Source organism: Myroides sp. LJL115, assembly GCF_054871665.1.
Genome location: NZ_JBTXLS010000014.1, coordinates 1 through 57,671 on the forward strand (window position 1 = coordinate 1; position 57,671 = coordinate 57,671).

General features: G+C 32.8%; 50 protein-coding genes and 6 tRNA genes (1 of these 56 running past the window's edge). 14 read left to right on the forward strand and 42 right to left on the reverse strand.

From position 1 onward, the window contains the following. Nucleotides 1-507: 507 nt before the first annotated feature. Nucleotides 508-1,089, reverse strand: a complete 582-nt coding sequence (locus ACYSNX_RS05245; RefSeq protein WP_461753638.1) for a PhnA domain-containing protein — start codon at nt 1,087-1,089, stop codon at nt 508-510. Between the two features lie 632 nt (nt 1,090-1,721). Here ACYSNX_RS05245 and ACYSNX_RS05250 point away from each other — a divergent pair. Then, nucleotides 1,722-2,903, forward strand: coding sequence for an MFS transporter (locus ACYSNX_RS05250; protein WP_461753639.1), 1,182 nt, complete (start codon nt 1,722-1,724; stop codon nt 2,901-2,903). A 243-nt stretch (nt 2,904-3,146) separates the two neighbouring features. Here ACYSNX_RS05250 and ACYSNX_RS05255 read toward each other — a convergent pair whose 3' ends face one another. The 7 genes from ACYSNX_RS05255 to ACYSNX_RS05285 all read right to left on the reverse strand — a co-directional run bounded on the left by ACYSNX_RS05255 (nt 3,147) and on the right by ACYSNX_RS05285 (nt 12,618). Further along, nucleotides 3,147-3,530, reverse strand: coding sequence for a DUF2752 domain-containing protein (locus tag ACYSNX_RS05255; protein ID WP_461753640.1), 384 nt, complete (start codon nt 3,528-3,530; stop codon nt 3,147-3,149). A 3-nt stretch (nt 3,531-3,533) separates the two neighbouring features. Beyond that, complete coding sequence (locus tag ACYSNX_RS05260) at nt 3,534-3,884, reverse strand: CD225/dispanin family protein (protein WP_461753641.1); 351 nt, start codon at nt 3,882-3,884, stop codon at nt 3,534-3,536. 69 nt (nt 3,885-3,953) lie between these two features. Then, nucleotides 3,954-7,007 (reverse strand): AAA family ATPase, encoded by a 3,054-nt coding sequence (locus ACYSNX_RS05265; protein ID WP_461753642.1) that lies wholly within the window; start codon nt 7,005-7,007, stop codon nt 3,954-3,956. A 3-nt stretch (nt 7,008-7,010) separates the two neighbouring features. Then, nucleotides 7,011-8,228, reverse strand: coding sequence for a metallophosphoesterase family protein (locus ACYSNX_RS05270; RefSeq protein WP_461753643.1), 1,218 nt, complete (start codon nt 8,226-8,228; stop codon nt 7,011-7,013). Nucleotides 8,229-8,332: 104 nt separating this feature from the next. Continuing rightward, nucleotides 8,333-9,538, reverse strand: coding sequence for a CynX/NimT family MFS transporter (locus ACYSNX_RS05275; RefSeq protein ID WP_461753644.1), 1,206 nt, complete (start codon nt 9,536-9,538; stop codon nt 8,333-8,335). 155 nt (nt 9,539-9,693) lie between these two features. Continuing rightward, entirely contained in the window at nt 9,694-11,727 is a 2,034-nt protein-coding gene (locus tag ACYSNX_RS05280) for a dipeptidyl-peptidase 3 family protein (protein WP_461753645.1), read from the reverse strand. A gap of 150 nt (nt 11,728-11,877) precedes the next feature. Beyond that, nucleotides 11,878-12,618: an NYN domain-containing protein gene (locus tag ACYSNX_RS05285; protein WP_461753646.1), complete on the reverse strand. Its 741-nt coding sequence runs from the start codon at nt 12,616-12,618 to the stop codon at nt 11,878-11,880. A 445-nt stretch (nt 12,619-13,063) separates the two neighbouring features. On the opposite strand from ACYSNX_RS05285, the gene ACYSNX_RS05290 reads away from it, so the two are divergent. Continuing rightward, on the forward strand, nt 13,064-15,466 hold the full coding sequence (locus ACYSNX_RS05290; protein ID WP_461753647.1) for a TonB-dependent receptor: 2,403 nt from the start codon (nt 13,064-13,066) through the stop codon (nt 15,464-15,466). A gap of 77 nt (nt 15,467-15,543) precedes the next feature. Here the strand turns inward: ACYSNX_RS05290 and ACYSNX_RS05295 are convergent, their stop codons facing one another. The 12 genes from ACYSNX_RS05295 to idi all read right to left on the reverse strand — a co-directional run bounded on the left by ACYSNX_RS05295 (nt 15,544) and on the right by idi (nt 21,335). Next, nucleotides 15,544-16,488: an alpha/beta fold hydrolase gene (locus ACYSNX_RS05295; protein ID WP_461753648.1), complete on the reverse strand. Its 945-nt coding sequence runs from the start codon at nt 16,486-16,488 to the stop codon at nt 15,544-15,546. Nucleotides 16,489-16,646: 158 nt separating this feature from the next. Then, nucleotides 16,647-18,125 carry a cardiolipin synthase gene (gene cls / locus ACYSNX_RS05300; protein ID WP_461753649.1) on the reverse strand — a complete coding sequence of 493 codons (1,479 nt, stop codon included), beginning with the start codon at nt 18,123-18,125 and terminating at the stop codon, nt 16,647-16,649. A 113-nt stretch (nt 18,126-18,238) separates the two neighbouring features. Then, nucleotides 18,239-18,312, reverse strand: a tRNA-Thr gene (locus ACYSNX_RS05305). Nucleotides 18,313-18,353: 41 nt separating this feature from the next. After that, nucleotides 18,354-18,427: transfer RNA gene (locus ACYSNX_RS05310), tRNA-Thr, on the reverse strand. Nucleotides 18,428-18,476: 49 nt separating this feature from the next. Then, nucleotides 18,477-18,550, reverse strand: a tRNA-Thr gene (locus tag ACYSNX_RS05315). A 41-nt stretch (nt 18,551-18,591) separates the two neighbouring features. Beyond that, nucleotides 18,592-18,668, reverse strand: a tRNA-Thr gene (locus ACYSNX_RS05320). 50 nt (nt 18,669-18,718) lie between these two features. After that, nucleotides 18,719-18,792, reverse strand: a tRNA-Thr gene (locus ACYSNX_RS05325). A gap of 42 nt (nt 18,793-18,834) precedes the next feature. After that, a tRNA-Thr gene (locus ACYSNX_RS05330) sits at nt 18,835-18,911 on the reverse strand. 81 nt (nt 18,912-18,992) lie between these two features. Next, nucleotides 18,993-19,256, reverse strand: coding sequence for a hypothetical protein (locus ACYSNX_RS05335; protein WP_461753650.1), 264 nt, complete (start codon nt 19,254-19,256; stop codon nt 18,993-18,995). Between the two features lie 65 nt (nt 19,257-19,321). Beyond that, nucleotides 19,322-20,290 (reverse strand): type I phosphomannose isomerase catalytic subunit, encoded by a 969-nt coding sequence (locus ACYSNX_RS05340; RefSeq protein ID WP_461753651.1) that lies wholly within the window; start codon nt 20,288-20,290, stop codon nt 19,322-19,324. Between the two features lie 101 nt (nt 20,291-20,391). Beyond that, nucleotides 20,392-20,805, reverse strand: a complete 414-nt coding sequence (locus ACYSNX_RS05345) for a 6-carboxytetrahydropterin synthase (protein ID WP_461753652.1) — start codon at nt 20,803-20,805, stop codon at nt 20,392-20,394. 2 nt (nt 20,806-20,807) lie between these two features. Next, complete coding sequence (gene idi / locus ACYSNX_RS05350; RefSeq protein ID WP_461753653.1) at nt 20,808-21,335, reverse strand: isopentenyl-diphosphate Delta-isomerase; 528 nt, start codon at nt 21,333-21,335, stop codon at nt 20,808-20,810. A 216-nt stretch (nt 21,336-21,551) separates the two neighbouring features. Here idi and ACYSNX_RS05355 point away from each other — a divergent pair, with 216 nt between their 5' ends. Further along, nucleotides 21,552-21,791 carry a hypothetical protein gene (locus ACYSNX_RS05355; protein ID WP_461753654.1) on the forward strand — a complete coding sequence of 80 codons (240 nt, stop codon included), beginning with the start codon at nt 21,552-21,554 and terminating at the stop codon, nt 21,789-21,791. A gap of 100 nt (nt 21,792-21,891) precedes the next feature. Here ACYSNX_RS05355 and ACYSNX_RS05360 read toward each other — a convergent pair whose 3' ends face one another. After that, the gene (locus tag ACYSNX_RS05360; protein WP_461753655.1) at nt 21,892-24,087 is read right to left on the reverse strand and encodes a RecQ family ATP-dependent DNA helicase; all 2,196 of its coding nucleotides are present in this window, start codon (nt 24,085-24,087) and stop codon (nt 21,892-21,894) included. A gap of 90 nt (nt 24,088-24,177) precedes the next feature. On the opposite strand from ACYSNX_RS05360, the gene ACYSNX_RS05365 reads away from it, so the two are divergent. The 6 genes from ACYSNX_RS05365 to ACYSNX_RS05390 all read left to right on the forward strand — a co-directional run bounded on the left by ACYSNX_RS05365 (nt 24,178) and on the right by ACYSNX_RS05390 (nt 32,711). Then, nucleotides 24,178-25,143, forward strand: coding sequence for a KpsF/GutQ family sugar-phosphate isomerase (locus ACYSNX_RS05365; RefSeq protein ID WP_461753656.1), 966 nt, complete (start codon nt 24,178-24,180; stop codon nt 25,141-25,143). A gap of 37 nt (nt 25,144-25,180) precedes the next feature. Beyond that, nucleotides 25,181-25,993, forward strand: coding sequence for a twin-arginine translocase subunit TatC (gene tatC / locus ACYSNX_RS05370; protein WP_461753687.1), 813 nt, complete (start codon nt 25,181-25,183; stop codon nt 25,991-25,993). Nucleotides 25,994-25,995: 2 nt separating this feature from the next. Beyond that, on the forward strand, nt 25,996-26,736 hold the full coding sequence (gene lptB / locus ACYSNX_RS05375; RefSeq protein ID WP_461753657.1) for an LPS export ABC transporter ATP-binding protein: 741 nt from the start codon (nt 25,996-25,998) through the stop codon (nt 26,734-26,736). Between the two features lie 111 nt (nt 26,737-26,847). Next, on the forward strand, nt 26,848-27,633 hold the full coding sequence (locus ACYSNX_RS05380) for a polysaccharide biosynthesis/export family protein (protein ID WP_461753658.1): 786 nt from the start codon (nt 26,848-26,850) through the stop codon (nt 27,631-27,633). A gap of 5 nt (nt 27,634-27,638) precedes the next feature. Beyond that, a complete protein-coding gene (locus tag ACYSNX_RS05385; protein WP_461753659.1) occupies nt 27,639-30,065 on the forward strand; it encodes a GumC family protein in 2,427 nt (808 codons plus the stop codon). A 426-nt stretch (nt 30,066-30,491) separates the two neighbouring features. Continuing rightward, entirely contained in the window at nt 30,492-32,711 is a 2,220-nt protein-coding gene (locus ACYSNX_RS05390) for an NADP-dependent isocitrate dehydrogenase (protein WP_461753660.1), read from the forward strand. Nucleotides 32,712-32,790: 79 nt separating this feature from the next. On the opposite strand, the gene recN is transcribed toward ACYSNX_RS05390, so the two are convergent. The 17 genes from recN to ACYSNX_RS05475 form a co-directional block, all read right to left on the reverse strand. Further along, the gene (recN, locus tag ACYSNX_RS05395; RefSeq protein ID WP_461753661.1) at nt 32,791-34,446 is read right to left on the reverse strand and encodes a DNA repair protein RecN; all 1,656 of its coding nucleotides are present in this window, start codon (nt 34,444-34,446) and stop codon (nt 32,791-32,793) included. A gap of 20 nt (nt 34,447-34,466) precedes the next feature. Beyond that, the gene (porD, locus tag ACYSNX_RS05400) at nt 34,467-35,351 is read right to left on the reverse strand and encodes a type IX secretion system protein PorD (RefSeq protein WP_461753662.1); all 885 of its coding nucleotides are present in this window, start codon (nt 35,349-35,351) and stop codon (nt 34,467-34,469) included. Beyond that, entirely contained in the window at nt 35,344-36,552 is a 1,209-nt protein-coding gene (coaBC, locus tag ACYSNX_RS05405; protein WP_461753663.1) for a bifunctional phosphopantothenoylcysteine decarboxylase/phosphopantothenate--cysteine ligase CoaBC, read from the reverse strand. Before coaBC ends, porD begins: the two co-directional genes overlap by 8 nt. Nucleotides 36,553-36,567: 15 nt before the next feature. Then, nucleotides 36,568-36,885 (reverse strand): DNA-directed RNA polymerase subunit omega, encoded by a 318-nt coding sequence (locus ACYSNX_RS05410; protein ID WP_461753664.1) that lies wholly within the window; start codon nt 36,883-36,885, stop codon nt 36,568-36,570. Between the two features lie 14 nt (nt 36,886-36,899). Further along, complete coding sequence (locus tag ACYSNX_RS05415) at nt 36,900-37,706, reverse strand: outer membrane protein assembly factor BamD (RefSeq protein WP_461753665.1); 807 nt, start codon at nt 37,704-37,706, stop codon at nt 36,900-36,902. Nucleotides 37,707-37,950: 244 nt separating this feature from the next. Further along, on the reverse strand, nt 37,951-38,835 hold the full coding sequence (gene dapA, locus ACYSNX_RS05420; protein ID WP_461753666.1) for a 4-hydroxy-tetrahydrodipicolinate synthase: 885 nt from the start codon (nt 38,833-38,835) through the stop codon (nt 37,951-37,953). Between the two features lie 17 nt (nt 38,836-38,852). Continuing rightward, on the reverse strand, nt 38,853-39,371 hold the full coding sequence (locus ACYSNX_RS05425) for a DUF6913 domain-containing protein (RefSeq protein ID WP_461753667.1): 519 nt from the start codon (nt 39,369-39,371) through the stop codon (nt 38,853-38,855). Between the two features lie 62 nt (nt 39,372-39,433). Further along, entirely contained in the window at nt 39,434-41,431 is a 1,998-nt protein-coding gene (gene ligA / locus ACYSNX_RS05430) for an NAD-dependent DNA ligase LigA (protein ID WP_461753668.1), read from the reverse strand. 8 nt (nt 41,432-41,439) lie between these two features. After that, on the reverse strand, nt 41,440-41,913 hold the full coding sequence (locus tag ACYSNX_RS05435) for a DUF6495 family protein (RefSeq protein WP_461753669.1): 474 nt from the start codon (nt 41,911-41,913) through the stop codon (nt 41,440-41,442). A 164-nt stretch (nt 41,914-42,077) separates the two neighbouring features. Then, nucleotides 42,078-42,521 carry a 50S ribosomal protein L9 gene (rplI, locus tag ACYSNX_RS05440; protein WP_461753670.1) on the reverse strand — a complete coding sequence of 148 codons (444 nt, stop codon included), beginning with the start codon at nt 42,519-42,521 and terminating at the stop codon, nt 42,078-42,080. 16 nt (nt 42,522-42,537) lie between these two features. Beyond that, nucleotides 42,538-42,834: a 30S ribosomal protein S18 gene (gene rpsR / locus ACYSNX_RS05445; protein ID WP_237790734.1), complete on the reverse strand. Its 297-nt coding sequence runs from the start codon at nt 42,832-42,834 to the stop codon at nt 42,538-42,540. 5 nt (nt 42,835-42,839) lie between these two features. Next, nucleotides 42,840-43,181 (reverse strand): 30S ribosomal protein S6, encoded by a 342-nt coding sequence (gene rpsF, locus ACYSNX_RS05450; protein ID WP_461753671.1) that lies wholly within the window; start codon nt 43,179-43,181, stop codon nt 42,840-42,842. Nucleotides 43,182-43,311: 130 nt separating this feature from the next. Next, nucleotides 43,312-45,768 carry a replication restart helicase PriA gene (gene priA, locus ACYSNX_RS05455; protein ID WP_461753672.1) on the reverse strand — a complete coding sequence of 819 codons (2,457 nt, stop codon included), beginning with the start codon at nt 45,766-45,768 and terminating at the stop codon, nt 43,312-43,314. 90 nt (nt 45,769-45,858) lie between these two features. Further along, complete coding sequence (locus ACYSNX_RS05460) at nt 45,859-46,287, reverse strand: DUF2147 domain-containing protein (protein WP_461753673.1); 429 nt, start codon at nt 46,285-46,287, stop codon at nt 45,859-45,861. A gap of 29 nt (nt 46,288-46,316) precedes the next feature. Further along, complete coding sequence (locus ACYSNX_RS05465; protein WP_461753674.1) at nt 46,317-47,213, reverse strand: YihY/virulence factor BrkB family protein; 897 nt, start codon at nt 47,211-47,213, stop codon at nt 46,317-46,319. A gap of 162 nt (nt 47,214-47,375) precedes the next feature. Continuing rightward, entirely contained in the window at nt 47,376-48,236 is an 861-nt protein-coding gene (gene nadC / locus ACYSNX_RS05470) for a carboxylating nicotinate-nucleotide diphosphorylase (RefSeq protein WP_461753675.1), read from the reverse strand. A 91-nt stretch (nt 48,237-48,327) separates the two neighbouring features. Further along, a complete protein-coding gene (locus ACYSNX_RS05475; protein ID WP_461753676.1) occupies nt 48,328-48,903 on the reverse strand; it encodes a DJ-1/PfpI family protein in 576 nt (191 codons plus the stop codon). 127 nt (nt 48,904-49,030) lie between these two features. Between ACYSNX_RS05475 and ACYSNX_RS05480 the strand changes: the two genes are divergently transcribed. The 3 genes from ACYSNX_RS05480 (at nt 49,031) to ACYSNX_RS05490 (ending at nt 51,545) form a co-directional block, all read left to right on the forward strand. Beyond that, entirely contained in the window at nt 49,031-49,537 is a 507-nt protein-coding gene (locus ACYSNX_RS05480) for a hypothetical protein (protein WP_461753677.1), read from the forward strand. A 177-nt stretch (nt 49,538-49,714) separates the two neighbouring features. Further along, on the forward strand, nt 49,715-50,410 hold the full coding sequence (locus ACYSNX_RS05485; protein WP_461753678.1) for a YceI family protein: 696 nt from the start codon (nt 49,715-49,717) through the stop codon (nt 50,408-50,410). 151 nt (nt 50,411-50,561) lie between these two features. Next, entirely contained in the window at nt 50,562-51,545 is a 984-nt protein-coding gene (locus ACYSNX_RS05490) for a YpdA family putative bacillithiol disulfide reductase (protein WP_461753679.1), read from the forward strand. On the opposite strand, the gene ACYSNX_RS05495 is transcribed toward ACYSNX_RS05490, so the two are convergent. Continuing rightward, nucleotides 51,546-51,956 (reverse strand): Fur family transcriptional regulator, encoded by a 411-nt coding sequence (locus tag ACYSNX_RS05495; RefSeq protein ID WP_461753680.1) that lies wholly within the window; start codon nt 51,954-51,956, stop codon nt 51,546-51,548. Nucleotides 51,957-52,148: 192 nt separating this feature from the next. Between ACYSNX_RS05495 and ACYSNX_RS05500 the strand changes: the two genes are divergently transcribed. Both ACYSNX_RS05500 and ACYSNX_RS05505 read left to right on the forward strand, forming a co-directional pair. Then, nucleotides 52,149-53,354 carry an aromatic amino acid transport family protein gene (locus ACYSNX_RS05500; protein WP_461753681.1) on the forward strand — a complete coding sequence of 402 codons (1,206 nt, stop codon included), beginning with the start codon at nt 52,149-52,151 and terminating at the stop codon, nt 53,352-53,354. A gap of 36 nt (nt 53,355-53,390) precedes the next feature. Then, the gene (locus tag ACYSNX_RS05505) at nt 53,391-54,581 is read left to right on the forward strand and encodes an aromatic amino acid transport family protein (protein ID WP_461753682.1); all 1,191 of its coding nucleotides are present in this window, start codon (nt 53,391-53,393) and stop codon (nt 54,579-54,581) included. Between the two features lie 64 nt (nt 54,582-54,645). Here the strand turns inward: ACYSNX_RS05505 and ACYSNX_RS05510 are convergent, their stop codons facing one another. From ACYSNX_RS05510 to ACYSNX_RS05520, 3 genes are all read right to left on the reverse strand, one after another. Then, nucleotides 54,646-55,365: a tRNA threonylcarbamoyladenosine dehydratase gene (locus tag ACYSNX_RS05510; protein WP_461753683.1), complete on the reverse strand. Its 720-nt coding sequence runs from the start codon at nt 55,363-55,365 to the stop codon at nt 54,646-54,648. A 32-nt stretch (nt 55,366-55,397) separates the two neighbouring features. Beyond that, entirely contained in the window at nt 55,398-56,039 is a 642-nt protein-coding gene (locus tag ACYSNX_RS05515; RefSeq protein ID WP_461753684.1) for a TatD family hydrolase, read from the reverse strand. Between the two features lie 64 nt (nt 56,040-56,103). Continuing rightward, nucleotides 56,104-57,671 carry the 3' portion of a valine--tRNA ligase gene (locus tag ACYSNX_RS05520; protein WP_461753685.1) on the reverse strand. Its footprint extends 1,066 nt past the window's final position, so the window shows 1,568 of its 2,634 coding nt (coding positions 1,067-2,634); its start codon lies off the right edge, out of view — the gene reads right to left on this strand; it ends in the stop codon at nt 56,104-56,106.

Sequence of the window (57,671 nt, forward strand, 5' to 3'; positions counted from 1 at the left end):
TCTGCTGACTTCTTACAGCAATTGTTATCCATAGTTCTGTAAAAAAAAACTTTCCTATGTCTGTAAGACCTCCCCAGGTAAGAACAGTAACTTTCCCCTCATATACCTGCTATATTTACCCTAAATATCTCCGTACAACTTTGGACTTCAGTTTGTTTAGCAACCTTATCCGATATTATTGAGCCTGATATAGTTTCTGTTCGTCAGGTCAAGGGTTTGCCTAGCGCTTCCTTCAGATTCCACCTTGCGATGGACACCCTTGCATTTGGCTAACACTTCCCGTTGTAAAGGCGTGTTCGGGACTTACACCCTAGAGTTACTACCCATGCTGGGCACACTAAAAAAAGGGACTGTCTCACAATGGAAGTAGACAGTCCCTTTTTTTGTTTTATAAATATCGTATTTTACTTAGTATAATTTTATTATTTAATCTGAAATATAAACTATACCTAATAAATTACTTCTCAATGGCAACGAAATACCTCTAATGAGATAGTCTCTTTATATTTAGGCTTGTTTTTTGACAAATTTAGTTAGAATGACAATAGTTTGTCCGTCTACTTTTCCTTCGATTTGTTCTACATTATCGTGGACTAAACGAATATTACGAACTGCTGTACCAATTTTTGCATTTAATGAAGATCCTTTTACATCTAGATCCTTTATTAAAGTTACTGTATCCCCAGTTACAAGTATATTACCATTACAGTCTTTATGCAATTCAATAGATGCATCTCCTGTATGGTCTCCACTTAATTTAGCAAATTCCAAAAGTTCTTCATCTAAATAAAGCATATCTAAGCTATCAGCTGCCCAACTCTCGTTTCTAAAACGATTCAGCATTCTCCAAGCTACTACTTGTACTGCAGGGAATTCACTCCACATTGATGTAGTTAAACATTGCCAATGAGCACTATCTAATTCTTGCTTTTTCTCAATTTGAGCTAAACATGTCTCACATGCTAAAATTTCCCTATCTGCTTCATTTGAAGCGGCTGGTGGTACTTCATATACTTTTAACTGTTCTACTGAGTCACACAATTCACATTTGTTACCACTTCTTGCTCTTAATTCTGCTTCCGTCTTCATATTTTCAATTAAATAGATAATAATTTTGTAAATATAACCCTAAATTATCATTCTTAAAAGGCTTTAGCCTGACTAAAATACATTAACCTTAGAATTAGGTATAGCAATAAGCCTAAAGGGTCTTAACGGAAGTATAAAAATAAAAAAAAGTATGAAACACTAGGTTCCATACCTTTTTTAATTGCATTAAGCTTTAACAGATTGTTACAAATTAATATAATATTTTTAAATTAACAAAATATAAAGTAATAAAATAAAGTATTATTTGATTATAAGTACATTTTTAACACCAATCAAACATATAGTAAATATATTTAAATAAATAACACTACTTAACTCATAGTTTTAGAAATTATACTTCATTAACTCCTATACTACCTGAGATTTTAATGTCCTTCGATTCTTTTTATTGAAAATACAGAGATAGCCAATTATCTTTGGCTGCTTTAGTAGCGATTACTTCCTATACAATAAAATAAAAAATATCCTAACACAAAAAGCAATATTTCCTTTTATAAAACTACTATAATAGAAGTATATTTACTTAAAGTTTACTCCACTAAGTCTGCTTACATAATAGATAAAACTTATAAGTAGACATTAACTAAAAAGCTTAAAACATAATCTACCTAATGAAAACACACCTACCCCGTATAGCAGTAAGCATCCTATTTTTCTTTTTTGGTGGGATTTCAGCCTCTTGGGCCTCTAGAATCCCAACTATAAAAGACTCCTTTTTAGTAAATGACTCTGCTTGGGGATTTGTATTGCTATATATATCCATTGGTACTTTAATTTCACTGCCTTTTGCTGGGAGAATAATACAATTTATTGGTAGTAAAAAAGCTACTTGTACTTTTTTGATTACTTACTTCTTTCTCTTGATAGGAATTGGCTATTGGGACGAATTATGGCAACTCAAAGTAAATCTAGTTTTCTTTGGTATCTGTAGTAATCTAACCAACATCGCAATCAATACACAAGCAATCAATGTTTCTAAAAGTTATAAGGGACAAATAATTGGTTCTTTCCATGGTGCATGGAGTATTGGAGGCTTTGCTGCTTCATGGTTTGGTGCAGAGATGATAAGTAATTACATCCCACCTATAGAACACTTTAGCTACTTTTCTACCCTAGGAATAGTTATAACCCTTTTATTTACCCATTTCTTAATTAAAGATAATCCTATAAGTACAAGTCAAAAAGCTTTAGAAAAAGATAAAGCAACTAAGAATAGAAAAATTCAGCTTCCAGATAAAAATTTAGCCCTTTTAGGATTGCTATGCTTCTTTGCAATGGTTGCAGAAGGTACAATGACAGATTGGTCAAGTGAATACATGAAGCATATTGTCTTAGCTCCAATTGAGCTGGTAGGATATGGCTTAACTGCATATATGTTTACCATGGCAAGTGGAAGGTTCCTTTCTGATTATACTGTTAGAAAATTTGGAGAACAAAAAACATTGTTCTTCTGTGGACTCTTAGTTTTTCTAGGATTATCCTCTAGTGTTATTTTCCCTGGTGTCTATACTACTATTACCTCTTTTATGTTAGTAGGACTAGGTGTTTCAGCTATTGTACCAATGGCTTATAACCTTGCGGGAAATAGCACAAAAACTTCACCTCAACAAGCATTAACTTTAGTAACAAGTATAGGTTTTGTAGGATTTTTCTTAGGTCCACCAGTTATTGGATTTATTGCACAAGTTTCTTCTTTAAGACTTGCCTTTGGAATCATTGCCATTTTTGGTATTGCCATCACACTAATTAGTAGATACATCCAAGTAGACTCAAAAGAAATAACCCTCGAATAATAAGGTTTACTTATGAATAGTAAAGGGGCTGTATCACAATAGAAGACAGCCCCTTTTTTGTCTAATGAATATTCCTTTTTACTTGGTATAATTTAATTATTTAATCTAAAATATAAATTATGCTTAGTAAAATACTCTTGAATACTAGTATAGTAACCTTTATGAGACAACCCCTTTATTATTTAATGTTTTAGTAAAATATTACTTTTTTTATTGTAGATCCACATCTATACTCAGACTATCTTACCAAAATAGAGTATAATTCCTGTATAAAAAAAACACTATCATTATCCCTATAAATAGATAAGCAGACCAAGAAGGAATAGAATATTTTGCTAAAAACTCTTTGTTCTTAACTACATAAACCTCCATAAGTGCGACATACAAATACCCAAGTACAGTGATATACATAAAAATAAGTGGATTGAATTGCCATGCTTGCCTAATATTACCTTTAGCCAAACTAGACAAAGCTCTTTGAGCTCCACAACCAGGACATTGTAAGTTTGTCTTTTTATAAAAACTGCATTCCACTGCAAAACCTTTATCCAAAAAATAAAAGATATAAATTGCAGCAAGCAGTAGTACTATCAATGGGTAACTTAAACGCAATAGTGTATTTCTCACAAACTACTGGTATTGTCCTTGTTCAATCGCAGTTTTAAATTCCTCTATAAAAATTTCAATTCCTCCTGCTTGTTGGATCGTGTAAAAAGTATAAGCATAAGTGGCAAGACCAATTACAAAGGCAATTAATGCCAAAATTTTTGCCGTCTTAGCAGCAGACAAACTTCCTGAGTAATCTCCCTTATTATACTTAGAAGTAGATTGACTAGACATTACTATGGCGATAACACCTATAATAAAACCAGTACACCAAAAGGAGCACAAACTAAAAATAGTTGCAATAATAGAAAGGGCCATATGATTGTTTGGCTTCTCTCTTAATTCTTCGATAGAGTTAAATTTACTTTGATCCATAACATATTTTTATACCAATATATAAATAATTCCGCGTATTTTATAACAATAGATTTCTCTTTTTCGTTTTTAATTCTCTTTTATTATGGTACTTACCCCTTGTTCGTCTTTTCTTACAGTTAAAGAAACCGGAATAAGATCTTGTAATTCATCTACGTGAGAAATAATTCCTACTATTCTATTTTCTTTCTGTAAGTTTTGTAAAGTTTCGAAAACGATTTGTACTGATTCGCTATCCTGGGTCCCAAACCCTTCATCAATAAAAAAGAAATTCTTATTGCTTTTTGATAAACTTTGTACACTCTCGGCTAAAGCCAAAGCTAAAGAAAGAGATACTTGGAAAACCTGTCCTCCTGAAAGTGTTTTTACACTTCTTGGTTTACCATCATTTAAATAATCAATAATTTCAAAATCATTGGCTTCATTTAGCTGCAAGCTTAATTGATTATTAGTTAAACGATGAAAGCGAACATTGGCCATATTACATAAGTTCTTTAAATATATACTAGAAACATAATTGACAAAACCAGCTCCTTTAAACATATTATCCAATACTTGTATGTTTTTAATACGACTACCTAGTGCTTCAAATTTATCTACCAATTGGATTTTTACAGCATATTGTTGCTCTAATCTAGTTTTCTCAGCCTTTAGAATAGTTACATAAGCTACCTTATCTTTTAAATTACTATCCAGTTCCATCACTTGCTTTTCCATCTGCAGAAAAGCTTGTAAATCAAATTGATCTTTAGGCATTTTTTTCTTTAACGCCTCAATGCGATCTTTCAGAACCTGTATCGTTAATTCAAATTGTTGAATACCCTCTCTAAGAGCTTTCACATCTAATTTCCAACTTAGAACTTCTTTAACTTGAGAAATGTTTTCTAAATGGTTCTTTTGTAACTTTTGGGTTAACTCTTGGTTATATTGATTTAACCTACTTTCTAAAGTTTGAACATCCTTTTGCAGGGATTCTACTTGTGTATCAACTGCAGTTAACTCCATCGAAATATTCTTAGACTCTAAGGTAAGCTGATTGAATGTCTTATTAACCTGCTCAATCTTTTCGCTTTTACTCTTTAGTAATTCCTCTAACCTTAGGCTAGAATATTCTGCGAAATCTTCTACTTTTAATTTACTTAACTGTTCTTGCTTAGAATTAATTTCACTACTCACTTGTGTGTAGCTCACTTCTATCTTAGTTAAGAGCTCCACAAAACGATCCACCGTTTCTTTAGCTTTTTCGCCCTCGCTTAAAAGGTCTTTAAGTTTTGTCTCTAAGGCAAGAATTTCCTGTTGTTCTTTACTTGATTTTTGTTTTAAAGCAACAAAGCTATCCACATCAGAAGGACAAATAGTATTCCATAGATACCCCTTTTGTAATCTCTCTAACTCTTTATCAATTTCAAGTAAAGAAGATTTCTCCTGCTTCACTGCCTGTAAGACAAGTTCCCTCTTGCTTAGTAAAGCCAGTATTTTACTCTGCTTCTCCATTAAAAGAGCACTTTGCTCTTGGAGTTGAGAAATTTCAAGTTCAATATGTTGTCCTTGAGCGAACATATCTTTGTTTGAAGAGTCTAAAATACTAGGATGCTCTAAAGATCCACATAAAGGGCATGGAGATCCATCAGACAATTCATTGGCATACATTTGCAACTTCTGAGCAACTTTTACATGTGCTAGTTGATCTTGCTTGCTTTTCAATTGGATCTCAATTTGATCCTTTTGAACCTCTAAAGCTTGTTTCCAATCCATTAAGACAGGGTTGATTTGCAACTCTGCTAATTCTATATCAATGCCTTTTACTTGCGTGTCAAGACTAGAGATCTTATTTAATAATTCTGGTTTTCTATCCCTTGTGTGTTTAAAGGAAGTAAACCAGTTCTCCATCTCTAATAAAACACTACCGTCTATAAGAGATTTTTTACGCAATTCTAAAGTAGATAATTGCTTACTATATAATTCTCTTAATCCTTGAAGCTCTACTTTTGCTTGATTTATTTGTCCTTTACCATTCTCCATACGGGTTAGTAAAGAGTTTTTCTGCTCTAAAGAACTAGATATCTTTTGAATTAAGTCCAGTTCAAATAACTCCTGTTTGAGTAAATCTACCCTCTCAAACTCTTTAGATGCAATACTCAATTGTTGTTCTACCTTAGAGGACTTCTCTTTGATTTGAGCCGATGCATCCTTGGCTTGTTTTAAAGCAGCACTTTTCTGCTCAAAAGAGTTAGACTCCAATTCTACTTGGGATAATAAAAGCCCAAAATCATTGGATAAATCCTCAAAAAGAACAAGGTCTTTTTTTTGTTTAGAAACAGATGGTTGTTGCTTTTCTAGCTCTACCATAGATTCCAGATTCTTCTCCAACTCAACAATATCTGATTGTATTGCTTTTAAATGCTGATAAATATTATGCTGAGTAGTATATTCTTTGGTTAACTTCTCTATTAGTAAGTCCTCTTGCTTTACTAAAATTTCTTTTTCTTTAATAAGTTGAGGAGTAATGGAAGTATATCCCGATAGCTCCCCACTTAAAGTGTCGTACTGGCTTTTTGACTCCACATACATTTTTTTCACCTTTGCACTTAGATCAAAACGGTCTAAGCCAAAGATTTCCTGCATCATTTTGGTTCTGTCCTTTCCACCAAGTTCTATAAACTCTTTGAACTTGCCTTGAGGAATAATAATAGTACGTTTGAAGTTTTCATAACTAAGACCTATTACCTGGGCAATATCTAAACTAGGTTGTGGAACCCAAGAATCCTCTTCCCATTTATATAGGATTGCCTCTACCCTTTTTACATCTTCAAATCGTTTAGCATTTCGTTTGAAACTTCTATAAATTCGATATTTTTGGTCGTTAAAATTATAAAAATCAAATTCAATCACACTTTGATTGGAACGAAGGTTCATCATATTATAAGCACGATTATCCCTAGCATTCAAGCGTTCACTCTCTCCATACAATCCAAATGTAATTGCCTCAATAATAGAAGATTTACCAGAGCCCACTTTTCCAAATATTCCAAAAAGCCCGCTTTGAGTCAATTGACTAAAATCGATAACTTGAGCATCTTGGTAAGAGTATATTCCCTGTAGAGTTAATTTAATTGGTATCATACACTAATTTAAAGTTTCATTAAAAAGTTCTAGTATTTCTTGGTTCGGAGTTTGTCCATTGTATTTTTGCTTGAAATAATCTTCAAAGAGCCCTTGGATATCTTGATCTAAGTTAACGGTAGAATGCTGTACATCACTTTGGCTTGCATTAGTTGTTATCTGAGGAATAATGGTAATTATTCCATCATGTGCTTGATAAAGTCGCTTGATATCATCCGCCTTTAAAAACTCATCACTTACTAAGGTTAACTCTACTAAATGATAGGGATTAAGTTGTAACCATTCAATGGCCTGCTCTACTTGGTTAAATTTAACCCTAGATAACTTCCTTCCACTTTCTAATTTTAATTTTTGATAGCAAATAGGCTGGTTAGCATTGGCCTCTAAAAGAAGAACAAATTTTTCTTGCCCTGACTCACTAAAACTATAAGCTAATGGGCTTCCACTGTATACAACTGGCTTTTCTAAGGACCCTAATTGCCAGCATTTATGTAAATGCCCTAAAGCAGTATACTGTATTTCATTAGGTATAATATCGGTATAAATTAAGTCCGCATTCCCAACTTTAAGGGCTTTCTCTCCATCTGGTTCTTCAAGTACCTGAGCATTCTTCTGCAGCATATAAAGGTGGGTAACTAATAAATTAACCCCCTTATTATCGCAGTATAAAGAAGCTAAGTTCTGCCAATTTTCTTTTAAAACCTCATTTAAAGCAGCAGCCTTATCATTAGAATCTAAGGCTCTTTTAAGTCTAATTTCATTGGCATAAGGCGTATGAATAATACGTAAAGCAGTAGGATTGTTATGTAATTTAATTTCCATAAATCCATGATCACTTTTGGTAATTTCAAATCCCTCTGGAGTTTTAAAAAAAGGAACCTTTGCATTTGGCAAGCCTATAAAAATAATACCACATTCTCTAGCTAGTGGATCCGGGGCATCTATTCTTTCAGGGGAATCATGATTTCCAGCAATGGCAATCACAGGCCTTTTACCATTGTTGGTTAATGTTTTTAATGTTTTATAGAATAAATCAATAGCATCTACTCCTGGATTAAATGCGTCAAATAGATCCCCAGCAATAACAACAACATCTGCCTGATGTTCATTTGTTAACTCTACTATTTCTTGTAATACTTCTATTTGCTCTTCAATGCGGCTAAAATTATCTAACCTTTTACCCAAATGCCAATCTGCAGTATGTAATATTTTTAAAGCCATTTGCTATTTTATTTTGTATTGTTACAGGATAAAATTGGTCTATATGTATAAGCATTTGACTATACCTCTATCATGTTGCCAAAATATCCTTTATACTAACTTTACTAATCGATGTATTTATCTGCCGAAGCAATATATCCTACTATAAGTAAAACAACCGTTGCCAATAAAAGGAACACGAAAGAATAATTCCAAGAACCACTCCAGTCGTATAACCCTCCAAAAACAGGGGGACCAAAAGCAGCAATAGTATAGCCTAAAGCTTGCGCCATTGCAGATAGTTTAGCGGCCTGCTGTGCACTTTTTGTTCTCAAAACAAACAAAATCATACATAAGCTAAAAGCTAAACCACTTCCTAATCCGATTAAGATACAACAAATAACAATGTACTTGGTTTGCCATATTAGTATCCCACTTAGACCACCTATAATTAAAAGAGCCACACAAATTGCTAAAGCTTTTTGATTAGGCATCTTACTTGCAATGATTGCTCCTAAAAAAGTCATTGGTAATTGTGCAAACTGTACATAGGATAAAACCCATCCAGAATCAACAATACTCATACCCCAACTTTGGGTAACTTTAGGAAGCCATGCTGCTATACAGTAAAAAAGTAAAGATTGTAACCCCATAAAAAGAGTTACACACCAAGCCAATTTACTCTTGTATATATTTGTAGTATCTTGAACTTGTTGAATTTTACTTGACCCGACAAGACTTCGCTTTTTCAAAGTAGGTAACCAAACAAGAATACTTACAATAGCTAATAGAACCCATACTCCTATTGATCCTCTCCATCCCAATTCGGTAACTTGACCTAAATATATACTAAAACCAGCTGCTAAAGCTGCAACTAAATTCATTGAAGCGGAATAAATACCAGTCATTAACCCTACTTTCTTTGGAAAATTAACCTTGATATAAGCTGGCATAAGTACATTTCCAACCGTTATGGCAATACCAATTAATGCCGCACCTAAAAACAAGGTAACAACCCCATCTATAGGCCTAATAGCCAAACCAACACTAAGTAAAACTAAGGAGCATAATAAAACATAGGACATTCCAAATGTCTTAGATACTTTAGGAACTAAAGCCGATAAAAAGGCGAAACAAATCAAAGGAATAGTCGTTAGAAGACCTGCTAGAGAATTAGACAAGGAGAATTCATCACTTATTTCTCCAATCACTGGTCCAACACAAGTCAGAGGAGCACGAAGATTTGAGGCAATAAAAATAACTCCTAAAAACATGAAAACCTTTTTAAAGGAAGATAACTCTACGTTTTTTGAGTTAGAATCTTGGTACATTTACTTTATAATTTAAATTAAAGCCAAAGGTAGTGCCTTATTTTAAATCCAAAAAAATAAAGTAAATCTAAATACAAGCCAATTTGGCATCTTTACCTACTGTCTTATGTAAAAGGATAAAAAAAGCCAATTGTTTCCAATTGGCTTTTGTATTTCTAATTTTCATCTGGTAAGAAACTATAGTCTTTTGCATACTGCAACATTTGACTAGAGAAACTTTCTGGTTGAATAATTTCAAAAGAAGTAATTTTCTGTTGTTTATCTACCACAGGTACAATAATAGGATTTACAAATCCTCTATAAGGGGCTGAATTAAACTTAGCATTTCTTTCTAAGACTTCCTTATGTAGGTCTTGGTCTACTTTAACACCGTAGTTTTCGACAAGATTTTTTGCACTTTGGAAATCTCCCTCACTTTTAATACGCTGTGTTTCTCTAAGTAATTGTCCAAATAAATCGTGAAGCTTATCATAATTAGTAATATTGAAGTAAGTCTTACCATCTTTGGTTACTTTTTCGATGACATTATCTTGTTGCCCTTTCTCCAATACCCAAGCACTTACCCATTGACGGTTTCTCATATGAGACTCTTCAATGTCAGCACCCGGTTCTAATCGTACTAGTTGTAGCATTAAGCCATTTCTAATATAATTATCATAGGCTGCTTTACCAACTGCCTCCCAATCTTCCACTAAACCTAACTCTTCTAATTTAGGACTATATAAATAGTATAAACCAACTAGATCAGCTCTTCCTTCTTCCAAGGTAGAAGCATAACTTTTTAAGGTCTCTTTAGGTTGACCAACTCCAGGATTTATTTGACCCGATGCATGTCCTACAACCTCGTGTAGAGCTGTATGTAACTTATCAGCTTGTTGTCCATACTTAATAGCTAACTCTAACTCTTGTGGATCATGAACAAACTCTTGTAATCTATCTGAAGAGCTTTGACTGTTATAGGCATCAATAATATTACCCAGAGAAATAGATTTTGAGCCATATTCTGCTCTAATCCAATCCGCATTAGGTAAGTTAACTCCAATTGGTGTACTTGGAGAAGAATCTCCTGCCTCCCCTGCTACTATAACGGTTTTATAAGTAACTCCTACAACATTTTCCTTCTTATGTTCTTGCATTAATGGAGAGTTATCTTCGAACCATTGTGCTTGCTCGGATAATACAGCCATTTTCTTAGACATATCAAAATCGGTAATCTGTACGACACTCTCAAAAGAACCTTTATGTCCCAAAGGATCATTGTAAACTTCGATAAATCCATTATTATAATCAATATTTCCTTGGGTAGCACCAACCCAAGCAATATTATACTGGTCCCAGGTTTGCAAGTCACCCGTTTTATAAAACTCAATTAATAAAGAAAGAGCTTCGGCTTGTTGGGCATTCTCTGCTACACCTTTAGCTTTTTCTAACCAATAAATAATTTGATCGATAGCTTGTCCGTATAAACCACCACTTTTATATACCTTTTCTTGTAAAACACCGTCTACTTTAACTAACTTACTGTTTAGGCCCGTAGATAATGGTCTAAGCGGATCTGGGCTTTTCATCTGAGCATAGAAAGTTTCTGCTTCTTTCTCACTCACATCAGAGCCATAGAAATTAACAGCACTATCTTTTACTAAATCTTTAGAAGAATCTAAATTAACTTTTTTACTGTCTTGATCATTAAATAATATAGCTACTACTTCAGGGTCTAAATTAGTTTGAGTGGAAGTAAGTAACTCATTGAAATAAGCAGGAGTAAATTCTGGCTTAATTTTATCATTAGAATAGTGATGGTGAATCCCATTACTAAACCATATTCTCTTTAAATATACTTCAAAGTTCTCCCAATCCTTATTTTTTCTATCTCCATTATAGTTTTGGTAGATATTCTCTAAAGCTCTTCTTATTTTTAAGTTATGCTTGTAGTTCTGATCCCATATAATATCTCTACCAGCTAAACCTGCTTGAGTTAAATAATATACATATTCTTGTTGCTTAAGACTCAATTCTTGCCATCCTGGTATTTGGTATTCCAATACTTCAATATCAGCAAACTTATCCACAGACTCTCTTGGAGTTTGTACCACTACCTGTGTATCTTGAACATTCTCCGTTTTTGATTTATCACAGGAAAACATTAAGCTACAACTAAGAAATACAGCAGCTATATAAATTATTCTCATCTATTTTCTGTTTAAGGTTATCCTACAAATATAAATAATATCACAAACATTTCTGTATTTTGCCCTAATAGTTCAGAAACAATCCCCTACTTAACTATTAATAAAACAAAAAAGTCCGCTAAGCTTTAGCCTTACGAACTTTAGATTTGTTTATATTTTTTTTACTAAAGGATGATTTAAGCCCTTGACATTATTGTTAATTACTTCATAGGTTTTTAAATGCTTAAATAGCTCTGTTAAGTTCTTAAAGCCATAATAACGCGCATCAAAACTAGGATTTAGCTTTCTTAAATTTCCTCCTACAGTAGAAATGAACGCCTCTACTTCTTCCCCTACAGACATTTCAAAAGCTCGATCAATTAAGTTATATTCTTTCTTGGTTAACAACTTAGTGTCGTCCTCTTCATTAGCCGTATTTTTCTTATTGTTACTTACCTTACTTTTTTCCTTACTCTTAGGCATTAAAGTTTCAACGTAAGTAAATATTTCACAGGATTGTACAAAGGCATTAGGTGTTTTCTTTTCTCCAACACCCATTACAAAAATACCAGACTCGCGAATTCTCTTTGCCAAACCAGTATAATCACTATCACTAGAGACAATACAAAAGCCGTCTACCATCTGATCGTGTAAAATATCCATCGCATCAATTATTAAAGAACTATCCGTAGAATTCTTACCTGTAGTATAGCTAAATTTTTGGATAGGCGAAAAGGATAAGTCATTTAGAATTTCTTTCCAACTATTCATTTGAGGTGTAGTCCAGTCTCCATAAATTCGACGAATAGTAACTTTACCATATTTAGATACCTCTTCTAAGACATGAATTAATAGCTTAGCCTGCGCATTATCCCCATCCACCAAAATGGCTATATTATTTTGTTTTTCCATGTTTTTATATTTTATAAGCTAAAAATACATTTTTTGAACGGATACAACAATAGTATTATTAAAATAGATGTCTTAAGAAAAGTATATTTTCTAACACTTTAAGGCCCTATGGAGGATATCCCATTAGTTAAGACCTTCTAACTAATTGCTCTCTTGAGCTTAAAATACTTATTTTTTTTTATATACTTCCAATCCAATAAAGACTTACAGCGTTGTTCTTTATTTTTTTCATGAAAAGAAGTATAAATATATCTGCAAAAAACAAACAATATAATATATTAAAATACAGTTACTTACCCCCCTAAAAACCATCGTTTTCAATTCTAATCTTTATCTTATTTTTATATGTTTATAAAAAAGAAAGTAAAAAATGTGTAACAAAACATGTTTTTACAAGACTATTAGAGTAAGACCTAACCATTGAAAAACTTTAATAAATCAAAGTATGAAAACTTATGTAAACCTATTATTCTTTGTACTTATCTCTTTTTCTACCTTGGCTCAAAATAAGTCCATTGTAAAAGGAAATATTTATGATAATGAATTACAAGAAGCTATTCCTTATGCTACAATAGCATTAAAGATAGGAGATCAGGTTGTCACCGGAACTCTTTCCGATGACAATGGGCAGTTTCAATTAGAAGCTCCAAATAACAAGTATACCCTTGAGGTACAATTTATAGGATATCTTACAAAACAAGAACAAATAACAGTTGACTCTAAAGTAATAGACCTAGGAAAGATTTACCTACAGCAGGATGCAGTAACTTTGGATGATGTTGAAATAATAGCAGAGCAGTCCACCATTGAACAAAAAATAGACAGAAAAGTTATTCATGTTGGAAAAGATTTAGCCTCTGTTGGAGCTACAGCTTCGGAGATTATGAATAATATTCCTTCAGTTAATGTAGACCAAGACGGCAACCTTTCTCTAAGAGGAAACACCAATGTAAGAGTACTAGTGGATGGTAAACCTACCAACTTATCCTCTGATCAAGTACTTAAACAAATTCCATCAGGTTCTATTAAGAGCATTGAATTAATCACTAGTCCTAGTGCAAAATACAACCCAGAGGGAATGAGTGGTATTATCAATATAGTATTGCATAAAAAAACAAATGATGGTTTTAATGCAACAGTAAATAGTGGGGTTACTCTTTCTAAACATGCTAGTAATACAAACTCTATTGACCTTAACTATAGAAAAAATAAAATAAACTTCTTTGCTAATGCAAACAACTCTCTAGGCAAGTCAACCAATAAAGGAGAAATTTATAGAGTGGATCAAAATTCAACGCAACTAGTAGATGTAGAGAGTAAAAACAGATCTTACCTTTATAAGGTTGGGTTAGATTATAATATAAATGATAAAAATACTTTATCCTTTTATACCAATCAAAGTAAATACAACGGTCCAACGGATGTATACACAGAAAACTTATATCCAGACGCTAATTTTGAAAATATTTATCAAACCTCTAATTATAAGAGCAACACTAGAAATAGCTCATATAACTTAGCATATAAACACCTTTTTGATGAAGATGGGCATAACTTGGATGTAGAGGTTAATTATAATGACAATAAAGGTACCTCTAATGGGTATTATCAAAATGATTTTACTGATTCTCCATCTTACACCTATACAGATGCTACTTTGAGTAAAGGAAGTTTAACTACTATCAATATAGATTACGTAAAACCAATCAATGAAAAAACAAAACTTGAATTAGGACTAGAGAGCAAATTATCTCGTACAGAGAATTATTCGGATCAACTAGACAACCCAATGATTCCAATAGATCAGCGCCAAGTAGGATATAATTATGACTATAATATCTATTCTGGTTATGTTACCTTTGGTCAAAAACTAGATAAGTTTTCTTACCAAGTAGGAACTCGTGTGGAAAGTTATAAAGTAACTTCTAAATTAAATGGTAAGAAAGATTTTTCCGATGACTATGTAACTTTATACCCTTCTGCGTTTTTAGGATATGATTTTACAACCAATGATATGTTACAATTGAGTTATAGCAGAAGAGTAGACCGTCCTGGAGTTTGGCAAACAAGACCTATTCGTCAGTTCTCCACTCCTACTTTAACCTCTACAGGAAACCCAGAATTACGACCACAATTTACTAATTCATTAGAGTTAAACTATACGCGTATTCTAGGAACCACAGGTTCTATTACTGGGGGAGTATTCTACAGACAAATCAACGATGAAATCAACCAAATTATATTGGACGATCCAGAGAATGAAAACCCGAATGCTTTACTTATGACCTATGATAACTTTGATAAAAGCTCGTCTTATGGTTTTGAATTATCTGCTAATTTAAAATTAAGACCATGGTTAGATATTCAACCTGCAATTGATTTATCGAGTATTAAACAAAATGGACTTGTTTCTTACTTAAACCCAAGTAACAATGAATTTGAGTTTATTAAAAGAGAAATAAACGTAAACTCTTTTAATGCTAGATTGAATGCAAACTTTAAGGCAACAAATAAATTGCGTTTCAATTTATTTGGTTTCTTCAGAGGACCTATGAAATCGATTACTGGGCAAAATAAAGAAATGCATAAAATAGATTTTGGAGCACGTTATTCTCTATTAAATAACAAACTAAGTATTAGTATGCGTTTAAACGATATCTTCAATACAATGAAATACCGATTTACAAGCCAATATCCTTTTGAAAACCAAGGAGAGTTTTCTTGGAACAGTAGAAGTATTTACATTGGAGTGAACTACAGCTTTGGTGGTGGAAAAGGTAGAGCTATGGCAAGAAAAGCAAGAGAGAATAGCCAACAACAATCTTCTTCTGGAGGAGGGTTATTCTAAATACTTATTTATTTTTTCAATTATTATTGATAGGGTCTATTACCAAATGGTAGTAGACCCTATCTACTTTATAAAAGTTAAATATTGGAGTGTATAAAGTCAACACTGGCCTTTAAAGCTTTATCACGTATAGAGGAAGTAGATAAATACACATCGTGCAAGGCCTTATCCACGATCACTTCTGTAACGCAATCCCCTATTTTCTTACCTATTTTGGAAATATCCTTAACATTTAATACTGCATCACTTTCAAAAGTCTCTTTACTACTTTTACGTGGATTACTACTTTGACTACTTCTTAGTAGTAAGATAGGTAAATTACCTAGATTAGGTTTTTCTTGTATTACCTCCTGCGCTCTATTTACTGCAAGAATCCAAGCATAATAATTTACAAAAGGTGTGATAGGCTTAAAGCTTAAGTTATAATCCCATTCCCCTTTATAATCCTTATGCAAACTCTCCCCATAAATAGATGGTAGTCCTTGCATAAAGGAAAATGCATCCTTTTTAAAATTCTTCTTAGATACAGAAGCAATAAAAGGTTTTACATAAAAAGGCAAATTGAAATCAAAAAAAGGCGAATTCAAAATTAGTCCCTTAATTAACGGGCGATGTAATCCAAACTTAGCATAATAAGTAGCAAGCAATCCTCCTGTACTATGCCCTAGTAAAAATATATTAGTATTCTTATGGTCCTTATGCATCATAGTTAGAGCATAATCAATATCTCCAAAATATTCTCTTAAACTCTTACAGTAATTAGGTGCTTGTCCTTTTAAAAGTGAGCGGCCACATTTACGTAAATCCAATGCATAAAAATTGATACCATTTGAATTAAAATACTTCATTACATGAAACTGAAAAAAGTAATCATTAAATCCATGGATATATAAAACACTAGCTTTAGCATCAGTACTATTGGCACGAGATTCTATAACTGTAGTAACCACCTTACCTTGATAATCATTTGGTAAAGGGTGTTGATGAGTAATATAATCTTTATAGATAAAATGTAAATTCATAATAGGATATTTATCAATTTCTACTAACAAAAAATATGCACTAATAACACTTGAGAGTATTTTTCTCTCTTGCAATTATGTATACATAACAAATTTAAGGCCTTTAAATGACTTAGAAAAAATTTAAAATGCACAATGAAGATTAAATATACTTTTTTCTAAAGTAAAGGAGCTAACAATCGAATAAAATTATTCTTTAATCTCTGCCAAGAGGAACGTTTATTCCATCTTTGTATATCTAATTTTAAAGAATCTTGGCAGTCCCTATAAAACATTTGCCTCATTTGCTGGGCTAAACTAGGGTCGTAGGCATAAACATTGACTTCAAAATTCAAATCAAAACTACGATGATCTAAATTACATGTACCAACGCAACATATATCTTGATCCGTTACAATAGTCTTAGCATGGATGAATCCCTTTTTATATAAGTAAATTTCTACTCCATTTTCTAATAGTTCTTGAAAATAAGACTCGGATGCCCATTTAACTATCAAAGAATCTGTAATTCCAGGTAAAATCATTTTCACTTTCTTACCACTTAAGGCTGCCATCTTAATAACCAATTGCAGCGACTCATCTGGTATATAATAAGGCGTAGTTATCAACACCTCTTCTTTGGCTTGGCTAATGGCTTCAATCACACTATACAAAATAGAGGGCACATCGGAATCGGGACCTGAAGCCAATACTTGCAAAGGTAAAATAGGTAAATCCAAATCTTGAATACTTGGGAAATACTTACTATTAAAAGTAATGGATTCTTTGCTGCAAAAATTCCAATCTGTCAAAAAAACATACTGTAATCCATATACTCCACTACCAGTTATTTTCATGTGAGTATCTCGCCAGAAAAAATCATTCTTCTGATTCATTCTGTTATCATATCTATCCGATATATTGATCCCCCCAGTATAGCCAATATAGCCATCTATTACAACAATCTTTCTATGATTCCTATAATTTAGACGATTAGCCAAAGCCAATAAAATAACTTTATTAAAAGGAAAAACGTGTCCCCCCGCCTTTCTTAGTCTTTTGGCAATACTTTTGCGTATACTTCGACTACCAAAATCATCATAGATAAAACGAACCTCTACTCCTTGTTTTATCTTATCTACTAAAATATCCGCTATTTGATGTCCTACTTGACTATTATCAAAAATATAATACTCTATATGGATATGCTGTTTTGCATGCTTTAAATCCTGTAAAAGAGCTTCAAAGAAGGATTCTCCGTTTTCCAATAAATTCACCTTGTTATTTACAAGTAAAGGATTTTCTCCTAAAGCATCACTTGATAAAAGAGAAATAAATGCCTTATTGTTTTCAATAACTTGATTTACCTCTTTAGTGGTGTGCTCATTGAAGTGTTTTACTTTAGCGGCTAATCTGTCTTGGAAATCTTCATGACGTTGTAGTTTCTTAGAATACATCTTTCTTTTCCTATAATTGATACCGAAAGAGAAATAGAAAATCATACCCAGAATTGGCACGAAAAAAACCAATAATAAATATGCTAATGTTTTGGATATAGAGTTAGTGTCGTATATAATACGAATGGACACGGCAATTGCTAGAAGAAAATAGATGATTTCAACATAAATAAACCAATCGTATTGAGTAGCAATAAACATAAGCCAATAGTATTCGAATAGACTACTAAATTTACGTAAAGTATTTGGCAAAAAAGGAAATTAGAAAAAAAAAGTAGTAAAAAAAGCCTCCTTATAAAAGGAGGCTTTTAAAGAGCCGATGGAGGGACTCGAACCCACGACCTGCTGATTACAAATCAGCTGCTCTAGCCAACTGAGCTACACCGGCGTCTAGCCTGAGTTGTAAGGCAATATTTAATTTTCAAATTGAGCCGATGGAGGGACTCGAACCCACGACCTGCTGATTACAAATCAGCTGCTCTAGCCAACTGAGCTACACCGGCATTATGTAATAATACGAAAGGCTATTAATTACTTTATTTTAAAAATTAGAGCCGATGGAGGGACTCGAACCCACGACCTGCTGATTACAAATCAGCTGCTCTAGCCAACTGAGCTACACCGGCATTATGTAATAATGCGAAAGGCAATATCTAACTTTTAAAATTGGAGCCGATGGAGGGACTCGAACCCACGACCTGCTGATTACAAATCAGCTGCTCTAGCCAACTGAGCTACACCGGCGTTTATTTATAAACGCAAAAAGAGTAATTGAATTCCTTTTTGAAAATTAGAGCCGATGGAGGGACTCGAACCCACGACCTGCTGATTACAAATCAGCTGCTCTAGCCAACTGAGCTACACCGGCATTATTTATAATAACCGTAGGGCAATATCTAATTTTCAAAATTGGAGCCGATGGAGGGACTCGAACCCACGACCTGCTGATTACAAATCAGCTGCTCTAGCCAACTGAGCTACACCGGCGACTCATTTTGCGAGTGCAAAGATAGCACGCTTTTAGACTTTTCCAAGCCCTTTAGCGTGTTTTTTTTATCTTTTTTCTAACTAAAGAGCGTTAATTTTATCAACTAATTGACCTGCAACATTTTCCAATTGAGAATAAACTCCCTTAAAATGTGCTTTTTTATTTTCAACTCCTTTTGCATTTACTAAAGAGATTAATTCATCAAACGCTGTTAATGCTTCTTCTTCAATAGCCATTGTTTCTGAAGTTGCTCCAGTTGTTGCCATTTCGTGGATATAGATAGCTTCTAAAATATCACCTAATACATAATGGATATCTTTTTTTAAGTTTTTTACACTTGCCATAATTCCTTATTTTTAAATTAATAATCTGTACAAATCTACAACTTTAATATTTAGATTTTCGTCTTTTATGGAACAAAAATCTCTAATAAAGTAGCTTCACCTTTAATAATAACTCGGCTACAACAAGCAGGTATTAACATACTATCTCCTTGTTGAAAGCTAAATATCTCTCCATCCAAATCAAAGCTACCTTTTCCTTGCGTACAAATATAAAGATAGAAGCGATCTTGGTTTTTGTCTTTTATGTATTGTTTCTCTAGTGGAATAAAGTTAACCGTAAAATAAGGGCAATTCACAACCGAATTGGCTAAATCTTGCTTATCACTATAAGATATCTCTACCTTCTTGGGTCCATAGTTAATAGCATCAAGTGCATTATCTACATGTAATTCTCGAGAGTTTCCTTTTTTATCTTTACGATCCCAATCATAAACGCGATAGGTAATATCTGAGGTTTGCTGAATTTCAGCCAATAAAACCCCTTTACCAATTGCATGTACAGTACCAGTTTCTATAAAGAAAACATCGCCTTTTTTTACAGGTATTTCATTTAAAATACTTGGTAAAGTCTTTTTTTGCAAATGATCAATATAATCTGAAGGAGTAACTCCTGCTTTAAAGTCTACTACTACACGAGCATCCTTATCGGCTTGCATTACATACCACATTTCAGTTTTACCGAATGACTGGTGTCTCTTCATTGCCAATTCATCGTTTGGATGTAATTGAATAGAGAGATCCTCTTTGGCATCCAAAAACTTAAACAAAAGTGGAAACTTTGTCCCAAATCTGTTATATATATATTCTCCCAAAACATGTTTGGGAAAAGTGGTTATTAATCTATCAAGGCTCCATCCTTTATAAGCCCCATTAGCAACAATACTAACTTCACCAGTAACACCAGATATTTCCCAGCTTTCGCCAACTTGTTGTGAAAACAACTCTTTTCCTAATACTGTACCGAGTTTTTCCCCACCCCAAATTCTTTCTTTGAGTATAGGGTTAAACACTATAGGATACTGAATAAAACTCATATGCTAAATCTCCTGTATAAATATGTAAGCCAAAGTTCACGTACTTTGCCTTAAAAAAATAAGCTACAAATTTACAAAATTTACCTTAGGAAAATAATATTTTAAAATTCTCCTTTGAAAGACACGAAATTTCTAGGTGTTTCATATAAAACTACCTCTAAATCATTGTCCTTTGGAATAAAATCTCGCAACTTTTGCCATATCACAACAGCAATATTTTCAGCTGTAGGGATCAAATCTGCAAATTCTGGAACATCAAGGTTTAAATTCTTATGATCAAAAGCATTTTCAATATGCAATTCAATAAGGTCGCTTAAGACTTTTAAATCCATAACAAATCCTGTCATAGGATCTACTTGTCCACTAATATGTACAATCAATTCATAATTGTGTCCATGATAATTAGGGTTATTGCATTTACCAAAAACAGCTTGGTTTTTTTGATCACTCCACTCTTTCCTAAAAAGGCGATGTGCAGCATTAAAATGTGCTTTCCTACTTACAGTTAATTTCATGATTATTTCTTTTGTGCTTCAATAAAGTCGTAAAATTCAAAGAAGATAATTTTAAACCATTCGGTATAAATTTGTGGATTATCCACCATATCTTGCTTAATATCCTCTATAGACATCCATTTCCACTGTGCAACTTCATCAGGGTTAATAGTAGGTTCGTTATCAGAATAACCTACCATAACATGATCTAATTCATGTTCTGTTAATCCATTATCAAAAGGAGCCTTATAAATAAAACTAAATAAATCTTTTAATTCTACTTCAAATCCCATTTCCTCTTGAAGTCTTCTTTTACCAGCTTGAATATTAGTTTCTGCTTCTCTTTGGTGAGAACAACAAGTATTTGCCCATAATAAAGGAGAATGATATTTATGAGCAGCTCTTTGCTGCAACATAATTTCATTTTTGCTATTTAATATAAAAACAGAAAATGCACGATGTAGCAAAGCTTTTTCATGGGCTTCAATTTTTTCCATTAACCCAATTTGCTCATTTTGTTCATTTACTAAAACTACCAATTCTTGTTTCATATCTTCAAATTATAAGAAATCCAAAAGTACAAAAAAAGATATCCTTAGGCTAATTACTTTGACTCTCTTACAAGTAAAATCCAATAATTTAAGTCTTTACTCCTTTTAAAAACCTTTCTAGCATTCTACTGAAAGTGATTTTAGCCATAATAATGGGCAAGGATCAATCTCACCTTATTTTTTTGTAGATTTGTAAAGCAGAAATTGACATATAAAATGGAAAGAAAAATTAAATTAATTTGGGATTTTCAAGGCCCTTTTGGCCAGAAAACAGCAGAGCACCATGTAATCCACTTAAAGGAGTATGTAGAACTGGAAAAGTTCGCAATTGACATCATTGACACTCAAGAGTTATCTGCAACCCACCATATAGCTTTTATGGTTGTAAATGATCTTCAAATGAAACAAATAAGAGATATTTTAAAACCACATAGAGGAGAATTATACCAGCCTTAATTTCCATAAGGTTTTTACAACCTAGAAAGTGGTTTTACCAATGAATTAAAAACAACAAGCCCCAAAATACTTTGTATTTTGGGGCTTGTTGTTTTATAGATTAATTTGCTTCTTTACTGATAAACTGAAGTCGCATTAATCGCAATTCTTCTGTATCATAACTTCCGTCAAATTCCTCTAATGCCACTTTAATACTATCTGTTTCTGATTCCATAAAGTAATCGTATATCTCTTCTTGATTATCTTCATCTAAAATTTCATCTAACCAATAGCTAAGATTTAACTTTGTTCCAGAATATACTATCTGCTCCATCTCCTTTAATAAAGCATCCATATCTAAACCTTTAGCACTAGCGATATCGGTAAGAGCTAATTTACGGTCAACATTTTGAATAATATATAATTTTAAAGCTGAATTAGCTCCAGTGGATTTAACCACTAAATCGTCAGGACGTACAATATCGTTTTCCTCTACATAGGTCTTTATAAGACTTACGAATTCACGACCATATTTTTTTGCTTTCCCTTCACTTACTCCAATAATATTGGCCATCTCCTCCAAGGTAATTGGGTATTTTAATCCCATTTCTTCTAAGGAAGGATCTTGAAACACTACAAATGGTGGTACACCATGCTTTTTTGCTACTTTTTTACGTAAATCTTTTAAGAGTTGAATCAACACCTGATCTACAGCAGCAACATTTTTATTCATGTTATCATCTAAATCTTTATCTGAATCAGAATACACATGGTCTTCTGTCATCATAAAGGATTCTGGATTTTTCATAAAATCTAACCCCTTAGGTGTTAGTTTTAAGATTCCATAAGTCTCAATATCTTTATTTAATAGACCAGCTACTAGCATTTGTCGGATTAAAGCCATCCAGTACTTTTCGTCTTTATCCTTTCCAATAGAGAAATAATCCTGTGTGTCTGTTTTGTTAGCTTTAATTAAAGCATTCACTTTCCCTACAAGAGTAAAAACAATTTGTTTGGTTTTATAAACCTGCTTAGTTTGTTGGATAACTTGAAGCACTTTTACTACATTGTCTTTGGCCTCTACTTTAGTCTTAGGGTTTCTCACATTATCATCCATATTGGCACCTTCTCCATTTATCTCGTCGAAATACTCTCCAAAATAATGAAGTAAAAACTTACGTCTTGAAATCGATGTTTCCGCATAACCAACTACTTCCTGCAACAAAGCAAAACCAATCTCTTGTTCTGCAATAGGTTTTCCAGACATAAACTTTTCTAGCTTTTCAATATCCTTATAGGCATAATAAGCTAAACAGTGTCCCTCTCCTCCATCTCTACCTGCTCTGCCTGTTTCTTGATAATAACTCTCTAAAGACTTAGGTATATCGTGGTGAATAACATAGCGCACATCTGGCTTGTCAATTCCCATACCAAAAGCAATGGTTGCAACTACTACATCTACCTCTTCCATTAGGAACATATCTTGGTGCTTGGCTCTAGTTTTAGCATCTAGTCCAGCGTGATAAGGCACAGCACTGATTCCATTAACTTGCAATACGTTAGCAATCTCTTCTACTTTTTTACGACTCAAACAATAAATCACACCACTTTTACCTTGGCGCTGCTTGATAAATCGAATGATATCACTTTCTACTTGTTTTGTTTTAGGTCTTATTTCGTAGTATAAATTAGGTCTATTAAAAGAAGCCTTAAAAACATTTGCATCTGGTATTTCAAGGTTTTTTAAAATATCCTCTTGCACCTTTGGCGTTGCTGTAGCTGTCAAACCAATAATAGGTATATCCCCTAATTGTCGAATAATATTTCGCAGATTACGGTATTCTGGTCTAAAATCGTGCCCCCATTCAGAAATACAATGCGCCTCATCAATAGCAACAAAGGAAAGCTTTTCCCCTTGAAGAAAGCTAACATATTCTTCTTTAGTCAATGATTCTGGAGCTACATATAGTAGCTTAGTAACACCACTTTTAATATCCTCCTTGACCTGATTTACTTCAGATTTAGTTAAAGATGAATTTAAAACATGGGCTACACCATATTCACTTGAAAGACTACGAATAGCATCTACTTGATTTTTCATCAAAGCAATAAGAGGTGATACAACAATAGCAGTACCTTCCAAAACCAAAGCCGGTAATTGATAGCATAAAGATTTTCCTCCTCCGGTTGGCATGATAACAAAAGTATTGTGCTCTGAGATAATACTTTTAACCACATCTTCTTGAAGACCTTTGAACTGTGAAAAGCCAAAATATCTCTTTAACTCCTTGTACAAGTCAATTTCAGTTGATTTCATTATTTTTGTATGGTATTTTACATAAATTTGCAGTACCATAAAGGTACAAAATTTCTTTAGTTCAATCCTAATATTTAACATTCACTAATTTTGGATACTACAAAAACTATATTAAACACAGCAAAACAGACTATTTTATCTGAAAGCCAAAGTGTTAAAAAACTTACGAATTACCTAACAGAGGACTTCTCTTTAGCTGTAAAAACGATTTTAAATTGCCAAGGAAGGGTAATTGTAACAGGAATTGGAAAAAGTGCATTAATTGGCGCGAAAATTGTAGCCACATTTAATTCCACAGGAACACCCTCTATTTATATGCATGCAGCAGAGGCTATGCACGGAGATTTAGGTATAATTCAACCACAAGATTGTGTTATTTGTATCTCTAATAGTGGTAATAGTCCAGAGATAAAAGTACTTACTCCTTTATTAACTCGTCAAGGAAATACCCTTATTGCTATCACTGCTAATGAAAACTCATTTCTAGGTAAAGGAGCACACTATGTATTACTGTCTAAAGTAGACCAAGAGGCAGATCCAAATAATTTAGCACCTATGAATAGTACAACAGCCCAATTAGTATTAGGAGATGCTTTAGCTGCTTGTTTAATAGAAATGCGTAACTTCGGGCCGTCTGATTTTGCAAAATATCATCCAGGTGGAGCATTGGGTAAAAAATTATTATTGAAAGTTGCTAATATATTAAAGGACACCAATAAGCCATTAGTGGATAAGGATGCTGATATAAAACAAGTAATTGTAGAAATATCTCAAAAACGCTTAGGTGTAACTGCTGTGGTAGATAACGATAAATTAGTTGGTATTATAACCGATGGAGACTTGAGAAGAATGTTAGAAAAATACGACAATTTTCAAGGAATGACAGCTAAAGATATAATGAGCGTACAGCCCAAAACAATAGAGTCAAAAGAACATGTTTCTAAAGCTCTATCTATTTTAGAGGATAATGCTATTACCCAATTATTAGTGACACAAGAAGATAAATATGTTGGTATTATTCATCTTCACGATATTTTAAAAGAAGGAATTGTATAAAATTATGATAAACAAAAAACAAAAAAACAAAAAAAGCATGTCTTTCTTAGACCATCTAGAAGAGTTAAGATGGTTATTAGTCCGATCTGCAATGTTCATTTTAGGAGGAGGAGTAGTTGCCTTTTTCTTTAGTGACTTTATTTTTAACAACATCATTTTCGCTCCAAAAAATTCTGACTTTATTACCTACAGACTTTTCTGTAAGGCTTCGAAGCATTTTAATTTTGGAGAGGGATTTTGTGGAAATGAGCTTCCGTTTGAAATTCAAAACAGAACCATGGACGGTCAATTTTCCGTAATTATATGGACCTGTATTACAGCAGGATTTATTTTAGCTGTTCCTTTCATCTTAATGGAGATTTGGAAATTTATAAGTCCCGCGTTATATACTAATGAGAAAAAGTACGCACGTTTATTTATCGCAAGCTCTTCCTTATTGTTTTTTATTGGAGTTTTATTTGGCTACTTTTTAATTACGCCATTATCTATTAACTTTTTAGCTAATATCCAAATAAGTGATATTGTGAAAAATCAGATTGATATCAACTCCTATATTAGTTTAGTAAAAACAACTTCGATTGCATGTGGTCTGGTTTTTGAATTACCAATTATAATCTATTTCTTATCGGTAATGGGCTTAGTAACTCCCGAGTTCTTAAAAGAATACCGAAAGTATGCAATTGTTTTAATTTTAATTATTGCAGCTATTATAACGCCTCCAGATGTAGTAAGTCAAATAATAGTTTCAATTCCTTTGCTTATTTTATATGAACTTAGTATTTATATTTCTAAATTCGTGCAAAAGAAAGATAGTGGTACTAATCAAAAAGGATTAACCAAACAAAATTAACCATGAAATTAAGAGCCGACAATATTGTCAAGATATATAAGAAGAGAAAGGTTGTTAAAGGTGTGTCTGTTGAAGTAAACCAAGGCGAAATCGTTGGATTATTAGGACCTAATGGAGCAGGAAAAACCACTTCTTTTTACATGATTGTAGGTTTAGTAAAGCCTAATAGCGGAAACATCTATTTGGATGACACCAATATTACCGACTTCCCTATGTATAAAAGAGCCCAACATGGTATTGGGTATTTAGCACAAGAAGCCTCGGTTTTTAGAAAATTAAGTATTGAGGATAATATTTTAAGTGTTCTTCAATTAACAAAGCTATCTAAAGCAGAACAAATTCTAAAAATGGAATCTCTGATTGAAGAATTTAGTCTAGAACACATCCGAACAAATCGTGGGGACTTATTAAGCGGTGGGGAAAGAAGGAGAACAGAAATTGCTAGAGCATTAGCAACAGATCCGAAATTTATTCTTTTAGATGAACCATTTGCGGGAGTAGACCCTGTTGCTGTGGAAGATATTCAACGAATAGTGGCTCAGTTAAGAAACAAAAACATAGGTATTTTGATTACTGACCACAATGTTCAAGAAACATTAGCCATTACTGACAAGACCTATTTAATGTTTGAAGGAGGGATTTTAAAGGCTGGTAAACCGGAAGAATTAGTAGAAGATGAAATGGTAAGAAGAGTTTACTTAGGCCAAAACTTTGAGCTAAGAAAAAAGAAAATTACTTTTTAATACTTTTACATCTATTTAAATATCCCTCACACACAAAATTGGCTATGTGACCAAAATTTTCACATTTCTTTTTTTTGACAATCTTAAAATTTTATATTTGCACAAAAACTAATGAAAAATAAATCCTTTTTTAAACTCTTAACTGCGCTTTTTTGCATTGCACTGCTTAGTTCGTGTGCACAAAAGGAAGCATTTGTTTACTACCAAGATATTGATACAGTATTATTAGAAAATGCTTCAAACACAAACTTTCAAACTAGATTACAACCTGATGATCTATTAATGATTGTTGTATCAGCTCAAGATCCTGAATCTGCTATTCCTTTTAATTTAATGAATACTATGTCTGCTAATCCAAGTCAACCGGAAGGTGCTGGCCAAATGAAGCAGCAACTTTACCTTATCGACAACCAAGGAAACATTGAGTTTCCGGTTTTGGGTAGTATTAAATTAGGCGGTTTAACTCGTAGTCAAGCAATTGAATACTTAAATGAGGAAATCAGCCAATATATTAATCACCCTATTATTAATTTAAGGATTGTGAACTTCAAAGTAACAGTTCAAGGGGAAGTTAACAAACCAGGGGTACATACTATAACAAGCGAAAGATTAACTTTAATGGAAGCTATTTCTTTATCTGGTGATATGACTATCTATGGAAAAAGAGATAATGTATTAATTATTCGTGAGATTGATGGACATAAAATTCCTATACGTGTAGATATGACTAAGTCAGACTTTATTACCTCTCCTTATTATTATTTAAACCAAAATGATATTGTATACGTAGAGCCTAATAAAACAAGAATAAACTCCTCTGTAGTTGGTCCAAACTTAACAGTAGGTATTTCGGCCTTGTCTTTACTTGTAACTATAATTGCATTATCCGTTAAATAATTATCATGGAAAATAAGTTTGATAACAATGATGATACGAATATTAATATTCGTGAAGAAATAGAAAAATACATTATACATTGGCGTTGGTTTATACTAAGCATTTTTGTTGCTTTAGCATTGGCCTTTGTGTACCTTCGTTTTACACAAAAAACCTATAAAATTAACACCACTATAATCGTAAAAGATGAGAAAAGAGGTGGTGGAATTGCTTCTGAAATGGCTGCTTTCGCAGATCTCGGAATGCTTTCTGGTGGTAAAAGTAACGTAGAAAACGAAACGCAAGTTCTTAAATCTAGAAACCTTACAGAAAGAGTAGTAAGACGTTTACAATTAAATATTTCCTACATTAATGAAAGCAAGTTTATTGCTAGTCAAATGTACGAAGACAGTCCAATTAGCTTCAATTTCGTAGATAGAGTATTTGACTTCGATAAAATCAAATATGAATTTTATGTTAAGAACTTACAAGAGGATTCCTTTGACTTATACGATGATAAAAAAGAGTTCATTGGAAATTATCCATACGACACTCCTTTCCAAACTATTTTAGGACAGCTTATTGTTACTAAAAATGAGCCTGCACGTATTCCAACGCTAGATACTTTAAAACAAATAGAGGAATTAGAGGAAAGTGAAGTTGTAACGGAATTACTAGTTCAAATTACTCCTATTCAGCAAATAGTAGACGCTTACATTAGAAATGTACAGATTACTCCTACGGATAAATTCTCTACTGTTTTGGATTTATCTATGGTGGATGCTACTCCTGCAAAAGCAATTGATTTTCTAAACAACTTAGTAAACCTATACAATGATGCTGCTATTGCAGATAAAAGATTTGTATCGGAGAAAACTTCTGAATTTATTGAAACTCGCTTAAAGTTAATTACAGAGGAATTAGGAGATGTAGAAAAGTCGGTAGAAGGATACAAAGCTGTTAATGCAATTACAGATATTCCTACAGAACTTGGCTTAATTCTAGAGAATGCAAATTCGTATGAAAAACAAATTATAGCCAATGAAACAGAGTTAAAGGTAGTTTCTTCTATGATTGAGTTCTTATTAAAGAGTCAACCAAATGAACTAATACCTGGAAACATTATTCAATCAGATGCAAATTCTAATAGTTTGATTAATCAATATAATCAGTTGATTTTAGATCGCAATAGAATTAGTGGTAGCTCGACTAATAGAAACCCGGCTGTAATCAAATTGGATAGTCAAATTGCTTCTATGAAAGCTTCTGTAATGGAAAGCTTAAGAAACTTAGAAGGTAGTTTAAAAATAACACAAAGAGAATTAAACAATAAAGAAAGAGACTTGCGTTCTAAACTTGCACAAGTTCCAAGACAAGAACGTGAATTCCGTATTATTGATAGACAGCAAAAAGTTAAGGAAGCTATTTACCTTTATTTATTCCAAAAAAGGGAAGAAACTGCGATTGCACTTGCTGCAACAGACCTTAACGCTAAGGTAATTGATAGTGCAAGAAGTTCAGATAAACCTGTTTCACCTAAGAGTGTGATTGTATTATTGGCTGCGTTAATTTTAGGTTCTCTTGTTCCTTTTGCTATTATTTATCTTCAGAACTTACTGGATACTAAAATTAAATCCAGATTGGATATTGAGCACAACTCAAACGTTCCATTTATTGGAGACATTCCACACTCTGACGACAATAGTAAGATTGTAGATATAACAAGTAGAACTAGTACTGCAGAGGCACTTCGTATCATTAGAACTAACTTAGAATTCATGCTAAATAGAGTTCCTAAAGGACAGGCTAAAATGATCTTTTTAACCTCTACTTTCCCTAAGGAAGGAAAAACGTTTACCTCTGTTAATACTGCTGCAACTATTGCTTTATCAGGAAAGAAAACGCTTCTAATTGGTTTGGACTTAAGAAATCCTCGTTTAGATGATTATATCTTATTACCACAAAAAGGAGTGTCTGATTACTTATTACATAAAGAAGACAATATCCATAAATATGTAGTAAAAATCGATGGTTACGAAAACCTTTATGCACTTCCTGCAGGAACGATTCCTCCTAATCCGGCTGAATTACTAATGGGTGATGCTATTGGAGAGATGTTCGAAACTTTGAAGAAAGATTACGACTATATCATTGTAGATACTGCTCCAGTTAGTCTTGTAACGGATACTTTATTAGTAGCTAAATATGCAGATACATTTGTATATGTTTGTCGCGCGAATTACCTAGATAAACGAATGCTACGTTTACCAAATGATTTATATAGGGAAAACAAACTACCAAATATGTCTATCTTATTAAATGATACTATTACAGGAAGTAGATTTGGTGGATATGGATACGGTTATGGGTATGGATATGGTGTAGAACACGACATCCAAAATGCTAAAAAACCATGGTGGAAAAGCTTATTACCTTTTCTATTCAAAAAATAAATAAATTCCAAAATTTAAAAAAAGGTCTTTCTATATGGTATAGAAAGACCTTTTTTTTTATCCCTCTGCTATTCAAGGAGAGCCTAAAGAAAAATAAAAGTGCTAATCCTAAATAAGTCAAACAAGCTTTTTACCTTCTATAAATACAAATAGTGCTTATCTATTGTAGAAAATCAAAGAAATAATACTTATAAAACCCTAAGTCAATATAATTAATCATATAATATTTACACTTTATAAGTAAATCAACAAAATATTAATTATAAAAATAACAATTTAAAAATATTACAACACTGTAGTACTAAATCAATAATTCTATAGCTAGAACAGGCAGTATTACTACATTTCTTCTAACAATTTAGTATATTTGCTTTATACCGCTTAATGGTATTTTACTAATTTAGTTACTATTTTAATATATATAAGATGAGCCAAAAATCTAAAATTATTTACACACTAACGGACGAAGCACCGATGTTAGCTACTTATTCTTTTTTACCAATCGTACAAGGATTTGCAAAAACAGCTGATATAGATGTAGAAACTCGTGATATATCATTAGCAGGACGTATTCTAGCTAATTTCCCTGAATTCTTAAAAGAAGATCAAAAGATCTCAGATGCATTACAAGAATTAGGTGATTTAGCAAAAACGCCAGAAGCTAATATTATTAAATTACCAAACATTTCAGCTTCTTTACCTCAGTTAAACGCTGCAATTAAAGAATTACAAGCTCATGGATATGCTGTTCCAAATTATCCAAGCGAACCAAAGACAGATCAAGAAAAGCAAATCAAAGCCGCTTATGCAAAAGTTTTAGGTTCTGCAGTAAATCCTGTTCTTCGTGAAGGAAACTCTGACCGTAGAGCTCCTAAAGCAGTTAAGAACTATGCTAAAAAACATCCACACTCTATGGGCGCTTGGTCAAAAGACTCTAAAACTAGAGTTGCTTCTATGCAAGATGGAGATTTCTATGCAACAGAAAAAGCAGTAACAGTTGAACATGCAGGTAAATATAAAATTGAATTTCTTTCAAAAGACCATAGTACTTCTATCTTAAAAGACTTTGCAGATTTACAAAAAGCAGAAATTATCGATTGCTCGGTAATTAATCTAAAAAAATTAAAAGCTTTTGTTGCAAAGTGTAAACAAGAAGCAAAAGACAAGGGAATCTTATTCTCTACACACCTTAAAGCAACTATGATGAAGGTTTCTGACCCTGTTATCTTCGGTGCTGTTGTAGAGGTATACTTCCAAGAAGTTTACCAAAAATATGCAGAGTTATTTGCAGAGTTAGGAATCAACCCTAACAATGGTTTAGGTGACTTATATGCTAAAATAGCTGGACATGCTTTAGAGGCTGAAATCAAAGCATTAATTGAACAAACAATTCAAAATGGTCCGGATATTGCTATGGTTAACTCGGACAAAGGAATTACAAACTTACATGTTCCTTCTGATGTTATCGTAGATGCATCTATGCCTGCGATGATTAGAACTTCTGGTCAAATGTGGAATAAAGAAGGTAAATCACAAGATACTTTAGCTATTATACCAGACCGTAGTTATGCAGGAGTTTACCAAACAGTCATCGAAGACTGTAAGTTAAACGGTGCGTTTGACCCAACAACAATGGGGTCTGTTCCAAACGTTGGTTTAATGGCACAAAAGGCACAAGAATATGGTTCACATGATAAAACATTCCAAGCTCCAGATAATGGTTCTATCGTAGTAAAGGATGAAAAAGGAGATACTATTTTCTCTCAAGAGGTAGAAAAAGGAGATATATTTAGAATGTGTCAAGCTAAAGATGCACCTATCCAAGACTGGGTTAAACTTGCTGTAAACCGTGCACGTTTATCTAATACACCAGCTATTTTCTGGTTAGATAAAAATAGAGCTCATGATCAACAGTTAATTCTTAAAGTTAACCAATACTTAAAAGATCACGATACAACCGGATTAGACATTCAAATTTTATCACCTGTTGAAGCTACTAAAGTAACTTTGGAAAGAATCCGTAAGGGATTAGATACTATTTCTGTTACAGGTAACGTTTTAAGAGACTACTTAACGGATTTATTCCCAATTTTAGAATTAGGAACATCTGCTAAAATGTTATCTATCGTACCGCTAATGAATGGAGGAGGATTATTTGAAACAGGTGCAGGAGGTTCTGCTCCTAAGCATATTGAGCAGTTTATCGAAGAAGGGTACTTACGTTGGGATTCACTAGGTGAGTTCTTAGCATTAGGAGCTTCTTTTGAGCACTTAAGCCATACACAAAACAATCCTAAAGCTCTTATCTTAGCTGAAACTTTAGATCAAGCAACTGCAATGTTCTTAGATAATGACAAATCACCTGCACGTAGAGTAGGATCTATTGACAATAGAGGTTCTCATTTCTATTTAGCTTTATATTGGGCACAAGCATTAGCTGCTCAAGATAAAGACCAGGAGTTAAAAGCAATCTTTACAGGAATTGCAAAACAAATGCAAGAGCAAGAGCAAACTATTAACCAAGAGTTAATCCAAGCTCAAGGTAAAGCACAAGAAATTGGTGGTTATTACCAACCTAATGTAGAGGCTACTTCTAAAGCTATGCGACCAAGTAAAACTTTAAATAGCATTATTGATTCTATCTAATTCTAGCTATTTAAACTATCATAAAAAAACCCATCTATAATTTATAGATGGGTTTTTTAATGATAACGATATATTATGCTTATAACTGTAATAACTCTCTAGCATGCTCTAAAGCACTACTTGTGATATCCTTTCCAGATAACATAGTTGCTATTTCTTTAATACGCTCCTTGGGGCTTAAAGTAATAATAGAAGAAGTGGTAGTAGTAGAATCGCTGGTCTTAAAAACCTTATAATGCTGATTACCTTTAGCTGCAATTTGAGGTAAATGGGTGATAGAAAAAACCTGCATATGCTTACTCATCGAAAACATAATATGACCCATTTTATCGGCTATCTCACCAGATACTCCCGTATCAATTTCGTCAAAAATAATAGTAGGTAAACTAGAATACCTAGCTAAAGTAGCTTTAATAGCTAACATAATTCTTGACATTTCGCCTCCCGAGGCAACTTTCTTTAATAAACCATAGTCCATTCCTTTGTTAGCAGAGAATAAAAGTTGTATGTGGTCTTTTCCGTTAAACAAAAATTGGTCAGAAGCATGAAATTCGAATCGAAAACTAGAATTAGGCATACCTACTAAAGTAAGAATATCTAAAATTTGCTCTTCTAAAACAGGTACAGCTTGTTTTCTTTTGGTAGTTAACTCATTAGATAGCTCTTCTAAAGATGCTTCCAATTGACCTACTTTTGTCTTCGTTTGTTCTATATCGGCTTCTAGATCACTAGCTAAAAATGCCTTTGAACTCAATTCTTTTTCTATGTGTATTAACTCCTCAACTGTATTGACCTGATGCTTCTTCTGAAGTGTATATAAAAGCTGTAATTTACTATTGATAAGGTCCAATTGCTCTGGATCTTGTATTACCCCAAAAGAGGCTTGCTCTAATTCATTACATATATCCGAAAGCTCGATTTCAACACTATCTATTCTATCCCAAATATCTTGATAAGCTTTAGAAACACCGCGGATTTTACTCATAGCGGATTTTAATTCCTTTAAATTAGGTAAAATACCTAATTGTTCCTGCTCTACAATGCGGATACTATGTCCTAAGTTTTCTAAAACTAGTTCTACATTAGTAAGATTTTGCAATTGTTCTTCCAGTGCTTCTTGATCTAAATGACTAAGTTCAGCTTGTTCTAATTCTTGTAGTAAAAAAGAATTATAATCCTGCTCTTTTAAAAGATCCTCTCTTTGCTGTTCAAGTGAAGATAAGGCTTTATTAAGTTTTTTATATTTTTTTAATTGATCTTGATACTCGAGCAAAACACTTTCATTATTAGCTACTGCATCTAAAATGTGAATTTGATAAGCTTGTTCCTGTAGTTCTCCTGTTTGGGCTTGGGAGTGAATATCAATTAAAACACGACTAAGTTCTTGTAAATCATTTAAATTTACAGGGCTATCATTCACAAAAGCACGTGATTTACCAGAAGGCAAAATTTCGCGACGAATAATAGTTAACTCCTCGTAATCCAATTCTAACATTTCAAATAAGTTCTCCAAACGATATCCCTTGATACAAAAATGTCCCTCGATAATACATTTTTCTTGCTTATCTTTTAAAGATCCTAAATCAGCTCTTTTACCTTGTAGTAATCCTAAAGCACCTAAAAGAATACTTTTACCTGCCCCAGTTTCACCAGTGATAATTGAAAAACCATTAGAAAACTCAATTTCTAATGCATCAATTAACGCAAAATTTTTAATTGTCAGTAATGTTAACATATAAAAATAACTTAGTTTGACTATAAACTATTCCATTTACTAGTATTCAAAGGAGATAATTTTTTAAGTAAATCTACTACCTTTTTTTTATTTGGATCACTAATCCCTGTATATAAATTTTGCAACTCTGTAGTTTTGGCATCAAAGAATACACGCATCAAAAAAGAATTTCCTTTAGTGGAATGCAACTTATTAAGTTCTACAAGACTTTGATATATTCCATCCCTACCAAGGGTATTATCCTGTGACATCACATCTAGTCCTTTGCGATGATATATATAAAGAGCTTCAATAAATTCACTATAGGAATTAGAAATTAAATCGTTAATTAAATAATAACGATTAGCATTACCATCAGCTTGCTTCCAGCCTTTATAATTAGACTGTTGGGCTGAATTCACAATACTAGCGGCGCTTTGTAAATAAGCATTTCCTTGATTAGACTTAAAAGTATCTGCATCTAATCCAATGATGACGTTAGCATAAAATCCTATCAAATTAGTTAGATTAGAATCGGAAGAATTCGGGTTAAATACTAAATTCTCAAACTCTATATAACTAAAAGCAATGTCTTTATCATTGAAATTTAAAACAGGAGTAGAATACGTAGTATTAAATACTGGTCTAGTACTTTGTACTTGTAATGTACCACTTACTATATTGTTATTTAAACTACTTACATTTAAAATAAAAACACAATCGATTTTCTCTAATGCGCTATATCTCCTACTTCCCCATGAGGTATTATTGATAAGTTCTCGTAAAGACTTTTCTAAAGTAGTAAAATAAGAAGCATTACTATTACCTAATTGGCTATAATTAATATTTACTGTAGCATTAAGTTCTTGCCCATAGGAGCACAAGGAATTTAATAGTATAATAAAAAGCCAAAAAAGTTTATTCATAGTATTTTGCGATTTTTTCAACGATGTCCTTTGCAACTTCTTCTTTAGATTTTAATTCCATAGGTTCAATATTAAAATCTTTATCAATAAAGGTAACTTTATTTGTTGGTTTTCCAAAACCAGCCCCTTTATCATTTAAAGAATTCAATATAATTAAATCTAAATTCTTTCGCATTAGTTTGCCTTTAGCATATTCAATTTCGTTTTGTGTTTCTAAAGCAAAACCAATTAAGAATTGCTGTTTTTTGATCTCTCCTAAGCTAGCTAAAATATCTGGATTCTTTTCTAACTCAATAGTAAAAGTATCACTGTTTTTCTTCATCTTTTGATCCATTACAGTAATAGGGCGATAATCTGCCACTGCTGCAGCTGCAACCATCACTTGTACATCATTGAAGTACGTATGGCAAGCATCAAACATTTGCTGAGCACTAACCACAGGTATCACAGTAATATTAGGATGATCAATTTTCTGATTAGTAGGGCCACTAACCAAAATAACCTTAGCACCTTTTTGTGCCAATTCATAAGCAATATCAAAGCCCATTTTACCTGAAGAATGATTTCCAATAAAACGTACTGGATCAATAGCTTCATAGGTAGGCCCTGCAGTAACTAGTGCAGTAATATTAGCTAAAGTAAGGTTATTGGCTAAATCTTTGTTTAAAAAATCAAGAATATTTTCAACCTCTGCCATACGCCCTTGCCCAATTAGCCCACTAGCTAAAGGTCCAAATTCCGCTGGTATTATCTTATTGCCAAATTGGCTTAACGATTGTAGGTTTTTATCTGTAGTTGGATGGATATACATATCCAAATCCATAGCTGGAGCAACATAAACAGGACACTTAGCAGATAAATATATTGCCATTAAAAGATTGTCACAGATTCCATTAGCCATTTTTGCTAATGTATTGGCTGTAGCAGGAGCGATTAAAATTAGATCTGCCCAAAGAGCTAAATCTACGTGATTGTTCCAAGTCCCCTTATTATCAGCTGTATTGAAGAAATTAGTATATACAGGCTTAGTAGATAAAGTAGATAAGGTATAAGGGGTAACAAATTGATGAGAAGCAGGTGTCATAATTACTTGAACCTCCGCACCTGCTTTTATAAGTAAACGTACTAAGTTTGCCGTCTTATAAGCGGCAATTCCACCAGTTACACCTAGTATTATTTTTTTTCCGCTTAATAGTGACATTAGCTTAGTATTAAATTATTTTACAACTTCTTTAAAACTTACTCTTCCCTCTAACCACTCTTCTAAAGCTAATGCATGTGATTTTGGTAATTTTTCGTAAAATTTTGATACTTCGATTTGTTCTTTATTTTCAAAAACTTCATCTAAACTATCGTTGTAAGTAGCGAACTCTTCTAACTTCTCAATCAATTCGTTTTTAATCTCCGTATTGATTTGGCTTGCTCTTTTAGCTATGATTGTAATAGCCTCATAAATATTTCCAGCAGGCTCTTCAATTTGGCTCTTATTGTAAGTAATTGTATTTACTGGAGCATTTGTTTTCTTTAAATCCATCTCTATCGCTTAAATTATTTTGAAAATTTCTCTAATTCTTTGTTAATCTCTTCCATCATGTCGTCTGCTTTTGGCCTAAATGCACCATCTGGTTCAAAACGAACCAAAGTTTCATACATAAGCTTTGCATTTTTCAAACGCTCTTCTTCTTTACTTGCTACACTATTCATAGCCAATTTGTGGGCTGAATCTAATTTATAAAAAAGTGCTTCTTCCTTAAATTTAGTCCCTGGATAATCATAAATAAAGTTGTCTAATGCAATGATTGCAGCTCCATAATTACGAGTCCATTCTCCAATTGTATTTAGATGCTTCGCATTTTCGAAAGCTTTCTTTTCTAACTTTTCATTCAGACTTACCATCATTGAGTTTGCTTCAAAAACATAGTCAGAAGTTGGATATTGATCAATGAATCTTTGTAATTTTTCGATCAACTCGTATGTTTCATGTTGATCGAAAGAATATTCTCTTGATAAAGGAAGTCCACTTTTGATTTCTTTCAGCAATGCTTCTTCCCTTTTTTCACTTCTAGGATAACTTGCTGCAAAGTTCCTATATCTAGGTCCTGCTGTTTGGTAATCCTTTAAAATGTAGGTTGCTTCAGCAAAATTATAATACATTTGTTCTGCATCAGTACGACCTCTCATTGGTACTTCTAATTGCTCATATAAACGCAACGCACGTCTATACTTCTTTTGTTCGAAGAAGTCACTGGCTACTTCTTTTTTTAATTCCATATCCTCTGATTTCAAGGCTTGTTGCAATGGACTACATCCTGCAAGTGTAAGCATCAAAAAAGATACCCCGATATATCTTCTCATATAATAGTAATATTATTAAACAAAAGTTCCCTATTTATTTTCAAAGGAAAGCAAGTGCAAATTTAGTTATATAATTGCATTATACAAAAACCTTTTTATACTAAAAAGAAAAGATGTCATTTTTAATGACATCTTTTGCTAATTAACTGCTTTATAGGCCACTAAATACAGTAGATAAGGCCTAAAAATATCTCTCAAATTTATTTTTTTATAAAATTTAACCCTCTAAAAAATTAGAAAATATCTATTTACAAAGTATTTCGAATTCATTTTGAATTCTTTGCCCTAAATTTTGGTCTATATTTACTAAAGGTAAACGAAGTTCATCTGAACAAACATTTGCTAACTTCAAAATATGTTTAATACCTGCAGGATTTCCTTGTTCGAAAATCATATCCATTATAGGCATTAATTTATAATGTAAATCAAATGCTGCTTCAACTTGTTTGTTTAGTCCTAGGCGAATCATTTCAGTAAAAGTCTGTGGAATTCCTTGTCCGATAACAGAAATTACTCCAGATCCTCCAGCTAATGTCATTGGTAAAGCTAGTGCGTCATCTCCAGAAATAATTAAGAAATCTTCTCTTGCATTTTGACGTATTAACTCCATTGCTTGTACAATATCACCAGCTGCTTCTTTTACAGCAACAATATTTTCGAACTCATTAGCAAGACGAATTACAGTACTAGGCAACATATTGCTACCTGTTCTACCAGGAACATTATACAATATAATTGGCAAAGGACTATTAATAGCTATTTGTTTAAAATGCTGATAGATTCCCTCTTGGGTTGGCTTGTTATAATAAGGAGAAACAGATAAAATTGCCTGAAAACCTTCTAAACTTCCAGTAGTTAATTCCTCTACTACTTCTTTAGTATTGTTTCCTCCAACTCCTAAAACCAAAGGTAATTTTCCTTGATTAGCATCAACTACCACCTTCTTTACTAACTCTTTTTCCTGTTTACTTAAAGTAACAGATTCCGCAGTTGTTCCTAAAACAACTAAATATTCTACTTTCCCGGAAATAGAATATTCAACTAATTTTTGTAAAGCCTCTACATCGACACTTTGGTCTTTTTTGAAAGGGGTAACTAAAGCTACTCCTGTTCCTACTAATGATTGCATAACTTATTTGTTATTGGTTATTGGTTTTTAAAACCTTTTATATATTCTAAAAGTACTTCTATAAATTGTTTTGCATTTAAATGGCTAAGACGAACTTCTAAATGAGAAATAGTCCTATCGTTTTGATTTACTCCTACCTTAAATTTTGCCTTAGATAATAAATTAACATATTCTAAAACTGGACTACTTTCCTTATAAAAGCCAATAAGCATATCGAAAGGATAATTCATAAAATCGACAATCTGCTGATCAATGCACTCTCCTGAGAAATCAAAACTGTGGATTCCGACAAACTTATGTACTTTCTCTACTTGTTCTTTACTGCGTTTTCCAAAAACGACAACATCTGTTTTAATATCATCCTTAGTATTGCTATGCAAATACCTTAAGAGATCGTCTAACTGGCTTATGTGCTGTTGATCGATTAGCAATCCTATTGTTTTAATTTCAAAATTAAAACAATCAGGAAGGCTAGCCAACTTTGATTTACGTACAATTTTCTTAAGGGAATTGTTCTTCCATACTTGGCTTAACATATCTATTGATTTTTGTAAAAATACAGAAATAGAAATTCAAAACTCAACTTTTTAACACGGTTTTACTTTATCATATCAATAAAATCCTGCTCGTTTAAAATAGTGATTCCTAACTTATTAGCCTTTTCTAATTTTGAAGGCCCCATTTTATCCCCAGCTACTACAAAGTCTGTCTTAGAAGAAATTGAACTTCCATTCTTCCCTCCATGGTCTTCAATACTTTGTTTGATTTGATCCCTTGTCATTTGTGTGAATACTCCAGAAACAACAATTGTCTTGCCCAATAAAACATCGGAAACAACAGTAGATTCTTTTTCCTGCACTTCCATCTGTACACCATAATGCTTTAAACGTTGAATAATTTCTCTGTTTTGAGCACTACTGAAAAAATCAATCACACTCTGAGCAATACGCTCCCCTATTTCATCTACCTCAATTAGATCTAAAAATCCTGCATGAGCCAAAGCATCAATGTTTTTATAATGTTGAGCTAGTTTCTTAGCAACCGTCTCACCAACAAATCGTATTCCAAGACCAAATAATACCCTTTCAAAAGGAATTGTCTTAGAAGCTTGAATTCCATTTATTAAATTTTCCGCAGATTTTTGTGCCATACGATCTAAGGGTAGTACTTGATCTATAGTCAAATCGTATAAATCGGCATAATTTTCCACCAAGTGATTCTTACATAAAAGAATAACAGTTTCCTCACCAAGTCCTTGGATATCCAAAGCTTTCCTAGAAATAAAGTGTTGAATTCTACCTGTTATCTGAGGGGGACAATGAGAAAAGTTTGGGCAATAATGTTGAGCCTCTCCAGGAGTACGTTTTAAAGCTGTTCCACATTCTGGACATTCTTTTATATAAACTGTCTTTACAGAGTCCTGAGCTCGCACTTCAACATTAACACCTACAATCTTTGGAATAATTTCCCCTCCTTTTTCAACAAAAACCTTATCGTTTACTCTAACATCCAGTTTTGCTATTTGATCGGCATTATGCAAAGAAGCACGTCTTACAATAGTCCCTGCTAATTGCACAGGCTCTAGGTTAGCCACTGGTGTAATTGCACCTGTTCTTCCTACTTGATAAGTTATTGACTCCAAAGTAGTCTCTACTTGTTCTGCTTTAAATTTATATGCAATAGCCCAACGTGGAGCCTTGGAAGTAAAACCTAACTCCTGTTGATCTTGCAGATCATTAACTTTAATTACTACACCATCGGTTTCATAAGGCAATTCTGATCTATGTTTATCCCAATATTCTATAAAAGCTATAACCTGATCTAAAGAACTAACTAACTTAGATACATTAGGAACTTTAAATCCCCATGATCTAGCTGATTCCAAAGAATCTATTTGACTAGAAAATGGTAAATCACTTCCTACTACATTATATAATAAACACTCTAATGGCCTTTTGGCAACCTCAGTACTATCTTGTAGCTTTAAACTTCCCGAGGCCGTATTTCTAGGGTTTGAATAAGGTGCTTCGCCCATTTCAATTAAAGCGCGATTCATTTTTTCAAAACCCGCGAAAGGTAAAACTATTTCCCCACGTATATCAAATAAAGCAGGATAGTTACCCTTTAGTACTAGAGGCACAGACTTTATCGTGCGAATATTAGCCGTTACATCATCTCCTTGTGTACCATCTCCTCTTGTTACAGCTCTAAGTAAAACCCCATTCTTATAAGTAATACTAATAGATGCGCCATCGTATTTTAGCTCACAAGTATACCCAGATGGAATATGCCCTAGAACCTTTTCTAAACGCAGTTCCCAGTCCTTTAAATCCTCCACAGAGTAAGAGTTATCTAAAGAATACATACGATGTTGGTGTTCTATTGTTTTAAAGTTTTTAGTTACTTCCCCACCTACTCTTTGAGTTGGCGAATTCATATCCATATACTGTGGATATTGTTTCTCTAAAGCCTCTAACTCTTTTAACTTTTGATCGAATTCAAAATCACTAATACTTGGAGTGTCCAATACATAATATTCATAATTATACGTATTAAGCTCAACTCTTAAAGACTCCATTTTATCTTGTATTTTCATAGAAAGTCTTATAATTTCAACATTTCTTTAAACTGATTATACAACACTCCATCACTAAGTATGGCTCCTTGTTGAATAATGTCGAAAACTTCTTTGTTGCGATCCTCACCAAAATCCTTACTACCATATTTGATTTCAACCTCAGCTGTAAAAACAGCATCACTTAACCATTGTAAACCTTCTTTTGTTAGAAAATCTATATCCTCTTGCAGAGTTTTAATTACAATAGTATGTATTGTTTCATCGTTAAACCCAAATAAAAATAAGTGATTTTTAGAATAATGCTCTAAAAATTCAGCTTTGTTTAAAACTCCTTCCCATATCAAATCAGAAAAAACATCTAATTCTTGTTCTGCAACCTCTGGTTTTGAAGCTTTAATATTATCCCACTCCTTTTTATCGATTTGTTGTGAGGCTAAAAAATTGATAAATTCAGGATGTAATTCTTCAAATTGCTCCTTTGTAAGTCGAGTATATTTCATAAAACTAAATTTTAAAGTTCAAAAATACTAATTCTACCATAGATTCCCTACTGATTAAAATGCATATCAAATAACTTTCACATATTTCTATCTAAAGTTCTTTAAAAAAAGACAAAAAAAAAGCCCTCTAATTTTAGAGGGCTTTTCTTATATATAATCAATGATTATTCTTGCTCAGGGATTACTTCGTATTCCACTTCAACAATTACATCACGGTGTAAACGAACACTAGCAGTATATTTACCAGTACGTTTGATTACTCCAGAAGTAATGAATTTCTTATCAACTTGCTGACCTTCTTTAGCAAAGAACTCTGCTAAGTCTTGGTTAGTAACTGATCCGAATAATTTCTCTCCACCAGCTTTAACACTGATTTTGATATCTAAAGCTCTTAATGCTTCTGCAACTACTTGTGCATCAGCGATAACTTTAGCTTCTTTGTGTGCTCTTTGCTTTAAGTTCTCAGCTAATACTTTCTTAGCAGAAGGAGTAGCTAAAACTGCAAGTCCTTGAGGAATTAAATAGTTACGACCGTATCCTGGTTTAACATTTACGATATCGTCTTTAAATCCTAACTTTTGTACGTCTTGTTTTAAAATAAGTTCCATAGTTTCTGCTTCTTTTTTATTTTAATAAATCAGCCACATATGGCATTAATGCTAAATGACGAGCTCTTTTAACAGCTACAGAAACTTTTCTTTGGTATTTTAAAGATGTTCCTGTTAAACGACGAGGTAAAATTTTACCTTGCTCGTTTACGAATTTTAATAAGAAATCAGCATCTTTATAATCGATATATTTGATTCCTGATTTTTTGAAACGACAATACTTTTTAGTTTTGTTTGTTTCTATGTTTAAAGGCGTAAGATATCTAATATCCCCGTCTTTTTTTCCTTTTGCAGATTGCTCAATACTAGACATAATAATTAAGCTTTTTTAGATTTTAATTTCTCTCTTCTTCTCTCCGCCCAAGCGATTGCTTCTTTATCTAAACTTACAGTTAAGAAACGCATAACTCTTTCGTCACGTCTAAACTCAGTCTCTAAGTTGATAATAACATCTCCAGGTGCTTTGTACTCAAATAAGTGATAAAATCCACTTTTCTTGTGTTGGATTTCGTACGCTAATTTTTTAAGCCCCCAATCCTCTTTAGATACCATCTCAGCTCCTCTAGAAGTAAGAAATTCTTCAAATTTCGTTACTGTTTCCTTTACCTGAGTTTCAGATAAAACGGGATTCAAGATGAAAACAGTTTCATAATGATTCATAAATACAAAAAATTAATTTGTTATAAAATTGGCTGCAAAAATACAACATGTATTGTTACCATCCAAATACTATTAAAGTTTATTTATAATTAAAACATTTCTTTCACTTTAGGTATTTATTCCTAACGTATCAATAAAAATCTACATTAGCAACCACCTTAACTGCTCGATAAGGCCCAATAGCCTCAAAACTTTTGAGTATATCTACAATTCTAGCTTTAGTTAAATTAAGGGGTTTATCTTGTGGTATTTTAATTAATATTACTCGAAGGTACTCATTTCGGATTCTATTAATACTAGGCTCTTCTGGACCTAGAACTGGAATACCGAGTTCCTTGGTTAAATAATTATACATCCACAAAGATGCCTGCTTTAATTTATCAAAATCCCTATGCTTTAGTGTAATGCGCACTAACCTATAAAAAGGAGGGTACTTAAAATTATAACGATCATACATTTGTTCTTTATACATACCATGATAGTTATAATTGGTAACTTGTTGAATGATATTATGGTTTGGATTATAGGTTTGTATTACCACTTGTCCTTTTTTATTACCTCTACCAGCCCTACCACTGATTTGCACCATCGTTTGAAAGGCGCGCTCAAAGGCTCTAAAGTCAGGATGGAACAAACTATTATCAGCATTTAAAATCCCTACTAAACTAACATTATCAAAGTCAAAGCCTCTAGCTAACATTTGAGTCCCTACTAAAATATCAATCTCCCTATTTTTAAAGTCGTCAATAAGTTTCTCAAAGCTGTATTTGAGTTTTGTGGTATCTTGATCCATTCTAGCAATTCTATGTTCTGGAAACATGGCCTGTAATTCTTGCTGAACTTGCTCGGTACCAAAACCTTTGCTATTTAAATCTAAAGAGTGGCATTTTTGACAAAATTTAGGCATCATTATAGAGAACCCGCAATAATGGCAACGCAATTCATTGGAATATTTATGATAGGTTAGACTCACATCACAATGATCACACCCAGGAACATGCCCACAAGTCATGCATTCCACAACTGGGGAAAATCCCCTGCGATTTTGATAAATAATCACTTGTTCCTTTAAAGCTAAAGCTTCTTGAATCTGTTGAATTAGATATTTTGAGAAGTGTCCAACCATTTGACGCTTCTTATAATTTTCTTTTAAATCAATAAGTACTATCTCCGGTAGTAGTATATTATTATACCTTCTATCTAAAGTCACTAAACCATACTTACCTTGATCCGCATTATAATAAGATTCCAAACTCGGGGTAGCCGAACCCAACAAAACCTTAGCTTTATGCTGGGAAGCTAAAACTACCGCACAATCTCTTCCATTATAGCGTGGAGCAACTTCTTGCTGCTTATAACTTACTTCTTGCTCTTCATCTACTACAACTAATTGTAAGTCCTTAAATGGCAAAAACACTGCCAATCGTGTTCCTATAATAATTCTAGCTTTTTCAGAACCTTGCAATACTTGTTTGTAAACCTCTAAGCGCTCGTTTGCAGAATACTTAGAGTTAAAAACAGCTACTTGATTACCAAAATACCGAACTAGTCTAGTTACCAATTGGGTAGTCAATCCAATATCTGGGACTAAATAAAGTATTTGTCCATTTGGATTTTCTCTTAAAAAATTTTCTATTAGCCGGATGTAGACTTCCGTTTTACCAGATGCAGTAACACCATGTAATAGAACAACCATCTTTTTGGAGTAATATGCTATAATTTGATCTAAAGCTCTTTCTTGGTATGTACTTAATACTATTTTATCTTGGGTAGCCTCTTCAAAAACAACACGGTCTTGTGCCTTAAAAACCTCAGCTACAACACCCTTTGTAATAAGGGCTTTTAAAATAGAGGCCGAACATCCTGAACGCTCTAGAAGCTCAGAGGCTAATACAGGTAGAGCTCCATTATTTTCTAAATACAAAAGGTATTCTATTAATTGGGTTTGCTTAGCACTAAGCTTTAAAGAACTAATACACTCCTGTCGGATAGAGTCCTTTTGCAAATCCCCGGCCCAGGTTATAAAGCGCCCAATCTTTGGTTTATATTTATCTACTATTTCTTCTTGTAAAAAAACAACTTCTTTTTGCATTAAACTATGCAAAATCGGAAATACTTTCTTTGTATTTAATATTCCAATAATATCTTTTAACTTCAAAATAGATTGACTTTGAAGAGCCTCATAAATTAAGAACTCATTATCTGATAACTCCTCCACTTGGATAACACACTTGGGGTTAAATTGTATCAAAGTTTCACTCTCTAAGAGCAATTTACTTGGCATACACCCCTTATACACCTCTCCTAGGCTACACATGTAGTATTCACTTACCCATTTCCAAAGTTCAATTTGCTTTTCACTTACAATTGGTTCAACATCTAATATTTCAAAAATCTCTTTAGCTTGATAACTTTCTGGGACTCTTTGGTGCTTATCAATGACCAATCCTGTATATACTTTTGATCTTCCAAATGGGACTGCTACACGCATACCAACTTGCAGGAATTCATATTCATCTGTACTTACTAAATAAGTAAAAGTCGAATTTAAAGACAAAGGAATGATAACTTCCACAAAATAATACATGACACTTGTTTTATGGTTACAAAGATAACACGACTTTATACTAAAGCCTACTATAAAAAAAATGGTGCCTTTTTATAAACACCACTTTTTTTATTCTACACGCTGCCAAGATTGGGTGCGTCCCAAAAGAGATATTCCTACGTATCCCCTAACATTGAGTTTGTTTGCGGACTCCAATTTAATGGAGCATTTGTATACCTTACCTGTTTCTGGATCTAAAATAGTACCTCCAGAAAGATCGTTATTTTTCTTCTGCATATTGTTGATAAAAACTAAACCAAGAATCGGCTTATCTTTATTCTCACCTTCACAATTCTCACATAAAGGATTATCCCTACTTGGATCTAAAAGTTGGACTATTTTACCATAATATTTACCTGATTTTTCGTAAATTTCTACGATAGACTTTTCCTTACCTGTGGCATCGTCTATTGTTTTCCATTTCCCAGTGATTTCTTGGGCTTGTGCACTCAAAAAACTTACCAAAAACAAAGAGATAACTAAAAGAATTTTTCTCATACTAATCTATATTAAATTAACACTCCTTATCAAATATAACTCTTTTTACTCTTCAATTTACTTATTGTTGCATTTAATTCAAAACCTAATAGCAATATCATACAGTTTATCCATAGATAAAACATAACTACTAGTAAAGTACCAATAGATCCATACAATTCATTATATCGAGCAAATCGCAATACATATACTCCAAAAAAATACGAGGTTAAAATATACAACACAGTGGTAAAAATAGAACCTATAGAAACAAAGGGGATGCTTTTTGTTTGTTTGGCTCCAAATTTATACAAAGTAGAAGTAGTTAAAAATACAATCAATAGTAGATAAAGATTTCTTGCCCAAAGAATAAGGCTACTATCTAAATGAAAGGTATACATAATAACTTCTAAAACAACATAAACAGCTACAGAAAAAATAAGTGCAAACGAGAGCCCTATAGATAACACAAGAGCCATTAGATATTGCCGGATAAAATTTCTAGAAATAGTTATATGATAAGAAGATTCAAAACCTCCTAAAATAGCAAAAACACCATTACTCATTAAGAAAATGGATAAAAAAAACCCCGAAGAAAGTAGTGATTTATAACTGTTATTCATAATATCACTTAGAATAGATTCTACTGCTCCATAGGTATTAGGAGGTAATGAATTTTTTATAAATTCCAAAAAATCAATTTGAAAATTTTCTAAGGGTATGTATGGAATAAGGTTTAAAATAAATAAGGCAAAGGGAAACAGTGCCATAAAAAAACTAAAAGCAATTGAACCTGCTCTATAAGAAAAAGCACCCTTTACTATTCCCATTATATAGAGATCTAAAAGATCGTATAAAGAGTATCCCTGTAAAAAAGAAAATTTCACTCTCTTTAAAAAACATACGATCTTATCTATTACGGGAATCTGGTAGAATTTGCCTCTCATATTTGTAAAATGAATATAATGCTGTTATGCTAATCACTGCTACTGCAATGTTTAGCCAATACATAGAATAATGCAAAGCAATTCCATATCTTAAAACTTGACTTATAGCCTGCTATGATATAAGAAATAGCTCATTTAAAACATTAAACAAGCTACCCTTTATTATAACACGGCCTTTAAACTTAAATCTAAGTTACTTATAGAATGGGTAAGCGCCCCACTAGAAACAAAGTCTACCCCGCACAGTGCATATTCTCTTACTGTAGTATGATCAATATTACCAGAAGACTCACTTTGGCATTGACCATTGATTAAAGCGACAGCCTGTTTAGTCATCTTGTAGTCAAAATTATCTAACAAAATTCTATAGACATTAGAACAAGCTAGTATTTGTTCAACCTCATCTAGATTACGCGCTTCGACAATAATCTTAAGATCTTTGTTGGTCTTTTGTAAGTAATCGTTGGTCTTTTGAATTGCTTGAGCAATTCCTCCTGCAAAATCAATATGATTATCTTTTAGCATAATCATATCGTATAAAGCAAATCTATGATTTACACCTCCTGCAATTTTAACAGCCCATTTCTCCAAAGCACGAATCCCTGGAGTAGTTTTACGTGTATCTAGAATCTTAGTACCTGTTCCTTCTAAAAGATCTACAAACTCTTTGGTTTTAGTAGCAATAGCACTCATTCTTTGCATTGAATTTAGCATAAAGCGCTCAGCTTTTAAAATAGATTGAGAATTACCACTAATATATCCAATAATATCCCCTACTTCAATTGGCTGACCATCTTGTATTAGAATCTCCAATTCTAGACTAGGATCTACTTTATTTAATATCATTCTAGCAAATTCAATTCCAGCTAAAACCCCAGACTCTTTTACCAGTATTTTAGCCTTACCTGTTGCATTGGCTGGAATACAAGCCAATGAACTATGGTCTCCATCCCCAATATCTTCCCTCAGAGCATTGGTTATGATAATATCTAACTCCTTTAAAAATTGTTCTTGTGAAATCATAAAATAAATATTGCGATGCTAAAATAAGAAATCTTTATCTACTTCTAATCTTATTTAACATCGCAAAATATATTCTAAAACAGTTTTACCCCTAACTAATTGTAATACCTAATAAGGCATAAAATTCTTTAAGTATAGCGGGATGTCCTGGCCAAGCTGGAGAAGTTACCAAATTAGCATCTACTACTGCTTTATCTGCCCCTACCTCAACATACTGTCCACCAGCTAAAGTAATATCCGGTCCGATAGTAGGATAGGCAGTTAATTTTCTATCTTTTAAAACATTTGCAACGGTTAGTACTTGAATGCCATGGCAAATAGCAGCAACAGGTAAATCCTGTAGGAAAAAATACCTTACATGCTCAATCACATCTTGGTTTAGACGAATATATTCAGGAGCTCTACCTCCGCAAATGTATAATCCTTGGTAATCCGTTACAGTAACTTCACTGAATGTTTTATTTAAAACAAAATTATGCCCCTTAAACTCTGCATAAGTTTGGTATCCTACAAAATCATGTACAGCAGTTGCAATAACATCCCCACTTTTCTTACCAGGAGCAACAACATCTACTTCTACTCCTATAGATAATAAAGCTTGATAAGGTACCATCACCTCATAATCTTCCACAAAATCTCCTGCTAACATTAATACTTTCTTTGCCATAATTACAAAATTTTAAAAATTACAAGCTCTAAAATACAATTTTAAACAATGCCAATTAAAAGTATTAAGACTTTTTTTTTACAATATGTTAAAATTTAGCATATCTTTACTATAAAAATCAATAGAAATGAAAAAAATATCCTTAGTACTTTTTACAGCATTAATTCTTTTTGGCTGTACAATTAAAGTCCCACCACCACAACATATAGTCGTGGAAGATCTTTATTCGTTAGACATTCCAGTTGCATTAGCACCTATGCATGATTTGTATCCAGGAGCGGACCTAGAATACGGTAATACCTTTACAGAGGTCTACCTAGTAACTAAACATCTCTTAGAACAAAACAATACAAACAAAGACTTTCAGACTTATGTAGAAGATGCTTTAAAAATATACCAAAACAAACCAGAGTACACTATTGCAAAACAAGAAAACTTAAATATAAATGGCTTACCTGCAAAAATGTACTATTTGGAAATGAAGTTAAATCAAATGCCGATGTTCATGATTCAAACTTTAATCCAAGGGAAAAAAGCAAATTATGAACTTATATCTTGGACAACACAAAGGGAAAAAGTATATGATACTTTAGAGCTTAAAAATATTATTGAAACTTTTAAAGAAATAGAATAAATAGTTCCCAAATAGAACTTATTCAAGAACTAATAAAAAACGATGCTTTTAGGATAGTTTCTTACATAGCCTTGTAATTTATTAACCTACATTAAGAAAGACCTCCATTTCATGGATTTTCTTGTATATTCGGATATAGAATCGTAAATTTGATAAAAATAAATTAGCATTTCAGATATGAAAAAAATCGTATTATCTTTAGCTATTGCAGCTACTTTGACTCTTGCTTCATGTGGAAACAAGAATGCAGACACAGCAACTACTACAACAGAGCAAGAAGTTGCAAAAGAACAAGGTGTTAAATATGTTGTGGATACACAAAACAGTTTCACTACTTGGAAAGTTGGACATACAGGTGGTATCGATCCAAGATGGGGGAAACTTTCTTTAAGCCAAGGAGAGGTTTCTATTGACCAAAATGGTTTAACTGCAGGAAACTACATTTTAGACATGAATACTATCACAGTTAACCCTGCATCGGTTGGTGATGATGAGAAAAAAGTTTCTGACTTAACTAATCACTTAAAGAGTGCTGATTTCTTTGATGTGGCTCAATATCCTACAGTAACTTTCCAAATTACTAAGGTTGAAGATTTAGATCCAGCTACAGAAAGCAAAATAGAAGGAGCAAACAAATCTGTAAGTGGAAACTTAACTATCTTAGGAAAGACGGTAAATACAACTTTCCCTGCAAAAATTACTATCACAGAGGAAAATGCTACTTTAGAAGCTAACTTTATCGCTAATCGTACAGACTGGGGGCTTAAATTTGGAACTAAAGACGAAAAAGGATTCGACATCAATCCAGCAGATTGGGGAATTAGTAAAGATATGGAAATTGGAGTTTTCTTAATCGCGAACAAACAAAAATAATCTATTTTTATAGACTATTATATAACTTGCAGGCTATCTTATCTATCACAGATAAGATAGCCTGATTTTTTTTACCTGATTTTGTGCAGTCTAATTAATTCAAAATTTGTATTTTTGAGAAAATTTAAAAAATAGAAGAAGATTTATTATAATGGTTAAAAATTTTGACATAGTGATAGTAGGTGCAGGTCCAATTGGTATTGCATGCGCACTAGAAGCAAAAAAAAGGGGCCTTTCCTATATTGTATTGGAAAAGGGCTGCTTGGTTAATTCATTATATAATTATCCAGTTAACATGCAATTCTTCTCTTCTTCTGAACTATTAGAATTAGATAACATTCCCTTTGTAAGTATTCAAAACAAACCTAGAAGAAATGAAGCTTTAGAGTACTACAGACGCGTATGTACCAATAGTGACTTAAATATTCAACTTTTCACTCAAGTTACCGATATTAAGAAGAACTCTTCTGGTGATTTTGAAATAGAGACTTCTAAAGGAAAGTATTTTTCCATCAATGTTATCATTGCTACTGGTTTCTATGATTTTCCAAATCTACTTCATATCCCTGGTGAAAACCTAGAGAAGGTTTCTCATTACTACAAAGATCCACATTTTTATGCTTCAACTAATGTTGTAGTTATAGGGGCTAGTAACTCCTCTGTCGATGCTGCTTTAGAATGCTATAGAAAAGGCGCTAATGTAACGATGATTATTCGCGATGAAAAAATCAGCGATACAGTAAAATATTGGGTTAAACCAGATATAGAAAATAGAATAGCTGAAAATAGCATTACCGCATACTTCAATAGTAACTTAACAAACATAACTCCTGAGCACGTTAGCTTTGAACAAAATGGAGAGTCTAAAACAATTGCTAATGATTTTGTTTTAGCCTTAACAGGATATCATCCAAATTATGAATTTCTAAGAAAGGTAGGTATTCGAATAAAAGATCAAGCAACAAAGGAACCGATGTATAATTATGACACCATGGAAACCAACATAGATAATTTATATCTAGCAGGTGTAGTATGTGGTGGTATAAATACCCATAAGTTATTTATTGAAAATTCTAGAATACACGCAAAACAAATTCTCTCCCATATTATCGAAGAGCATCGATATCGTAGTTAGTTAATCCTGGCATTGATCACAAATGCCCCTAGCTATTATTTCTAATTCGTCTAAACTAAAGTTTTTTGGCAATTCGATTTTTGGAATGGAAATACTAGGTAAACAAATTATCGCATTACAATCTCTACATTGAAAGTGTACATGTGTATCTTGGTGATTAATTTCATTACAAGCATCTTTGCATAATGCATATTGTGTTACATTATTAGAAGTGATACTATGAATTAGTCCTTTAGCTTCGAAGGTTTTTATCGTCCTGTAGATGGTAACCCTATCCGATTGCTCAAAACTATTCTCAATATCATTTAAAGTAACAGCTGTACTTTGTTTTTTTAAAAACTTAAGTACTAATAAACGCATAGCTGTTGGATTGATGTTTTTATTTTTTAATTCTAGTTCTAAAGTTAGCAAAGTCAATTATTTTATATCTTATTGTAGATAATAAGATAAGGGAATATATTGAATTTTCAAAGTACAAAACAATGCGATATCTAATCAAAGATTCTTTTTTTATTACAAAATAACAAATCGAGTTGATAATTGAGAAAAATAAAAATATATTTATGTTTTTTTACAATTATCCTCAAATAAAACATCATAAAAGTGAATAGCAAACTAATCGGAAGTATTCTTATAATAGCTGGAACTGCCATAGGCGGGGGCATGCTAGCAATGCCCATTATATCCTCAGGAGTTGGCTTTAGTGGAATAACCCTAGTAATGGTTTTAATTTGGATAGCAATGTGTTATACGTCTTTATTATTGGTAGAATGTTACAAAGAGCATTCCCACACAGATGGATTAAGTACGATGACCCATAGATACCTTGGATCGATAGGCTCTATTGTTACGGGAATCTCAATGCTAACCCTTATGTATGCTCTAGTTAGTGCTTACATAGCTGGAGGAAGTGATATTTTACAGCTAAATCTAAAGAATTGGTTAAATATTGCCTTGACCCCTTGGCAAACAGCCATTGTATTTACCATTATCTTCGGAGGTATCGTAGCCTTAGGTGCCAAAGTAGTAGATGTAGCAACAAAATGGATTTTTGTAGTAAAATTGGTCTTCCTATTTATCATAATAATAACCATGCTTGGCTATATAAAAGTAGATAATTTACTTGCCTCACCTATAGAGCAAAAACTTTTTTACTCCTCTATTCCCATTATATTTACCTCTTTTGGTTTCCACATCGTTGTACCGAGTATGGTAAAATACCTTAACGGAGATCAGAAATTACTAAAGAAAGCTTTCTTTTATGGAAGTCTTTTACCCTTAGTTGTATATATATTTTGGCAAATGTCCATTTTAGGAAGTATTGCACCTTCTACTTTATACAGCATTATTCAAAACAACAAAGGATTAGAGGGAATGATTCTAGCAGTAAGTAGTATCTCAGAATCCACTTGGATGCAAATTCCTATAAATGTTTTTACAGCAGCAGCTATTTTAACTTCTTTATTAGGAGTAGCGCTAGCACTCTTTGATTATATTAAAGACCTATCTAAAAAAACTTCCTTTAAAGAAAATCGCTTCATTTTATTTTTAATTACTTTCCTGCCACCTTTATTATTTGCTTTATACTATCCTAAAGGATTTATATTAGCTTTAAGCTACGCAGCAATTTCTGTAGTAATCACTTCTTTATTTATACCTGTTTTCATGTATATACAAGTAAAGAAAACAAGACATGAAAAAGTCACCTTTTTTCAAAAATTTGCCTTCCTACTAATAATCACATTTGGAGTTTCCATTTTGGTAATTCAAACTTTAATGACTCTTGGAAAACTTCCAATTTTAGAATAAAAGAAATAACACCCAACTTTAAATACAAAAATAAAAATGCAAAGATTCATAGGAAGTATCCTAATTGTAGCAGGAACAACTATTGGAGCAGGAATGCTAGCTATGCCAATTATATCCGCAAGCGTAGGCTTTGGCTTTATGACATTAATCCTATTTACTATATGGTTTGCAATGTGCTACACCTCTATCCTACTAGTAAACGTATATAAATATAACTCTCACGAAGATGGGTTAAATACCCTTACCTATAAGTATCTTGGAAATGGAGGAGCTATTATTACAGCTTTAAGTATGTTAAGTTTAATGTATGCCTTAGTTAGTGCCTATATAACAGGAGGAGGAGAAATTGTAAAAACTAATCTAGAGAACATTTTCAACATAACTCTTTCCCCGGAGGTAGCAGCAGTAATATTTGCAATTATTTTTGGAGGCATTATCCTTTTTGGGACTAGAGTTGTAGATATAAGTACTAAAATTGTTTTCTCTGTAAAACTACTTTTCTTATGTATTGTAATAGGTTTACTATTGCCGAAAATTCAAGGCGCGAACTTAGAATACATTCCTAGTAGCACGCTGCCTATCATAGCTACTATTCCCGTAATCTTTACCTCTTTTGGTTTTTATGTTGTAATTCCAAGCTTAGTTAAATACCTTCATGGAGACACTAAAAAACTAAAGTGGGTTTTTATCATCGGAAGTAGTATTCCTTTAGTTTTATATATCATTTGGGAACTAACTATTCTAGGAACAATTGAAAACGAAAAATTCACAGAAATACTTAAACAAAATTCCGGTCTAGAAGGATTACTGAGTGCTATTAGAAATGTATATGACTCTAATGTAATTCGCATAGCCTTTAATATATTTGCGGCGGCAGCTATTCTAACCTCGTTTTGGGGGGTAGCCTTAGCCTTAAATGATTTTATCAAAGATTTAGGGAAAAAGAAAACCTATATTACCAATAATTTTTCTGCATTAGCTCTAACGTTTGCTCCACCGATTATCTTTGCATTATTCTATCCAGATGGCTTTATTATGGCCTTGGGATATGCATCTATATCTTTGGTAGTTCTTGCTTTGATTATGCCAATGCTTATGCTTATAAAAGCCCAAAAACAAAACGGAATTAAATCTGGCTTGTTGCAAAAGCTAGCTTTCACCTTTCTTTGGATATTAGCTATTGCAATTGTAGTAATACAACTACTACTTTCTGCAAAATGGATATAACATCATAAAAAAGCCGACTCTATTTTAGGAGTCGGCTTTTTTTATAAATATACCTTTTCTGGTGTTATTTCTTCTCTAATAAATAACAGATAACATATTCTGCAGAACGCAAACCAAATAAAGCTGGCATCCAGCTATTTGTACCAAAGAAAGATTTTTTAAAGTTCTTTCCATCTGTCATCTTCAAACTACTTTGATCAGGCTGTTCTGTACTAAAAACCGCTTTCACCCCAGAACTAATTCCTTCTTTTTTCAAGCGTTTTCTAATCTGTTTTGCCAAGGGACATACATCTGTTTTAGAAATATCTTTCACAGTAATCTTGCTAGAAACCATCTTTCCTCCTGCACCCATATTACTAATCACCTTTACCTTGTTTCTCTTAGCAGCCAAAATCAAATTCACCTTGGGAGTAACACTATCTATACAGTCTAGTACATAATCATAATCTGGAGTTACAATCTCAAAAGCGCGTTCAGGAGAAATAAACTCTTCTACACAAGTTAAGTTTAATTGTGGGTTGATATCCATCAATCTAGCTGCTACAACACTTACCTTAGACAAGCCAATAGTGGAATGCAAAGCAGGTAATTGTCTATTAATATTGGTAATATCTACGGTATCTCCATCAATAATGGTCATATTTCCTATTCCTGCACGTACTAAAAACTCTGCTGCAAAAGATCCTACTCCACCTAAACCTACTACTAATATCTTTGCATTTTTTAATCGTTCTAAGCCCTGTTCTTTAAAAAGTAGTTCAGCGCGTTCTTGCCAAATTGCCATGTGTTCGAAATTAAATTAGCTCTATGCTATTATTATATTATATTTTTAAATACTCTTTTAAAGTTCTTCTCTATTGTTACTTCTATATCTGCATGTAAGCAAATAGCTTTATTGTAAACCTGATCGATACTATATTCCTTATTATCGTCTGTTTCTAAAAAGACATAATCTTTGTCTATAGCTTGAAATACTTTTGCTACAGATTCTTGCTGTATTATAGCGCATCCAAAACTCAAATAAAAACCACTTTTCTGTAAACTTAAAGCAAGTTCTTTCGACTTTCTAAAACCATGAATTATTAAAGGAACGGTAATATTATATTCCTTTTTTAATCTAATAATGGTATCATAATGAGAGACAAGGTGTAAAATAACTGCTTTGTTATAACGCTGTGCAAGCTGTAATTGCTTGATCAAAACCTGTTCTTGTAAAACTAAATCCACTGAACTATACTTATCTAGCCCACACTCTCCAATAGCTAAAAAACCCTCAGAAGAAATATTCTGCTGTAAAATAAGCAATTCTTCCTCTATAGTTTGCTCCTTGATATACCAAGGATGTATACCAATAGAATAGTATCTGACTTGTTTATCTAACTCCAGAGGATATTGATTGAAAATAGCTATCTCATTTTGTATCTTACTCTTACTATGAGTGTGTATATTTATACGCATAGGCAAAAATAAAAAAAGAGTTGCCAAATTGACAACTCTTTAATAAAATATTATAGTTAATAGACTATTTTAAAGCTTTTAAACTATGTTCAATTGTGGCGATCTTCCCTTGGGCATCGGCCGCTTTTTTACGTTCATTATCTACAACTGCAGCAGGAGCACCACTTACAAATTTTTCGTTTGATAATTTACCTTGTACAGAGCGTAAAAACCCTTGTAGGTATTTTAACTCTTCTTCTAATTTTTCAATCTCTTGTTCCACATCTACACTTCCTGTAATTGGAATAAAATATTCATTAGAAGCAACACGGTAAGATAAAGCACCACTCACTTGTTCAGTAATATATTCAATGCTACTAACATTTCCTACTTTTTCAATAACAGGGTCAAATCTATCTGATACACCTAAAGTGTTTAAAACCTTTAACTCTATTGTTTCTTTAAAAGAGATATTCTTATCTTTTCTAATAGTACGAATTCCTGCTATTACTTCTTGAGTGAATTCAAACTCTTTTATTAACTTCTCATCAAAGCTTTGCATAGTAGGCCATTGAGACACTACTAAAGCCTCCTGAGCAGAACGTTCTGCAATATGCTGCCAAATCTCTTCCGATAAGAATGGCATAAAAGGATGAAGTAATTTTAAATTCTCTTCTAATAATTCAATTGCTGCTGCATAAGTCTTCTGGTCGATTGGTTGTTGGTAACCTGGTTTAATCAACTCTAAGAACCAAGAACAAAAATCATCCCATACTAGCTTATACGTAGTCATTAAGGCATCTGAAATTCTATATTTTTGGAAGTGATCTTCAATTTCTACTAAAGACTTTTGCAGTTTAGCACGGTACCACTCGATTGCAACTTTATTACAAGAAGGCTGAGCGATATCATTACTTACTTCCCATCCTTTAATCAAACGGAAGGCATTCCATACTTTATTAGTAAAGGCTTTACCTTGATTACATAACTCTTCATCAAAAAGAATATCGTTACCAGCTGAAGCAGAAAGTAATAACCCTACTCTTACTCCATCTGCACCGAATTTTTCAATTAAACCTAGAGCATCTGGTGAATTCCCTAAAGACTTAGACATTTTTCTTCTTTGCTTGTCTCTAACGATTCCAGTGAAGTAAACATTATTAAATGGTTTTTGACCAGTATACTCAATTCCAGCCATAATCATTCTAGCAACCCAGAAGAAAATAATATCTGGACCAGTTACTAAATCATTCGTTGGATAATAGTATTTAAATTCCTCATTATCTGGATCACTAACTCCGTTAAATACAGCCATTGGCCATAACCAAGAAGAGAACCAAGTATCTAACGCATCTTGATCTTGCGTTAATCCTTCTATAGTTAAATTAGCATTTCCTGACTTAACTTTTGCTAATTCTAAAGCTTCCTCAATAGTTTGTGCAACTACAAAATCTTCTTTTCCTTCTCCAAAATAATAGGCAGGTATTTGATGTCCCCACCATAATTGACGTGAAATATTCCAATCGCGAATATTTTCCAACCAACTTCTATATGTATTATTATATCTACTTGGATATAATTTAACTTCATTATCTACTAAAACTGCATCTAAAGCAGGTTTAGCTAATTCTTCCATTTTAAGGAACCACTGAT

What these genes read in the sequence shown, in the direction of transcription:
- ACYSNX_RS05245 (WP_461753638.1), bottom strand. Translation starts at nt 1,089, where the DNA reads ATGAAGACGGAAGCAGAATTAAGAGCAAGAAGTGGTAACAAATGTGAA.
- ACYSNX_RS05250 (WP_461753639.1), top strand. Translation starts at nt 1,722, where the DNA reads ATGAAAACACACCTACCCCGTATAGCAGTAAGCATCCTATTTTTCTTT.
- ACYSNX_RS05260 (WP_461753641.1), bottom strand. Translation starts at nt 3,884, where the DNA reads ATGGATCAAAGTAAATTTAACTCTATCGAAGAATTAAGAGAGAAGCCA.
- ACYSNX_RS05265 (WP_461753642.1), bottom strand. Translation starts at nt 7,007, where the DNA reads ATGATACCAATTAAATTAACTCTACAGGGAATATACTCTTACCAAGAT.
- ACYSNX_RS05270 (WP_461753643.1), bottom strand. Translation starts at nt 8,228, where the DNA reads ATGGCTTTAAAAATATTACATACTGCAGATTGGCATTTGGGTAAAAGG.
- ACYSNX_RS05275 (WP_461753644.1), bottom strand. Translation starts at nt 9,538, where the DNA reads ATGTACCAAGATTCTAACTCAAAAAACGTAGAGTTATCTTCCTTTAAA.
- ACYSNX_RS05280 (WP_461753645.1), bottom strand. Translation starts at nt 11,727, where the DNA reads ATGAGAATAATTTATATAGCTGCTGTATTTCTTAGTTGTAGCTTAATG.
- ACYSNX_RS05285 (WP_461753646.1), bottom strand. Translation starts at nt 12,618, where the DNA reads ATGGAAAAACAAAATAATATAGCCATTTTGGTGGATGGGGATAATGCG.
- ACYSNX_RS05290 (WP_461753647.1), top strand. Translation starts at nt 13,064, where the DNA reads ATGAAAACTTATGTAAACCTATTATTCTTTGTACTTATCTCTTTTTCT.
- ACYSNX_RS05295 (WP_461753648.1), bottom strand. Translation starts at nt 16,488, where the DNA reads ATGAATTTACATTTTATCTATAAAGATTATATTACTCATCAACACCCT.
- cls (WP_461753649.1), bottom strand. Translation starts at nt 18,125, where the DNA reads ATGTTTATTGCTACTCAATACGATTGGTTTATTTATGTTGAAATCATC.
- ACYSNX_RS05335 (WP_461753650.1), bottom strand. Translation starts at nt 19,256, where the DNA reads ATGGCAAGTGTAAAAAACTTAAAAAAAGATATCCATTATGTATTAGGT.
- ACYSNX_RS05340 (WP_461753651.1), bottom strand. Translation starts at nt 20,290, where the DNA reads ATGAGTTTTATTCAGTATCCTATAGTGTTTAACCCTATACTCAAAGAA.
- ACYSNX_RS05345 (WP_461753652.1), bottom strand. Translation starts at nt 20,805, where the DNA reads ATGAAATTAACTGTAAGTAGGAAAGCACATTTTAATGCTGCACATCGC.
- idi (WP_461753653.1), bottom strand. Translation starts at nt 21,335, where the DNA reads ATGAAACAAGAATTGGTAGTTTTAGTAAATGAACAAAATGAGCAAATT.
- ACYSNX_RS05355 (WP_461753654.1), top strand. Translation starts at nt 21,552, where the DNA reads ATGGAAAGAAAAATTAAATTAATTTGGGATTTTCAAGGCCCTTTTGGC.
- ACYSNX_RS05360 (WP_461753655.1), bottom strand. Translation starts at nt 24,087, where the DNA reads ATGAAATCAACTGAAATTGACTTGTACAAGGAGTTAAAGAGATATTTT.
- tatC (WP_461753687.1), top strand. Translation starts at nt 25,181, where the DNA reads ATGTCTTTCTTAGACCATCTAGAAGAGTTAAGATGGTTATTAGTCCGA.
- lptB (WP_461753657.1), top strand. Translation starts at nt 25,996, where the DNA reads ATGAAATTAAGAGCCGACAATATTGTCAAGATATATAAGAAGAGAAAG.
- ACYSNX_RS05380 (WP_461753658.1), top strand. Translation starts at nt 26,848, where the DNA reads ATGAAAAATAAATCCTTTTTTAAACTCTTAACTGCGCTTTTTTGCATT.
- ACYSNX_RS05385 (WP_461753659.1), top strand. Translation starts at nt 27,639, where the DNA reads ATGGAAAATAAGTTTGATAACAATGATGATACGAATATTAATATTCGT.
- ACYSNX_RS05390 (WP_461753660.1), top strand. Translation starts at nt 30,492, where the DNA reads ATGAGCCAAAAATCTAAAATTATTTACACACTAACGGACGAAGCACCG.
- recN (WP_461753661.1), bottom strand. Translation starts at nt 34,446, where the DNA reads ATGTTAACATTACTGACAATTAAAAATTTTGCGTTAATTGATGCATTA.
- porD (WP_461753662.1), bottom strand. Translation starts at nt 35,351, where the DNA reads ATGAATAAACTTTTTTGGCTTTTTATTATACTATTAAATTCCTTGTGC.
- coaBC (WP_461753663.1), bottom strand. Translation starts at nt 36,552, where the DNA reads ATGTCACTATTAAGCGGAAAAAAAATAATACTAGGTGTAACTGGTGGA.
- ACYSNX_RS05410 (WP_461753664.1), bottom strand. Translation starts at nt 36,885, where the DNA reads ATGGATTTAAAGAAAACAAATGCTCCAGTAAATACAATTACTTACAAT.
- ACYSNX_RS05415 (WP_461753665.1), bottom strand. Translation starts at nt 37,706, where the DNA reads ATGAGAAGATATATCGGGGTATCTTTTTTGATGCTTACACTTGCAGGA.
- dapA (WP_461753666.1), bottom strand. Translation starts at nt 38,835, where the DNA reads ATGCAATCATTAGTAGGAACAGGAGTAGCTTTAGTTACCCCTTTCAAA.
- ACYSNX_RS05425 (WP_461753667.1), bottom strand. Translation starts at nt 39,371, where the DNA reads ATGTTAAGCCAAGTATGGAAGAACAATTCCCTTAAGAAAATTGTACGT.
- ligA (WP_461753668.1), bottom strand. Translation starts at nt 41,431, where the DNA reads ATGAAAATACAAGATAAAATGGAGTCTTTAAGAGTTGAGCTTAATACG.
- ACYSNX_RS05435 (WP_461753669.1), bottom strand. Translation starts at nt 41,913, where the DNA reads ATGAAATATACTCGACTTACAAAGGAGCAATTTGAAGAATTACATCCT.
- rplI (WP_461753670.1), bottom strand. Translation starts at nt 42,521, where the DNA reads ATGGAACTTATTTTAAAACAAGACGTACAAAAGTTAGGATTTAAAGAC.
- rpsR (WP_237790734.1), bottom strand. Translation starts at nt 42,834, where the DNA reads ATGTCTAGTATTGAGCAATCTGCAAAAGGAAAAAAAGACGGGGATATT.
- rpsF (WP_461753671.1), bottom strand. Translation starts at nt 43,181, where the DNA reads ATGAATCATTATGAAACTGTTTTCATCTTGAATCCCGTTTTATCTGAA.
- priA (WP_461753672.1), bottom strand. Translation starts at nt 45,768, where the DNA reads ATGTATTATTTTGTGGAAGTTATCATTCCTTTGTCTTTAAATTCGACT.
- ACYSNX_RS05460 (WP_461753673.1), bottom strand. Translation starts at nt 46,287, where the DNA reads ATGAGAAAAATTCTTTTAGTTATCTCTTTGTTTTTGGTAAGTTTTTTG.
- ACYSNX_RS05465 (WP_461753674.1), bottom strand. Translation starts at nt 47,213, where the DNA reads ATGAGAGGCAAATTCTACCAGATTCCCGTAATAGATAAGATCGTATGT.
- nadC (WP_461753675.1), bottom strand. Translation starts at nt 48,236, where the DNA reads ATGATTTCACAAGAACAATTTTTAAAGGAGTTAGATATTATCATAACC.
- ACYSNX_RS05475 (WP_461753676.1), bottom strand. Translation starts at nt 48,903, where the DNA reads ATGGCAAAGAAAGTATTAATGTTAGCAGGAGATTTTGTGGAAGATTAT.
- ACYSNX_RS05480 (WP_461753677.1), top strand. Translation starts at nt 49,031, where the DNA reads ATGAAAAAAATATCCTTAGTACTTTTTACAGCATTAATTCTTTTTGGC.
- ACYSNX_RS05485 (WP_461753678.1), top strand. Translation starts at nt 49,715, where the DNA reads ATGAAAAAAATCGTATTATCTTTAGCTATTGCAGCTACTTTGACTCTT.
- ACYSNX_RS05490 (WP_461753679.1), top strand. Translation starts at nt 50,562, where the DNA reads ATGGTTAAAAATTTTGACATAGTGATAGTAGGTGCAGGTCCAATTGGT.
- ACYSNX_RS05505 (WP_461753682.1), top strand. Translation starts at nt 53,391, where the DNA reads ATGCAAAGATTCATAGGAAGTATCCTAATTGTAGCAGGAACAACTATT.
- ACYSNX_RS05510 (WP_461753683.1), bottom strand. Translation starts at nt 55,365, where the DNA reads ATGGCAATTTGGCAAGAACGCGCTGAACTACTTTTTAAAGAACAGGGC.
- ACYSNX_RS05515 (WP_461753684.1), bottom strand. Translation starts at nt 56,039, where the DNA reads ATGCGTATAAATATACACACTCATAGTAAGAGTAAGATACAAAATGAG.